General features: G+C 52.1%; 51 protein-coding genes, 1 tRNA gene and 1 rRNA gene (1 of these 53 running past the window's edge). 27 read left to right on the top strand and 26 right to left on the bottom strand.

From position 1 onward, the window contains the following. Positions 1–85 carry the 5' portion of an NADP-dependent phosphogluconate dehydrogenase gene (gndA, locus tag BLP53_RS07000; protein ID WP_091471895.1) on the bottom strand. It extends 1,436 nt beyond the left edge of the window, so 85 of the gene's 1,521 nt are visible here — the first part of the coding sequence; the start codon lies at positions 83–85; its stop codon lies off the left edge, out of view. A gap of 146 nt (positions 86–231) precedes the next feature. After that, positions 232–972, bottom strand: a complete 741-nt coding sequence (locus BLP53_RS06995; RefSeq protein ID WP_091471466.1) for a dienelactone hydrolase family protein — start codon at positions 970–972, stop codon at positions 232–234. A gap of 144 nt (positions 973–1,116) precedes the next feature. Here BLP53_RS06995 and BLP53_RS06990 point away from each other — a divergent pair, with 144 nt between their 5' ends. The 5 genes from BLP53_RS06990 to hemE all read left to right on the top strand — a co-directional run bounded on the left by BLP53_RS06990 (position 1,117) and on the right by hemE (position 11,413). Next, entirely contained in the window at positions 1,117–2,136 is a 1,020-nt protein-coding gene (locus tag BLP53_RS06990; RefSeq protein WP_091471465.1) for a S1 family peptidase, read from the top strand. A gap of 83 nt (positions 2,137–2,219) precedes the next feature. Continuing rightward, positions 2,220–3,500, top strand: coding sequence for a glutamate-1-semialdehyde 2,1-aminomutase (gene hemL / locus BLP53_RS06985; protein ID WP_091471464.1), 1,281 nt, complete (start codon positions 2,220–2,222; stop codon positions 3,498–3,500). A 483-nt stretch (positions 3,501–3,983) separates the two neighbouring features. Then, positions 3,984–8,654, top strand: a complete 4,671-nt coding sequence (gene gltB, locus BLP53_RS06980) for a glutamate synthase large subunit (RefSeq protein WP_091471894.1) — start codon at positions 3,984–3,986, stop codon at positions 8,652–8,654. A gap of 87 nt (positions 8,655–8,741) precedes the next feature. Next, positions 8,742–10,169 carry a glutamate synthase subunit beta gene (locus BLP53_RS06975; RefSeq protein WP_091471463.1) on the top strand — a complete coding sequence of 476 codons (1,428 nt, stop codon included), beginning with the start codon at positions 8,742–8,744 and terminating at the stop codon, positions 10,167–10,169. 179 nt (positions 10,170–10,348) lie between these two features. Then, entirely contained in the window at positions 10,349–11,413 is a 1,065-nt protein-coding gene (hemE, locus tag BLP53_RS06970) for a uroporphyrinogen decarboxylase (protein ID WP_091471462.1), read from the top strand. A gap of 49 nt (positions 11,414–11,462) precedes the next feature. On the opposite strand, the gene BLP53_RS06965 is transcribed toward hemE, so the two are convergent. Next, positions 11,463–12,059, bottom strand: coding sequence for a cytochrome b (locus tag BLP53_RS06965; RefSeq protein WP_091471461.1), 597 nt, complete (start codon positions 12,057–12,059; stop codon positions 11,463–11,465). A 91-nt stretch (positions 12,060–12,150) separates the two neighbouring features. Between BLP53_RS06965 and BLP53_RS06960 the strand changes: the two genes are divergently transcribed. The 4 genes from BLP53_RS06960 to BLP53_RS06945 all read left to right on the top strand — a co-directional run bounded on the left by BLP53_RS06960 (position 12,151) and on the right by BLP53_RS06945 (position 17,444). Further along, on the top strand, positions 12,151–13,080 hold the full coding sequence (locus BLP53_RS06960; protein ID WP_143001354.1) for a quinoprotein relay system zinc metallohydrolase 2: 930 nt from the start codon (positions 12,151–12,153) through the stop codon (positions 13,078–13,080). 259 nt (positions 13,081–13,339) lie between these two features. Beyond that, positions 13,340–15,046 carry a phosphoethanolamine transferase CptA gene (cptA, locus tag BLP53_RS06955; protein ID WP_245652696.1) on the top strand — a complete coding sequence of 569 codons (1,707 nt, stop codon included), beginning with the start codon at positions 13,340–13,342 and terminating at the stop codon, positions 15,044–15,046. Beyond that, entirely contained in the window at positions 15,016–15,708 is a 693-nt protein-coding gene (locus BLP53_RS06950; RefSeq protein ID WP_091471459.1) for a phosphatase PAP2 family protein, read from the top strand. Before cptA ends, BLP53_RS06950 begins: the two co-directional genes overlap by 31 nt. Then, the gene (locus tag BLP53_RS06945; protein WP_091471458.1) at positions 15,705–17,444 is read left to right on the top strand and encodes a phosphoethanolamine transferase; all 1,740 of its coding nucleotides are present in this window, start codon (positions 15,705–15,707) and stop codon (positions 17,442–17,444) included. The genes BLP53_RS06950 and BLP53_RS06945 overlap by 4 nt, the downstream gene beginning before the upstream one ends. Here the strand turns inward: BLP53_RS06945 and BLP53_RS06940 are convergent, their stop codons facing one another. Next, positions 17,445–17,933 carry a hypothetical protein gene (locus BLP53_RS06940; protein WP_091471457.1) on the bottom strand — a complete coding sequence of 163 codons (489 nt, stop codon included), beginning with the start codon at positions 17,931–17,933 and terminating at the stop codon, positions 17,445–17,447. Then, positions 17,933–18,907: a hypothetical protein gene (locus BLP53_RS06935; RefSeq protein WP_245652694.1), complete on the bottom strand. Its 975-nt coding sequence runs from the start codon at positions 18,905–18,907 to the stop codon at positions 17,933–17,935. The genes BLP53_RS06940 and BLP53_RS06935 overlap by 1 nt, the downstream gene beginning before the upstream one ends. A 109-nt stretch (positions 18,908–19,016) precedes the next feature. Between BLP53_RS06935 and BLP53_RS06930 the strand changes: the two genes are divergently transcribed. Continuing rightward, the gene (locus tag BLP53_RS06930; RefSeq protein WP_245652692.1) at positions 19,017–20,678 is read left to right on the top strand and encodes a sensor histidine kinase; all 1,662 of its coding nucleotides are present in this window, start codon (positions 19,017–19,019) and stop codon (positions 20,676–20,678) included. A 2-nt stretch (positions 20,679–20,680) separates the two neighbouring features. Further along, positions 20,681–22,036 (top strand): sigma-54-dependent transcriptional regulator, encoded by a 1,356-nt coding sequence (locus tag BLP53_RS06925; RefSeq protein WP_091471454.1) that lies wholly within the window; start codon positions 20,681–20,683, stop codon positions 22,034–22,036. 23 nt (positions 22,037–22,059) lie between these two features. Here the strand turns inward: BLP53_RS06925 and BLP53_RS06920 are convergent, their stop codons facing one another. Both BLP53_RS06920 and BLP53_RS06915 read right to left on the bottom strand, forming a co-directional pair. Then, on the bottom strand, positions 22,060–22,836 hold the full coding sequence (locus BLP53_RS06920; RefSeq protein ID WP_091471453.1) for a DODA-type extradiol aromatic ring-opening family dioxygenase: 777 nt from the start codon (positions 22,834–22,836) through the stop codon (positions 22,060–22,062). A gap of 27 nt (positions 22,837–22,863) precedes the next feature. After that, a complete protein-coding gene (locus BLP53_RS06915; RefSeq protein ID WP_091471452.1) occupies positions 22,864–23,253 on the bottom strand; it encodes a DoxX family protein in 390 nt (129 codons plus the stop codon). 140 nt (positions 23,254–23,393) lie between these two features. Between BLP53_RS06915 and BLP53_RS06910 the strand changes: the two genes are divergently transcribed. Then, positions 23,394–24,275, top strand: a complete 882-nt coding sequence (locus BLP53_RS06910) for a LysR family transcriptional regulator (RefSeq protein ID WP_245652691.1) — start codon at positions 23,394–23,396, stop codon at positions 24,273–24,275. A gap of 14 nt (positions 24,276–24,289) precedes the next feature. Here the strand turns inward: BLP53_RS06910 and BLP53_RS06905 are convergent, their stop codons facing one another. Further along, positions 24,290–24,694 carry a DoxX family protein gene (locus BLP53_RS06905; RefSeq protein ID WP_091471450.1) on the bottom strand — a complete coding sequence of 135 codons (405 nt, stop codon included), beginning with the start codon at positions 24,692–24,694 and terminating at the stop codon, positions 24,290–24,292. A 251-nt stretch (positions 24,695–24,945) separates the two neighbouring features. Here BLP53_RS06905 and BLP53_RS06900 point away from each other — a divergent pair, with 251 nt between their 5' ends. The 9 genes from BLP53_RS06900 (at position 24,946) to BLP53_RS06860 (ending at position 33,787) form a co-directional block, all read left to right on the top strand. Then, a complete protein-coding gene (locus BLP53_RS06900; RefSeq protein WP_091471449.1) occupies positions 24,946–25,584 on the top strand; it encodes a TetR/AcrR family transcriptional regulator in 639 nt (212 codons plus the stop codon). Next, positions 25,577–26,656 (top strand): efflux RND transporter periplasmic adaptor subunit, encoded by a 1,080-nt coding sequence (locus BLP53_RS06895; RefSeq protein WP_091471448.1) that lies wholly within the window; start codon positions 25,577–25,579, stop codon positions 26,654–26,656. The genes BLP53_RS06900 and BLP53_RS06895 overlap by 8 nt, the downstream gene beginning before the upstream one ends. Further along, positions 26,656–29,823 (top strand): efflux RND transporter permease subunit, encoded by a 3,168-nt coding sequence (locus BLP53_RS06890; RefSeq protein ID WP_091471447.1) that lies wholly within the window; start codon positions 26,656–26,658, stop codon positions 29,821–29,823. Before BLP53_RS06895 ends, BLP53_RS06890 begins: the two co-directional genes overlap by 1 nt. Before the next feature lie 101 nt (positions 29,824–29,924). Then, positions 29,925–30,581 (top strand): protein-L-isoaspartate O-methyltransferase family protein, encoded by a 657-nt coding sequence (locus BLP53_RS06885; protein WP_091471446.1) that lies wholly within the window; start codon positions 29,925–29,927, stop codon positions 30,579–30,581. Between the two features lie 13 nt (positions 30,582–30,594). After that, positions 30,595–31,938, top strand: a complete 1,344-nt coding sequence (locus tag BLP53_RS06880; protein WP_091471445.1) for a TolC family outer membrane protein — start codon at positions 30,595–30,597, stop codon at positions 31,936–31,938. A 15-nt stretch (positions 31,939–31,953) separates the two neighbouring features. Beyond that, a complete protein-coding gene (locus BLP53_RS06875) occupies positions 31,954–32,508 on the top strand; it encodes an isochorismatase family protein (protein ID WP_091471444.1) in 555 nt (184 codons plus the stop codon). Positions 32,509–32,574: 66 nt separating this feature from the next. Beyond that, positions 32,575–32,913 carry a tRNA-binding protein gene (locus BLP53_RS06870; protein WP_091471443.1) on the top strand — a complete coding sequence of 113 codons (339 nt, stop codon included), beginning with the start codon at positions 32,575–32,577 and terminating at the stop codon, positions 32,911–32,913. A 28-nt stretch (positions 32,914–32,941) separates the two neighbouring features. Further along, positions 32,942–33,406: a GNAT family N-acetyltransferase gene (locus BLP53_RS06865; protein ID WP_245652690.1), complete on the top strand. Its 465-nt coding sequence runs from the start codon at positions 32,942–32,944 to the stop codon at positions 33,404–33,406. Positions 33,407–33,439: 33 nt separating this feature from the next. Next, the gene (locus tag BLP53_RS06860; protein WP_091471442.1) at positions 33,440–33,787 is read left to right on the top strand and encodes a GFA family protein; all 348 of its coding nucleotides are present in this window, start codon (positions 33,440–33,442) and stop codon (positions 33,785–33,787) included. A gap of 219 nt (positions 33,788–34,006) precedes the next feature. Here the strand turns inward: BLP53_RS06860 and nikR are convergent, their stop codons facing one another. From nikR to BLP53_RS13800, 6 genes are all read right to left on the bottom strand, one after another. Next, positions 34,007–34,357 (bottom strand): nickel-responsive transcriptional regulator NikR, encoded by a 351-nt coding sequence (gene nikR, locus BLP53_RS06855; RefSeq protein ID WP_245652689.1) that lies wholly within the window; start codon positions 34,355–34,357, stop codon positions 34,007–34,009. Positions 34,358–34,423: 66 nt separating this feature from the next. Continuing rightward, the gene (locus BLP53_RS06850) at positions 34,424–36,418 is read right to left on the bottom strand and encodes a TonB-dependent receptor (RefSeq protein WP_245652769.1); all 1,995 of its coding nucleotides are present in this window, start codon (positions 36,416–36,418) and stop codon (positions 34,424–34,426) included. Positions 36,419–36,631: 213 nt separating this feature from the next. After that, positions 36,632–38,752, bottom strand: a complete 2,121-nt coding sequence (gene pnp, locus BLP53_RS06845; protein WP_091471440.1) for a polyribonucleotide nucleotidyltransferase — start codon at positions 38,750–38,752, stop codon at positions 36,632–36,634. 289 nt (positions 38,753–39,041) lie between these two features. After that, positions 39,042–39,311 (bottom strand): 30S ribosomal protein S15, encoded by a 270-nt coding sequence (rpsO, locus tag BLP53_RS06840; protein WP_091471439.1) that lies wholly within the window; start codon positions 39,309–39,311, stop codon positions 39,042–39,044. A 183-nt stretch (positions 39,312–39,494) separates the two neighbouring features. After that, entirely contained in the window at positions 39,495–40,388 is an 894-nt protein-coding gene (locus BLP53_RS06835; RefSeq protein WP_091471438.1) for a PfkB family carbohydrate kinase, read from the bottom strand. Between the two features lie 252 nt (positions 40,389–40,640). Next, positions 40,641–40,997 carry a chromate transporter gene (locus BLP53_RS13800; protein WP_245652688.1) on the bottom strand — a complete coding sequence of 119 codons (357 nt, stop codon included), beginning with the start codon at positions 40,995–40,997 and terminating at the stop codon, positions 40,641–40,643. A 262-nt stretch (positions 40,998–41,259) separates the two neighbouring features. On the opposite strand from BLP53_RS13800, the gene BLP53_RS06825 reads away from it, so the two are divergent. The 3 genes from BLP53_RS06825 to BLP53_RS06815 all read left to right on the top strand — a co-directional run bounded on the left by BLP53_RS06825 (position 41,260) and on the right by BLP53_RS06815 (position 41,952). Continuing rightward, positions 41,260–41,335, top strand: a tRNA-Phe gene (locus BLP53_RS06825). Positions 41,336–41,378: 43 nt separating this feature from the next. Beyond that, positions 41,379–41,696 carry a rhodanese-like domain-containing protein gene (locus BLP53_RS06820; RefSeq protein WP_091471437.1) on the top strand — a complete coding sequence of 106 codons (318 nt, stop codon included), beginning with the start codon at positions 41,379–41,381 and terminating at the stop codon, positions 41,694–41,696. Positions 41,697–41,718: 22 nt separating this feature from the next. Continuing rightward, positions 41,719–41,952 (top strand): sulfurtransferase TusA family protein, encoded by a 234-nt coding sequence (locus BLP53_RS06815; RefSeq protein ID WP_091471436.1) that lies wholly within the window; start codon positions 41,719–41,721, stop codon positions 41,950–41,952. 67 nt (positions 41,953–42,019) lie between these two features. On the opposite strand, the gene BLP53_RS06810 is transcribed toward BLP53_RS06815, so the two are convergent. Beyond that, positions 42,020–43,147: a YVTN family beta-propeller repeat protein gene (locus BLP53_RS06810; RefSeq protein WP_091471435.1), complete on the bottom strand. Its 1,128-nt coding sequence runs from the start codon at positions 43,145–43,147 to the stop codon at positions 42,020–42,022. Between the two features lie 136 nt (positions 43,148–43,283). Further along, on the bottom strand, positions 43,284–44,831 hold the full coding sequence (gene ilvA / locus BLP53_RS06805) for a threonine ammonia-lyase, biosynthetic (RefSeq protein WP_281203084.1): 1,548 nt from the start codon (positions 44,829–44,831) through the stop codon (positions 43,284–43,286). Positions 44,832–44,890: 59 nt separating this feature from the next. Here ilvA and rpiA point away from each other — a divergent pair, with 59 nt between their 5' ends. Continuing rightward, entirely contained in the window at positions 44,891–45,553 is a 663-nt protein-coding gene (gene rpiA / locus BLP53_RS06800) for a ribose-5-phosphate isomerase RpiA (RefSeq protein WP_091471893.1), read from the top strand. Between the two features lie 84 nt (positions 45,554–45,637). Next, on the top strand, positions 45,638–46,342 hold the full coding sequence (phoU, locus tag BLP53_RS06795; protein WP_091471433.1) for a phosphate signaling complex protein PhoU: 705 nt from the start codon (positions 45,638–45,640) through the stop codon (positions 46,340–46,342). 72 nt (positions 46,343–46,414) lie between these two features. Here phoU and BLP53_RS06790 read toward each other — a convergent pair whose 3' ends face one another. Then, the gene (locus BLP53_RS06790) at positions 46,415–46,687 is read right to left on the bottom strand and encodes an oxidative damage protection protein (protein ID WP_091471432.1); all 273 of its coding nucleotides are present in this window, start codon (positions 46,685–46,687) and stop codon (positions 46,415–46,417) included. A gap of 76 nt (positions 46,688–46,763) precedes the next feature. Here BLP53_RS06790 and BLP53_RS06785 point away from each other — a divergent pair, with 76 nt between their 5' ends. Continuing rightward, positions 46,764–47,159, top strand: a complete 396-nt coding sequence (locus tag BLP53_RS06785; RefSeq protein WP_091471431.1) for a diacylglycerol kinase — start codon at positions 46,764–46,766, stop codon at positions 47,157–47,159. 79 nt (positions 47,160–47,238) lie between these two features. On the opposite strand, the gene BLP53_RS06780 is transcribed toward BLP53_RS06785, so the two are convergent. The 9 genes from BLP53_RS06780 to rrf all read right to left on the bottom strand — a co-directional run bounded on the left by BLP53_RS06780 (position 47,239) and on the right by rrf (position 57,438). After that, a complete protein-coding gene (locus BLP53_RS06780; protein WP_091471430.1) occupies positions 47,239–49,278 on the bottom strand; it encodes a TonB-dependent receptor in 2,040 nt (679 codons plus the stop codon). Positions 49,279–49,390: 112 nt separating this feature from the next. Continuing rightward, positions 49,391–49,708 (bottom strand): DUF2946 family protein, encoded by a 318-nt coding sequence (locus tag BLP53_RS06775; RefSeq protein ID WP_091471429.1) that lies wholly within the window; start codon positions 49,706–49,708, stop codon positions 49,391–49,393. A 46-nt stretch (positions 49,709–49,754) separates the two neighbouring features. Continuing rightward, entirely contained in the window at positions 49,755–50,786 is a 1,032-nt protein-coding gene (locus BLP53_RS06770) for a histone deacetylase family protein (RefSeq protein ID WP_091471428.1), read from the bottom strand. Between the two features lie 72 nt (positions 50,787–50,858). Further along, entirely contained in the window at positions 50,859–51,758 is a 900-nt protein-coding gene (truB, locus tag BLP53_RS06765; RefSeq protein ID WP_091471427.1) for a tRNA pseudouridine(55) synthase TruB, read from the bottom strand. Positions 51,759–51,764: 6 nt separating this feature from the next. Further along, on the bottom strand, positions 51,765–52,136 hold the full coding sequence (rbfA, locus tag BLP53_RS06760) for a 30S ribosome-binding factor RbfA (RefSeq protein ID WP_091471426.1): 372 nt from the start codon (positions 52,134–52,136) through the stop codon (positions 51,765–51,767). Between the two features lie 154 nt (positions 52,137–52,290). Next, positions 52,291–54,993 (bottom strand): translation initiation factor IF-2, encoded by a 2,703-nt coding sequence (gene infB, locus BLP53_RS06755; RefSeq protein WP_091471425.1) that lies wholly within the window; start codon positions 54,991–54,993, stop codon positions 52,291–52,293. Positions 54,994–55,060: 67 nt separating this feature from the next. After that, positions 55,061–56,527 (bottom strand): transcription termination factor NusA, encoded by a 1,467-nt coding sequence (nusA, locus tag BLP53_RS06750; RefSeq protein ID WP_091471424.1) that lies wholly within the window; start codon positions 56,525–56,527, stop codon positions 55,061–55,063. Between the two features lie 38 nt (positions 56,528–56,565). Next, positions 56,566–57,054, bottom strand: coding sequence for a ribosome maturation factor RimP (gene rimP / locus BLP53_RS06745; protein WP_091471423.1), 489 nt, complete (start codon positions 57,052–57,054; stop codon positions 56,566–56,568). Positions 57,055–57,324: 270 nt separating this feature from the next. Continuing rightward, positions 57,325–57,438 (bottom strand): 5S ribosomal RNA (gene rrf / locus BLP53_RS06740). Between the last annotated feature and the right edge of the window lie 233 nt (positions 57,439–57,671).

Here is a 57,671-nt window from a genome sequence, read left to right as displayed (position 1 = left end):
AGCCGTGATCAGCAATGTTTAACGCCAGGTTTTGGCCCATCACTGCCAATCCTACCAATCCAATATCCGCATTTTTTGTAGTCATCATTCTTATCTCTATAAATGGTTAATTTAGTTGAAAAAAAAGCACAGGCTTTTGACCCATGCTTGGACTAGATGCCATATCGAACGTTCAACCACTGATTTAAGCGCTGACCGTTTAATATATGCATACTAAGTTTTCGGTTTAAATTATTTCAGTACATTACCGAACATCTGCAAAGTGAGCTGATATCCGATACTGGCGATCTGGGCATCATAGCGTTCACCCTCATCGCGCATGAAGGCATGTTGCCCGTTAAACTCATGCCAGGTGTAATGCAAACCGGGCACTTCAGCGAACCGCTTGTAAAGCTCGGCACGTTTATCGCCGGGGATATGCGGGTCCTGCTTGCCCCAGATCATCAGCAGTTCGCCTTTGATTTCATTCACGCGCTCCATGCTGTGTTGACCAGGCTTGTTTGGAATGATTGTCGTATGCAAATCGGTGGCATAGAAACAGGCTGTCGCCTTCACTTCCGGCTGCAAGGCTGCACGGAAAGCCAGGTGGCCGCCGATGCAGAAACCGGCAGCACCCAGATTGCCGTCATACCAGGACTGTGCATTCAGGTATTCAATCATGGCGCGGTTATCAGTGTCATATGCCTGCACATCTTTGGCCATTTTGTCGGCATTGCCTTTGTCACGACCGGCATCGTCATAACCCAGCACAGTCCCGATCGGATTCAGTTCATGAAACACTTCAGGCACCAGCACAGCATAGCCGTGGCTAGCCAGGAAACGTGCAGCACGCTCAATCGGGCCGGTTTGCTGGAAAATTTCCGAATAAAACAAAACCGCAGGCACCTTGCCATCGTGTTTTGGACGATGAACATAAGTACGCATCACCCCGGTAGGTGTGTTCAAATCAACGATTTCGCTTGTAATCAGCATGTTAAATCCTTCAACAATCAAAATAATCGATTATTCTAGCGCTGTTTGAGAGGCTTTTCACGCTTAATTCATGGGCGGCTGCCGATTTTTTGCATTTTGATTTACAGTGGCAGTCATGCTTTGCAAATCATCCAGGGAGCCGTTATGCGTCTGCGATATGATAGAGTGACCGCACTGATACTTATACTATTGAGTACACAGGCTGTACTCGCTGATCCTGACCCTGAGCAGGTGTACCGCCTGAAAGCCTCAGTGGTCAAAGTGCATGTCATCACCCAAAACGGAGGCCACGGCATAGGCACCGGCGTGGTAGTGGCTAAAGATACAGTGGCAACCAATTGCCATGTACTGGCCAATAGCAATGGCATCAGTGTGTCAAAGTTTGGCGACAGTATCAGCCCGGTCGACATGGTAGCAGACTGGAAGCATAATGCCTGCCTGCTGAGATTCAAATACCTGGAACTCACGCCGGTCAAATTATCTTCAGCCGCGTCCCTGCACTACGGTGACGAAGTATTCACCATTGGCTTCCCCGGCGGCCCACCCAAGCCGCAAACCATTGCCGGTAAAGTACGTGCACTCTATTCCTATGATGACAGCCTGGTTGTGCGCAGTGACGCTGCGTTTGTCATGGGCTCCAGTGGTAGTCCGACTTTTAACCAAGCCGGCGAACTGGTCGCGCTCAGCACCTTCAAAAGCCCGGGCAAACATGCTTATTTTTACAGCATTCCAATTGAATGGATTCAAGCCCTGATGCAACAGGCAGAATCCTCTTCCCCGACACCGGACAGCGCTCCTTTCTGGGATTTACCATTGGCGGAACGGCCTTTCTGGATGCAAGTCGTACAGCCATACCAAAGTGGCGAATGGCAAACACTGGAACCGATTGCCCGCGACTGGCTGGTGCAGCAGCCAGATTCCGCTGAAGCCAGCTTCTACCTGGCCAGCGCATTGCATGCACAAGGGAAGCTGGAGATGGCGCAGCAAGCCTATCAACGTACTATCGCGCTGGAACCAGCCCATCTTGGCGCCTGGATGGGTCTCGCGATTCTTGCGCAACAGCAACAACAGACAGAGGAATTAACCGAGGCCGAGAACCACGTACGGCAACTGGATACTCACGCGTTTTCGGATTTGCAGCAACAGTTACAAGAGGCACGCTAAATTGCCGCACCACAAGAGATGGCCAAGACAGAATAGGCCTCTGCTAGAATAACGGTTTTGACAATGAGACGATTTCAAGGTTTATGACTTCTCGCAACCAGCAACTGTTTGAAAAATCCCAGCAACTGATCCCGGGCGGCGTCAATTCGCCGGTACGTGCCTTCCGTAGCGTTGGCGGTACCCCCATCTTCTTTAAAAAAGGGCTGGGTTCCAGATTATGGGATGCGGATGGCAAAGAATATATTGATTACATCAATTCCTGGGGGCCGATGATCCTGGGGCATGCACACCCTGAAGTCGTGGCTGCCGTACAGCAAGCCGCTGCCAATAGCCTGAGTTTTGGGGCGCCAACCGGCCTTGAGCTGGAAATGGCTGAATTGATTAACAGACTGGTGCCTAGCATGGAGCAAGTGCGCCTGGTCAGCAGCGGCACCGAAGCAACCATGAGTGCAATCCGTGTGGCACGCGGCTTTACCAAACGCAACAAAATCATCAAATTCGAAGGCTGCTACCACGGCCACGCCGATGCTTTATTGGTTAAGGCTGGCTCCGGCTTGCTGACGTTTGGCGAACCCAGTTCAGCAGGCGTACCTGCCGAAGTCGCCGCGCATACGCTCACGCTGGACTACAACAACACGCAAATGCTGAAAGATACCTTTGCCAGCATCGGCGATGAAATTGCCTGCGTCATTCTGGAACCCGTGGTCGGCAACATGAACCTGATTGTGCCGCAGCAGGAATTCCTGCAGACTTTGCGTGCATTATGTACACAACACGGCACAGTACTGATTTTTGACGAAGTCATGACCGGTTTCCGCGTGGCATTGGGTGGCGCGCAAGCTTTATATGGCATCACGCCAGACATGACCACACTGGGCAAAGTCATTGGTGGCGGCCTGCCAGTGGGCGCCTTCGGTGGGCGCAAAGAGATTATGAGCGTGCTGGCACCTCTCGGCCCGGTCTATCAGGCGGGCACTTTGTCGGGTAATCCGGTGGCGGTAAGCGCCGGTTTAACGACATTGAAACTGGTACAAGCACCGGGGTTTTATGAGTCCCTGACCGCAAAAACCACCCAATTAGTGGATGGTTTAAAGGCAGCTGCACAAAAAGCTGGCGTCCCGTTCAGCGCACAAAGCGTAGGCGGCATGTTTGGCCTGTACTTCAGCGCCAGCACGCCAACCAGCTACGCAGAAATGATGCAGGCTGACAAATCAGCTTTCAATACCTTCTTCCACAGCATGCTGGATAGTGGTATTTATCTGGGGCCATCTGCCTTTGAAGCAGGCTTTGTCTCCGCCGCCCACAGCAATGCGGATATTGCGCAGACAGTACAAGCGGCAGAAATCGCTTTTGCCACGCTGTAACCGTCTGGCGAGCCTACCCGATTCAAGCCTCAGGCTTGTACGGGCAGGCTCCGCCAGCAGCCAGCTTTGTTTGATGGCTGAATGATCCTCACAGCACTCTCGTAGCACCCACACCCGACAAATCTGGCTTGGACCCATATCTTGTGCACTCATGGCGACAGTAGTCTTTCAGAAAACCTGGGCAAATGCCCTCTTCCCTTTGTGGTCCAGGCCTGATGTGTAATCCAAGTCGCTATTTTCCCCGTGGCCGAATATACCGGCCACCTATTTCAAGATAAAAAGCCATAAAAATGCCCCAAAAATGTGCACGTCCGCACACTTATGGTGCATATTAAAAGTAAATAAAAACCATTCTCAACGCTTGCAGAAAAATCTGTTACTCCATGGTTCTAAAATGCGCTAAACAATTGAAATCATTAAATGTTAACGGTATCATTGAAGGTTCCTCTAAATGTTTTGTAAGTGAAGAATCTGGCAATGGATATGCAATCCGACAGCAACCTGATGAGTGCTTCTCAAGATACCGCAACCACTCTGGACGACCAGCTTGGTTTAGCCCCGCAATCGCAGGGTTTATATGACAAACGCCATGAAAAAGATAGCTGTGGCGTGGGCTTTGTTGCCCATATCAAAGGCCAGAAGAGCCATGATATTGTTGCCAAGGGCCTGCAACTGCTGGATAACCTGACGCACCGCGGTGCCACAGGTTACGACCCCAAACTGGGTGACGGCGCCGGCTTGCTGATGCAGATGCCAGACACCTTCATGCGTGAAGAAGCAGCGAAACTTGGCATGACCCTGCCAGCCATCGGCCAATATGCTGTGGGGCAGGCTTTCCTGCCACAAAATACTGGCAACCGAGCAAAGTGCGAAGCCATTTTCGCGCAAATCATTGCCGAAGAAAACCAGACTCTGCTGGGCTGGCGCGATGTGCCAGTCGATAACAGCAACATCGCTGACGCTGCGCGCGCAGTTGAGCCGGTGATGCGCCAGGTATTTATTGCCAGCACCGTGGCTGACAACAACGCCTTTGAGCGTAAATGTTTTGTTATCCGCAAGCGTATCGAGCACGCCATCCGCGCGCTGAACCTGCAGGACAAAGCCCAGTTTTACATGCCTTCCTTCTCTTCCCGCACCATTGTCTACAAAGGCATGCTGCTGGCAAACGAAGTCGGCATTTACTATAAAGACCTGAAAGACGCACGCGTGGTCTCCGCCTTGGCGCTTGTACACCAGCGCTTCTCCACTAACACCTTCCCGGCCTGGGACTTGGCCCATCCATTCCGCATGATTGCGCACAACGGTGAAATCAACACCGTACAGGGCAACGTGAACTGGATGACGGCACGTCACGAAACTATCAAATCGACAGTGCTGGGTGAAGACCTGGAAAAACTGTGGCCGCTGATTGTTGAAGGCCAGTCTGACTCCGCCTGTTTCGACAACTGCCTGGAATTGCTGGTCGCTGGTGGCTACAGCCTGCCACACGCCATGATGATGCTGATTCCGGAAGCCTGGAACAACAATCCATTGATGGACGAAGACCGTCGCTCCTTCTACGAATATCACGCCGCGATTATGGAACCGTGGGATGGCCCCGCTGCCGTCGCGTTTACAGATGGCACCATGATTGGTGCAACGCTGGACCGTAACGGCCTGCGCCCTGCGCGTTACCTGGTGACTGAAGACGACATCGTCATGATGGCGTCCGAAATGGGCGTGATCACTTTCCCGCAAGAAAAAATCGTCAAGAAATGGCGCTTGCAGCCAGGCAAAATGTTGCTGATCGATATGCAGCAGGGCCGCATCATTGACGACGAAGAAGTGAAAACAGAATTGGCGCAAGCCAAGCCTTACCGTCAATGGATTGAACAAACCCGTTTCCACCTGACCGAATTGCCAAATGTAGGCAGCGACGAAGTTAACCTAAATGCGGATTTGCTGGATACGCAACAAGCCTTCGGTTATTCACAGGAAGACCTGAAATTTGTATTGCAGCCGATGATAGACAACGGCGAAGAAGGTTCTGGCTCCATGGGTAACGATGCGGCATTGCCGGTGTTGTCCAACAAAGCCAAAACCCTGTACAACTACTTCAAGCAGCTGTTTGCACAGGTGACCAATCCGCCGATTGACCCGATTCGTGAAGAGTTGGTGATGTCCCTGGTGACCTTTATTGGCCCTAAACCAAACCTGCTGGGCATTGATGAAACCAACCCGCCATTGCGTTTGGAAAGCAGCCAGCCGGTATTGAGCCTGGATGGCCTGGAAAAACTCAAGCAAATCGACTCCCTGACCAAAGGCCAGTTCAAATCCATCGTATTGGACCTGACTTACGATGCAGCCTTGGGTAAAGCCGGCATGAAACAGGCGCTGGATATCTTACATGACCAGGCCGAAAAAGCCGTGCATGATGGTTACAACATCCTGATCCTGTCTGACCGCACCGTATCAAGCAGCCGCATCGCCATCCCAGCATTGCTGGCCTGTTCAGCAACCCACGAGTTCCTGGTCAAGGCCGGTTTGCGTACCAGCACCGGCCTGGTAATCGATACCGGTTCGGCGCGTGAAGTGCATCACTTTGCCCTGCTGGCAGGCTACGGTGCCGAAGCCGTCTGCCCATGGCTGGTGTATGAAACCATGAAGACCCTGACCAGCGATGTTGAAAAAGCAGGCAAGAATTTCGTGAAGGCAATCGGTAAAGGCTTGTACAAAGTCATGTCCAAAATGGGCATCTCAACTTACCAGTCCTACTGTGGCGCACAGATCTTTGAAGCCATTGGCCTGAACAGCCAGTTTGTAAACGACTACTTCACCGGCACCGTGAGCCAGATCGAAGGAATCGGCCTGGAACAAGTCGCCGAAGAAACCGTGCGGCTGCATAACCAGGCTTTCGGCAATGACCCTGTGCTGTCCAACGCGCTGGAAGCTGGTGGCGAGTACGCCTTCCGCGTGCGTGGCGAAGAGCATTTGTGGACACCCATGTCCATCAGCAAACTGCAAAATGCGACCCGTACCGGCAAATACGAAACATACAAAGAATATGCCGCCCTGATTAACGACCAGACCCGCCGTCACATGACGTTGCGCGGCCTGTTTGAGATCAAGCCTGCTGGCAGCGCGATTCCATTGGACCAGGTCGAATCTGCCAAAGACATCGTCAAACGCTTTGCCACTGGTGCGATGTCACTGGGCTCTATCTCCACTGAGGCGCACGCAACCCTGGCTGTTGCGATGAACCGTATTGGGGGCAAATCCAATACCGGTGAAGGCGGCGAAGACGTTAAACGTTTCATTCCGGTACAAGTGGATTCCAGCATCGCCAAAGTATTGGGTGCTGACCTGATCGAAGCCGATGTGGCCCTGAAGGCCGGTGATTCCCTGCGTTCACGCATCAAGCAGGTAGCTTCCGGCCGCTTTGGTGTAACCGCGGAATACCTGAGCAGCGCAGACCAGATTCAGATCAAGATGGCACAAGGCGCCAAGCCTGGTGAAGGGGGTCAACTGCCTGGCCATAAAGTTTCGCCTTACATTGCGAAACTGCGCTTCTCCGTGCCTGGCGTCGGCCTGATTTCACCGCCGCCACACCACGACATCTACTCGATTGAAGATCTGGCACAGTTGATTCACGACCTGAAAAACGCCAATCCCAAAGCGTCTATCTCGGTCAAACTGGTTTCTGAAACCGGTATTGGTACCGTGGCAGCTGGGGTCGCCAAGGCCAAGTCCGACCACATTGTGGTCGCAGGCCATGATGGTGGTACAGGCGCTTCACCGATTTCATCCATCAAGCACGCTGGCACCCCATGGGAACTCGGCCTGGCCGAAACTCAGCAGACTCTGGTATTGAACCAGTTGCGTGGCCGCGTGGTGGTACAGGTCGATGGCCAGATGAAAACCGGCCGTGACGTGCTGATTGGCGCCCTGCTGGGTGCTGACGAGTTCGGTTTTGCCACCGCGCCACTGGTGGTTGAAGGCTGCATCATGATGCGCAAGTGTCACTTGAACACCTGTCCGGTGGGCGTGGCGACACAAGACCCTGAACTGCGCAAGAAATTTACCGGCCAGCCAGAGCACGTTGTGAACTACTTCTTCTTCGTTGCTGAAGAAGTACGTGAACTGATGGCCAGCATCGGTATCGCCAAGTTTGACGACCTGATTGGTCGTGCAGACTTGCTGGACATGAAAGCCGGCATAGCACACTGGAAGATCAATGGCCTAGACTTCAGCAAGGTATTCCACCTGCCAGAAATGCCAGCCAGTGTCTCACGCAAAAACAATGATGTGCAGGACCATGGCCTGGTCAAAGCACTGGACAACAAACTGATTGAACTGGCCAAACCAGCGCTGGAAAAAGGTGAAAAAGTCAGCATCGCACTGCCTATCGTCAACACCAACCGTACCGTAGGCACCATGCTATCGCATGAAGTCGCCAGCCGTTATGGTCACGACGGTTTGCCGGATGGCACCATCAGCGTCAAGTTCACCGGCACCTCCGGCCAGAGTTTCGCCGCTTTCCTGGCCAAAGGCATTACCTTTGAGCTGACTGGCGAAGGTAACGACTACGTCGGCAAAGGCCTGTGCGGTGGCCGCATCATCATCAAACCACCAGCAACGTTCCGTGGCTTGTCCTACGAAAACATTATTGTTGGTAACACCGTCATGTACGGTGCGACCACCGGTGAGAGCTTCCTCAGCGGCGTCGCCGGCGAACGTTTCTGCGTACGTAACTCTGGCGCAACGGCGGTGGTTGAGGGTGTTGGCAACCACGGTTGTGAATACATGACCGGCGGTACCGTACTGGTGCTGGGCCAGACCGGCCAGAACTTTGCGGCGGGCATGAGCGGTGGTATCGCCTATGTTTACGACATTGATGGCCAATTCGCCCAGCGCTGTAATATGAGCATGGTGTCACTGGACAAAGTCGAAGCCGCCGAAGCCGATGTCGGCAAAGTGCAGCATCTGGGCCAGCCTGATGAAGTAATTCTGAAAGGCTTGATCGAACAGCACCTGGCACTGACAGGCAGTCCGCGTGCCAAAGAGTTGCTGGCTGACTGGCCGGCTGCACGTGCGAAATTCGTTAAAGTATTCCCTAACGAATACAAACGCGCACTGACTGAAATGGCTGCAGTTTCTGCCAAACAAGCCGCTTAATCGTTTTTGTTAATTGAATGCCCCGCATGAAGCGGGGCCTTGTTAAGGTTGCGTCCTCAGGAGGCAACAGGGAAGAGATGATTTCACATGGGTAAAGTCACAGGTTTTATGGAGTTTGACCGTCTGGCAGAAGAAAATCTGCCAGTAAAAGACCGCGTCAAAAACTACAAAGAGTTCGTCCTGCATTTGACAGACGACCAGGCCAAACAGCAAGGTGCCCGCTGTATGGATTGCGGTATTCCTTTCTGTACTACCGGCTGTCCGATCAACAACATTATTCCGGACTGGAACGACCTGGTGTATCACCAGGACTGGCGTAATGCGATCGACGTGTTGCATTCCACCAACAACTTCCCTGACTTTACCGGCCGCATCTGCCCGGCACCCTGCGAAGCTGCCTGTACCTTGAACATCAATAACGATGCCGTGGGCATTAAATCCATCGAGCACGCCATCATCGACAAAGCCTGGGAAAACGGCTGGGTCACCCCGCAGATCAACCCCAACAAAACCGGCAAGAAAATCGCCGTGGTGGGTTCCGGCCCTGCTGGCCTGGCCGCCGCACAACAATTGGCGCGCGCTGGCCACAGCGTCACCGTGTTTGAGAAAAATGACCGTATCGGCGGCTTGCTGCGTTACGGCATTCCTGACTTCAAACTGGACAAGGCCAACATAGACCGCCGCATGGCACAAATGGAAGCCGAAGGCGTGACCTTCAAGGTTAACCAGAACGTAGGCGAGAACGTCAGCGCAGCGGATCTCGAACGCGACTTCGACGCAGTAATTCTGGCCGGTGGCGCCGAGTTGCCACGTGACCTGCCAGTACCAGGCCGCGAACTGGATGGCGTGCATTTCGCCATGGACTTTTTGACACCAAACAACAAAATGGTCGCGGGCGATACCGTCCCTAACCAGATCAAAGCCACTGGTAAACACGTGGTGGTGATCGGCGGTGGGGATACCGGCTCTGACTGCGTGGGTACGTCTAACCGCCATGGTGCGGCCAGCGTGACCCAATTCGAGTTGATGCCGCAACCACCGGAAAAAGAAAACAAATCGCTGGTGTGGCCGAACTGGCCACTCAAAATGCGCACCTCCAGTTCACACGAAGAAGGCGCAGACCGTGACTGGTCTATCACGACCAAAGCGCTGATTGGCGAGAACGGCAAACTGACCGCGCTTAAAGGTGCACGAGTAGAGTGGAAAGACGGCAAAATGGTCGAAGTACCAGGCTCCGAATTCACCATCAAGGCTGACCTGGTATTCCTGGCCATGGGCTTTGTGTCACCGGTACAAAAAGTACTGGATGCTTTTGGCGTGGAAAAAGACAACCGTGGCAATGCCAAAGCAACGACCGATGGCGAAGGCTGCTACAAAACCAGCAAAGCCAAAGTGTTTGCTGCCGGCGATATCCGCCGTGGCCAATCACTGGTGGTATGGGCGATCCGTGAAGGCCGCCAATGCGCACGTGAAGTGGATGCTTTCCTGATGGGCAGCTCGACATTGCCACGCTAATTCGGTCGACGTAGCCAATCCCATCAACGCCGATGATTACCCATCGGCGTTTTTATTTGTTATATCGCAAAAAAACCACATTCTTTCGGATGAAAGCTGGGCTTGGCCTTTATAATCATGCCTTTACATTACATGTTGTTTACCAGTAAACAACTGATTAGAACATCGAGATCACATTAATGACTCAACTCCAAAATGATATCTTCTTGCGCGCACTGATGCGCCAGCCTACCGAATACACCCCTGTCTGGATGATGCGCCAGGCTGGCCGCTATTTGCCGGAATACCGCGAAAGTCGCAAAACCGCCGGCAGTTTTATGCAACTGTGCCAAAGCCCGTCTTTTGCGACGGAAGTTACCTTGCAGCCACTGGACCGTTACCCGCAACTGGATGCGGCCATCCTGTTCAGCGATATCTTGACCGTGCCGGATGCCATGGGTTTAGGCTTGTATTTTGAAGAAGGCGAAGGCCCTAAATTTGAGCGTACCTTACAGGCTGAGGCGGATATCCTCAAACTGGAAGTGCCAGATATGAGCAAACTGCAATATGTGTTTGATGCGGTCAGCAGCATCCGTAAAGCCTTGAATGGCCGTGTACCGCTAATAGGCTTTTCCGGCAGCCCATGGACGCTGGCGACTTATATGGTAGAGGGCAAAGGTGGTACAGACTTCCTGAATACCAAAAAAATGGGGTATGGCCGTCCGGAGTTATTGCACAGAATTCTCGAAATCACCAGTCAGACAGTCATTCAGTACCTGAACGCACAGATTGCCGCCGGCGCGCAAGCAGTCATGATTTTTGACTCCTGGGGCGGCGCGCTGTCACATGACGCCTATATCGAATTTTCACTTAACTATATGCAGAAAATCGTCGCAGGCCTGACCAAGACTGCCGAAGGTAAAACTGTACCCAGTATCGTTTTCACCAAAGGCGGTGGCTTGTGGCTGGAACAACAAGCGGCCATTGGTGCAGAGGCCTTGGGGCTGGACTGGACAGTTGACTTATCGCAGGCGCGCCAGCGCGTAGGAAACACAGTTGCTTTGCAAGGTAATATGGATCCGGCGATTCTGTTGAGTTCACCAGCGGCGATTGAAAAAGAGGTCGCACGCATCCTGGCCAGCTATGGTCACGGTCACGGCCATGTTTTCAATCTGGGTCACGGCATTACGCAATGGACGCCACCGGAACATGCGGCCTGCATGCTGGAGACATTGCGCAAGCTGAGTCCGCAGTATCACCAATAAGCGCTAAGCTTCAATAAAAAACCCGCCAGTGGCGGGTTTTTTATTGACATTACTTAAGCGTCATTCGAGACAGCGTCTGGTCTTTGTCGATAAAGCGGTGCTTGAGCGCCCCGACCACATGTAGAATAAACAGCGCCAGCAGGATATTCGCAAACAACTCATGCGACTCCTTGAAGAAATCGCGCAGACTGGCATTATCCAGCCCGCCGAATACATCCAGGCCAAACCATTTCAGGCCGAATTTGCTATACAGCGTCATCAGCACACCGGATAAAGGCATGGCGACCATGAGCAGGTACAGGCAGTGATGCGTCGCCGTAGCCAGCTTGCGCTCGAAAGCGGAATAGCTGGCCAGCATGGCTGGTGGCGTATGCGTGATGCGCCAGTAAACCCGGAACAGGATCAGCCAGAGCAAGGTAAAGCCCAGTGATTTATGCAGGTTAAAATAAAGATTGCGGACACTGCCAGGCTCATCCATCTGCCAGGTGTAAATACCCCAGTTAAACAGGTCGAATTCCGTTTGCTTGGGCGCATCCTTGGGCAGGCCGCCCATATACCACCCCAGCGCGAACATGCCAATAATAGCCAGGGCAATCAACCAGTGCAGAATCACGGCAACTTTGGTATATCGTTGCGTTGAACTCATAACTTCTCCTTGAAATCACTTGTGACAGCAGTCACTTTGTCAACATGAATGATTTGATTATGATAGATGAAACATTCATGGAACCGTCGTCATGTTATCAAAAATCAAGCTATCGTGTATCACTGTTACAGTGGGTTTTGTCATGTTTTGCAATCAGGCAGTGGCCGACGTGTTTGAGTTGAAAAAAGTGGCCGAAGGTATTTATGTCCATCATGGCCAGCACCAGGATATTGATGAGGGATACCAGGGAGATATTTGCAACCTGGGTGTGGTCATCGGCACAACCGCCATTGCCGTGATTGACACCGGAGGCAGCAAACACACTGGTGAGCAGTTATTGCAGGCCATACGTAACATCAGCTCCCTGCCTATCCGTTACGTGATCAATACACACGTGCATCCTGACCATATTTACGGCAACGCGGCCTTCCAGGGAGAAGGTGTCCATTTTGTCGGCCACGAGAAACTGGCAAATACCATGTTATTGCGCAAAGAGCAGTACGAGAAACTCAATGCGCATTTGCTTGGTGACGCTGGCAAAGCCAGTACTACCGTGCCGCCGGATATGCTGGTCCACGACCAGTTATCCCTGGACCTGGGGAGCCGGGTATTGCAACTGCAGGCACAAGGCGTGGCGCATACGCATACCGACCTGACCGTACTGGATAGCAAAACCAATACCCTGTTTGCCGGGGACTTGCTCTTTGCCCAGCGTACGCCTGTGGTAGAAGGCGATATCAAAGGCCTGATTGCCGTGCTGGAAAGAATTAACCAGGGTTACTATGCCCTGATTGTGCCTGGCCATGGCAAAGAAAGCACCGACCAGAAAACGATCATGGGTGATGAATTACGTTATCTCACCCTATTGCTGGCAGATGTACGCAACAGCATCAAACAAGGCATCAGCATGGAACAGACCATGGACACGGCGGCGGCTTCAGAACATGATAAATGGGTGCTCTTCGATATTGCCAACCGCCGTAATGTCAATGTGATTTATCCGCAGCTGGAGTGGGAATAAATTCCTGCGCCTGTGTCCCGCATACTTATCGCGTTTCCACACGTTTAGCAAGCCTTGTAACCCTGCATTTTTTGCAGGGTTACAAGGCTTTTCTTCGCGGGATTCTGCATTTTTTGCGTGACACCAGGCTTTACCCCCCCGCATCAATAACAATCATATATACAAATAAAATCAATCGGTTAGATTAAATTCATGCCAATTCAGGCGAAATGGCATGCTGCTTGCAAAGATCCTTACGCATTTATTTAAGGAAGTCTTTGTGAAACATCCATTCTGGCGCGCCTATGGCCTCTTTTTATTATTGGGCGGCTTTACCCAATTTCTGCTTTGGCTGTTCGGGGCCGCATCCCCGGAAGGCATTAAAGATGCCGTATTTGTCTCTACGCTGTGGCTAATTCCGCTCTGGTGGCAACCACATCGCTTACGTCAATGGAGCGCCGTCATTGCGCTGCTGATCGGCGTACTGGCATTGCCCGGATTCGCTTACTTCCTGGTATATCGCCAGGAATTCACGCAAAGCCTGATGATGATTTTGTTCGAATCTAATCAAAGTGAGTCCCAGGAGTACCTGCGTAACTATTTTACCTGGTGGATTTTGCTGGCCATCCTGGCGTTTATCATTATCCCGGTACTGTACTGGCGCACACTGAAGCCGGCGCAGCTTTCCAAGCCACGGGCAGCCATTTACTCGCTGCTGGCACTCGCCCTGGTGTTCACTTCTCCCGTGAAATATATGGCACGTGACCAATGGGCGACCGCAAGTAAAAGTATCGACCGGCATTTGGGTGGGATACCACCGTTTCAACTGGCGCTAGGCTATCTCAACTATGAGCGGCAACTGGAGGAAGTCAATCGCACTTTGCTGACCATGAACCAAGTGCCTTCCCTGTCGCAGTTGACCGAGCAGGCAAAACCAGGACCGACCACCGTGGTGCTGGTGATTGGCGAGTCGACCTCGCGTTTGCACATGAGTTTATATGGCTATTCTCGCGACACCAATCCCGAGTTAAGCAAAATCAGGCAGGAGCTGACATTGTTCGACAATGTCTATGCGCCACGCCCCTATACCATTGAAAGCCTGCAGCAGGTGCTCACTTTTGCCGACCAGCAGCACCCGGATGCCTATAAAACCCAACCCTCGCTGGTCGCCATGATGAAGCAGGCCGGCTATCACGTGACCTGGATCACCAACCAGCAAACATTGACCGGCCGCAACACCATGCTGACCACGTTTGCCAAACAGGCAGACAAGCAATATTTCCTGAATAACGAGCGCCGGCAAAACGCCTACAGCTTTGATGAAAAAGTGCTGCCCCCTTTTGCCGAAACCCTCAGCGATCCGCACCCAAAAAAGCTGATCATCGTGCACCTGCTGGGTACGCATATGAAATACAGCTACCGCTACCCGGAAAACTTTGATGTATTCAAGACAGCAGAAGGGTTGCCGGTCAAAGGGCTGGATGAAGCAAAGTCTGCGCTGGTCAATAGCTATGACAACGCGATCCGCTATAACGACTGGGTCATGTCGCAATTGATTGCAGCCCTGAAAGCAAAACAGCAACACAGCCTGCTGGTGTATTTCTCCGATCATGGTGAGGATGTATATGACACCCCGCCCCACAACTTCCAGGGGCGCAACGAGGCTGCCCCCACGCTGCCGATGTACAGCATACCGTTCATGGTCTGGCACTCGGCCAACTGGTTTAATGCCCAAACCCTGCTGGCTAACGTGGATACACATCGCCAGTATGACAACGCTGACCTGATTTACACGCTGGCTGACCTGATGGGACTATCTTTCGACGGTTTCCAGCCTGGCGAAAGCCTCGTCAATGCCCGGTTCACACCTGACAACATCCTGGTTGGCGACCCTTATCTGCGCAAATTGCAAATGTTGCCTGGCACCACCCGTTTTCCCGACAATGAGCTTGCCGCATGGAACACTGGATCAGTAAAAGCCGACTAGTCGCGTTGTGGCTATTACTGGCAGCCAGTGCTGCCGGCATTTACCTGCTGGCAAACCACACCTCGATAGACCTGGCACTCGCCGACCGCATGTTTGACTTCCAGCAGGGACGGTTCCCCTATAAACATGGCTTTTTCTATGAAACGGTCATGCATGGCTATGCCAAAACACTGCTGACAGGTATTTGGCTGGTCCTGCTGGCATTGGCATTGTTACCACAGCGCCTGCGACCAGCCAGGCTAAGCACGGCCGATCAATCCCGCTTGCGTTGGGTAGTGGCATTGGCCGCCACGCATAGCTGCCTGGTGGTAGGGATAAAACATCGTATGCCGCATGCCTGCCCGTGGGACGTGGATCGCTATGGTGGCACGTTACCCTGGTTTCCTACCTTTGCGGCCCATGCACCGCAAATGGCCGGGCATTGCTTTCCGGCAGGCCATGCCACCAGTGCTTTGTGGCTGTCTGCCCTGTGCCTGTTCTGGTTGCCTCACCAGCCGCACAAAGCCCTGCTGGTCGCACTCGCAGGGTTATACGCCGGATTCCTGCTGGGCTGGATCCAGCAAATGCGCGGCGCCCATTTTCTTTCACACACCCTGACATCCTTGTGGCTGATGTGCGCCCTGCTGTTATGCGTGTTGTCATTTTCCAAGAGCCCCCAATGAAAAATTTTTCAATGCCAGCGGTATTACGCCACGTGTTCACACCGCAAATATTATTGATCTGGGGAGTATCTCTCTGGCTAATGATTTTTGACAACCGGGCACTGGTTTCACATTTAACCCAGCTGTATCCGCTACAGGGCGGGCAAAGCGGCCTGTTGCTCAGCCTGCTACTGTTTTTCACGCTGGTCACCGCCCTCTGGCTGTTAATCATCAGCCACGGCCGTAGCGCACGCTGGCTACTGGCTTTCATCCTGTTCAGCAGTGCCCTGGCAGGGTTCTACATGCAGGAATTTGGCGTCATTATTGATACCGTGATGCTGGACAACCTGCTGCAGACAGACCGCAAGGAAGCCATCGGCCTGTTCTCCTGGGACATGTTGCTGACAGTGACTCTGGTCGGCATCCTGCCTGCATTATGGATATTGTTTAAAGCGCCGGAAAGCTATTTTGTCAGGGACAAGTTGCGCATTCGCGGCTTGCATGGCCTGCTGTTACTGGTTGCCATGGTGGCATGTGTATGGCCGTATTCCGCCGGTTATGCCAGTTTCATCCGTGAGCACAAACTGGCCCGCATGTACGCGAATCCAAGTTTCATGCATTACTCCCTGGTCAAGTGGGCAAATCAGCATTTAAGTATTCCCGAGAGCAGTGCACTTGAACAAGTGGCCATGGATACACAACGAGTCGATACCGGTGAGAAGCACGAGCTGGTCATTATGGTGGTGGGGGAAACCGCGCGCTATGACCGCTTTTCCCTCAATGGGTACCATAAACTGACTAACCCGCGTTTACAGCAGGAAAACGTGGTGAGCTTTCAACAGGTCAGCTCCTGCGGCACCTCTACCGGCGTGTCAGTCCCGTGCATGTTCTCCGTATTGGGCCGGACGCAATACTCTGCACAAAAAGCCAAGCATATGGAGAATGCGCTGGATGTATTGAAAGAACATCATGTCAGCGTGTTATGGCGGGATAACAATTCCGACTCAAAAGGCGTGGCCACGCGCATGGCTTACGAAGACTACCAATCACCGGCGCACAATAAAGTATGCGACACCGAGTGCAGGGATGTGGGTATGCTGGGCGGGCTGGATGAATATATTCAGGCCCACCATAATCAGGACATATTGATCGTCCTGCACCAGATGGGCAACCATGGCCCCGAATATTATCGCCGCTACCCCAAGCCCTTCGAACAGTTTACGCCGGTGTGCCACAGCAGTGATTTGTCGAAATGCAGCCAGGCAGAAATCGATAACGCTTATGACAATGCCATTTTGTATACCGATTATTTCTTGAGCGAGGTCATTCAGTTTCTGAAAAAATACGACCCCAGCCATGAAACCGCCATGCTGTATGTGGCGGATCACGGCGAGTCGCTGGGTGAACATGGCCTGTATCTGCATGCCGCCCCATACATGATTGCCCCCAAAGAGCAAACCCATGTCCCTGCGATCTTGTGGCTGGGCCAGCAATTTGATTATTCAATCAAACAGGTACAACCCTACAAAAACTACCCGCTCAGTCATGATGACTTGTTTTGCACCTTATTGACCGCGTACGAGTTGAAGTCGGAAACCTGCCAGTCACATTACGGCTGGCTGATTGCCAATCGCGAAGTGCGGGCTGCGCTCAAATTGCCACCATTACCGGTATTACCGGAAGAGGCGCCGGCGACACCTGCCGTCGTGAGCCGCAATCACGACAGAAGCAATAGAAATACCATGCGCCATGCATGATCAAAGCGGCGCAGCATTACACCGTAAATTGGGAGGCTCACTGACTACCCTGGTAGCGGTAACCCATAACACAGGGTGCACCCGTTCATCCAGTTTGCATGCATCGATGTAACCTATCGCACTCTCGGTATAAGCCACATAACGGATCATGGCTTCTTGCGACTCGACGGTAAACGGCGGTTGCACACCGTGGAAATAAAGCTCATTCCAGTAACCCACCTGGGATCGCGGGCTACTATGCAAAACCTGCTGCGAAAAGTGCAGGCGCAAAGGGTGGTCAGTGGACAGGTTGGCGGGATGCAAGGGCTTACCACGGTTATCATACAGCTTCTTGCGCCAGTAAACCGGCGCCAGCTCACTGGCAGCTACCGACACGCTAAAATTGGGTTGCGCCGACACAATCACCGCGATGACAGTATCATCCGCCATGGTCAACGCTGGCAACAAGCCAGCCAGCATCAGCCAGACTTTTATCCAGTCAACACTCATCAGTACATCATCGCAAATGAAGTTGCAAACCCGCGCGGTACATCCTCATACTCGCCGTTACCACCCACAATTTCAAACTTCAGCAGCTGGTTGGGTTTAAGCCGTTTGGTCACCCCCAGTACCCAGCGCTCGGCATTCGGCGCAGCTGGCTGATGCAGGCTTTCCAGCCGGGTAATCCAGTACCAGTCACTTTTAATGAAAAAGGCACTCTGCAAATAAGAACCGCTGCCGCCAATCCGGCCATGTTCGGCTTTACGCGTATACGTTTCGCCGCTTAATTCCCAACGGTTAAACTCCAGCAGGAAATCCAGGCCAAGGAGGCGGTATTTCGGCCCGCCCGGCTGCTCTTCCCGGTAGCTGGAATAATTCAGGCCTATGGTATTCAGGCCGGCATTTTCATCCGTAAAGTTGAACACATTATTGAGGGCAATCCGCGCACCGCGCGCATCTTTATATTCCGTCTCGCCACGACTTTCCGGTTGCGCATTCATCGTTGCGCTATACACCTGGTAGTCCAGAGAGCGTTCCGAAAATGGCAGGTTACCGAACAGTTGCACGCCACTGGTGAAGCTGGGAAAAAGTTCCGTGGTAGCCAGCGGACGGCTGGCAGTCCACACCAGTGGTGAGGCATGCAACTGGTTCCAGCGGCCTAATGGTGTCAGAAAACGCCCCAGTCGCAAGTTGGCGTTTTCATTGATATTCAGGTCAAAATACAAACGCTCCGGATTAATATAGGCTTCACGGAAATCCAGGCCTTGCCTGTGGGTATAACTGGCAGGATCCTCCAGATCCAGTTCACCGAAAAACTTGATGCGCGTGTTCTTGTCCCACGTCACAATCATGCTGAGCTCATTCCAGTTTAACCGTGTCGGCTCTGTCCGCGGCACATGCAAGTCCACGCTGGTATAGCCACCGACACGAAAGCCCTGCAAAAAAGAGCTATCATCTTCCGCCAGCAACGGCTTGCACATCATACAAAGGCTAATTACACTGACCGCACAACGCAGTAAAATAGTGAACATAAACACTTTCCGATTTAACAAGTACAACGCCTGTCATTAAGCCGGTATTTTCTCATACTCCATGTCGAAACATGCACCTTTAACCATCCGAAAAATGCTGTTGATCGCATTTCTGCTGGCGGGCCTGTTACCGGCACTGCTGGTCAGCATGCTGAGTTTCTACCAGGCGCGCACGGCCTTGCGTACAGAAATCAAACATGACTTGAAAACCACCGGTAAAGCGGTCGGCGAACACATAGACAGGATTCTGTTCGAGCGCGTGCAGAATGTACGTAGCTGGAGCCAGTTGGCGATCATGCAGGATATGCAAATTGGCGATATTGACAAACGCCTGTCCATCTTCCTGGCCGAAACCCGCAGCAGCTATGCCGAGCAATACCTCTCGCTGGATGTCGTCGACCTGCAATCCATCATCATTTCTTCCAGCAATCCGCATCACATTAATCAGCGCTTATCCAGCCCGCCGATCTGGTTTTCGTTTCAGGATAACGGCCAATCCATGACGGTCTATCATTTGCAGAATGAGCAGTTGATGATTTCCACCCCTCTGACGTCCGATATCTCGCACCAGCCCATCGGCCACCTGATCGCCAGCTTTAACTGGGCGGTCATCCAGAACCTGCTGAACCATGCAGCCCAGAACGCCACAGAACTCGCATTAATCGATGACAATGCGCGCCTGCTGGCACAATCGAGGAACTGGTCGCAGCAACGCCATAGCCTGCATACGCATATTTCGCTGCAAAGTACACTGCCCATACAGGGCTGGCAGGTCGCGCTTAATAAAGAACATGATGTCGCCGTGGCACCAGTGCACCGGTTAGGGCTTATTTTCCTGATTGTACTGGTCGTGATCCTGCTGTTCTCACTGTCACTGGTCAGGCCCATTGCAAAACGTATTACCCAGCCACTGGATGATTTACTCCATTTTGTAAAGCAACTGAGAAAACCCAATGTCTCGGCCCCTCCACTCACTGGTCCGGCAGAAGTACAGGCATTAAACCTGGCATTCACCAGGATGGCGACAGACCTGGAAGAGTCCGAGCAGCAACTGACACGGGCCGCCAAACTGGCCGTGGTGGGCGAAATGGCCGCTGCCATGAGCCACGAAGTGCGCACGCCACTGGGCATCATGCGTTCGTCTGCCGATGTACTGAAACGTGAACCTGCATTAAGCAGCGATGGCCGCGAGGTACTGGGGTTTATTATTTCCGAAACCGAGCGCCTGAACAAACTGGTGACCACCCTGATCGATTCGGCCAGGCCCAGGGTACCCAGCAAGATACCGCTGGAACTGCAAGCCCATCTGCAACATGTATGCGACATGCTGCAGAAACAGGCACAGGACAAACATATTCAACTGTCATTTAACGCATCGGGGCCTGTCATCATCGCCGTGGATCAGGACCAGATGACACAGGTCATGGTCAACCTGATCGTCAATGCCATCCAGATCCTGCCTGAGCATGGCCAGGTAGCGGTTTCGCTGTTTCACGACCAGCATTACGCCCACCTCACAGTGGCGGATAATGGCCCTGGCGTGCCCTCCAGCCAGCAAAACCATTTATTCGAGGCCTTCTTCACGCAACGCGCCGGTGGCGTCGGCCTGGGGCTGGCTGTGGTCAAGCAAATCGTTGAGGCGCACGGTGGTACAATCACTTACAGCACCAGCCCATGGCAGGGCGCACAGTTTAATATTGCACTGCCGCTAGAGACCGAATAATCATGCCTACTCCGCAACTGACCATCCTGGCCGTCGATGATGAACCTAATATGCGGCGCCTGCTGGAAATCAGCCTGCGCCAGGCCGGTTACCGCGCACTATCTGCGGGCAATAGCCGCGAAGCGCTGGAGATTATCCAGCAGCAGCAAATCGACCTGGTACTGAGCGATCTGCACATGCCGGGCATGAACGGTTTGCAGCTGCTTGGCACGTTGCGCAAAGTCCATGAGCACCTGCCTTTTATCATGGTCACGGCGCAAGGCGAAATCAAAACCGCGGTGGAGGCCATGAAACTCGGCGCCAGTGATTATATTTTGCGCCCGTTTGAACTGGAAACGCTGGAAGTGGCGATTGAAAAGGCGCTGGCGATCAAGCGCATGCAACAGGAAAATACGTTTTTCAGGGAGACCCAGCTGCCTGATGTCACCGGCCTGATCGGCAATAGCCCGGCCATGCACTCCCTCAAACAGATGATCCAGCAAGTGGCGCCCGAACGGGCAACGGTATTCATTGTCGGTGAGACCGGTACGGGCAAGGAGCTGGTTGCCAAAGCCCTGCACGAAGCATCCCCGCGCAAATCAGCCTTGTTTGTCGCCGTTAACTGTGCCGCGATTCCGGCAGAAATGCTCGAGTCCGAACTGTTCGGCCATGAAAAAGGTGCATTTACCGGCGCAATCAAAGAGCGTATCGGGAAATTCGAGCTTGCCAGTGGTGGGACGCTGTTCCTGGACGAAATCACCGAAATGCCCATCCAGTTACAGTCCAAACTGTTACGGGTGTTGCAGGAAAATGTGGTAGAGAAACTGGGAAGCAACCGGCAGATTCCGCTGGATGTCCGCGTGGTGGCTGCAACCAACCGGGACCCGATACAAGCCGTGCAGGAGGGGAAGCTGCGCGAAGACCTGTACTATCGCTTGAACGTCGTGCAGCTACAACTTCCCCCCCTGCGTGAACGTCGCGACGACATAGGATTACTGGCTGACTTTTTCGCTGGCAAGCGTCAGCAGCGGCTTAGCGAACAGGCTCGCCTGTGCCTGCAACAATATGCCTGGCCGGGAAACGTGCGCGAGCTGGAAAATATTCTGGAGCGGGCAGCCATTTTGGCAGGCCAGCAGCCGATACAAGCGCAGCATTTGCCGGCCGATATCAGCCAGCATCCATCGGAGACTGCCACAGAAACCGCCTCCGCTGCCGAGAGCAATATGCTGTCCATTCCCCGCACCACCGAAGCCATGGAGAAACGCCTGATTACCCAGGCACTTGAAACCTGCCAGGGCAACAAGACCAAAGCCGCCAGGTTACTGGAGATCAGTGAGCGTTCACTGTGGAATAAACTCAATCAATATGGATTGCGCTAAACTCGCCCGGCAACCCCTCACGTTCAGCCTTCGCTTTTCCAGACATAGACATCCATTGCCAGAATGCCATAAGTGGTTTCCGGCGTGAACCTTTGCGGAATGCCAGGTGCACTGCCTGCTGCCACAAACAACGGCATTAAATGATCTTCCCCCGGATGCGCCTGTATGCCTTCAGGGCACTCAACGCGATAGTTCAGGAGGGCTGGTATCTGTCCGGCGGCCAATTGACGGGCAATCCAGTCGGCAAACGCATGCACATAAGGCAATGGCGTCACATCACGGTCGCCGGTAAAGAAGTCCGATAAATTGTGCGTGACGGCACCGGAGGCCAGGATCAGGACATTCTGCGCATGCAAAGACCGTAACGCCTGGCCGAGTGCAAACTGTTGTGCTGGCGTGCTGCGGCTCTGGATCGACAATTGGGTGACCGGGATATCTGCCGCAGGATACATCAGCGACAAAGGTACCCAGGCACCGTGATCCAGCCCACGATCTGCCTGGGTTTGTACCGGAATCGTATGCGCCTGCAGCAGTTCGGCCACGCGATTCGCCAATGCAGGCGCTCCTGGTGCAGGATACTGTTTGGCATAAAGCTCCGCCGGAAAGCCACCAAAGTCGTGAATGGTTTCCGGCTGCGTCGCTAGGCTGACGACAGGCACCCGCGTATCCCAGTGCGCTGAAATCACCAGGATGGCTTCTGGCTTGGGCAAATCAGATGCTATCCTGGCCAGTATTTGCCCGGTTTCGCCCGGTTCCAGTATCAGCGATGGGGCACCATGCGACACAAACACAGTTGTCATTTCACAAACTCCGGCAGCCTTGATCCATTAGCGACGGCGGTTATCCAGGCTGTAAGCGCCCGCACCGAATGCAACGACCATCAACAAGCCACCGGCAATCGTCAGGTTCTTGAGAAACATGATCTGCTGCATCTGATCGGCAAAGTTGGTATGGAACAAGAATGCAGCTGCAACGGTGAATAATGCGATGCCTGCCGCCGCCAGCCGCGCTTTGAAACCTATCAGCAATGCGATACCCAATACCACTTCAACAAACACTGCGATTGCATAGACGACCTCTGGCAATGGCGCGCCCACACTTTGAATATAGCCTATGGTGCCGGCCGGATTGGCAACTTTACTCAGCCCGCTGATAATAAAAATATGTGCTAATAAAACACGCCCCACGGCGCTGGCTGCAGATTGCAATGAACTCATCATCGTCTCCTTGTCGTTGTATTGGATTAATCAGTCATCTGTGCTTTTCCGGATAACTGATAAGTGCCATTGTATACTTGAATATAATGTTCACAATCAGCATAATTCTGGTAGAACTGTCTCATACGAGTTGACAATAAATGACCTCATTGGAAGAAATGCGCTTTTTTGTGGAAGTGGTCAAGCATGGCAACTTCACCAGCGCAGCCCGGGCATTAGGCATTTCCAAGCAATTGGTCAGCCGCCGCATTATTGCGCTTGAAGCGCATCTCGGTGTCCGCTTGCTGCTACGCACGACACGCAAACTATCCCCCACCGAAACCGGCAAGCTGTTTTTCCAGCGCGCCCAACATATCCTGCAAGCCATGCATGATGTTGAACTGGAAATAAGCAACCGCTCCGATGAACTGCGTGGCCTGCTCAAGATTTCGGCTCCCCTGTCATACGCCAGGCTGCGGCTGGCCCCGGCCCTGATGGCCTTCATGCAGCAGCATCCCCTGGTCGAAGTGTGGCTGGAAGCAGACAACCGCCACGTTGATATGATTGGCGAAGGCTATGACATGGTGATACGCGTCACCAACCAGCCTGAAGAAGGCATGGTGGCTCGCAAACTGGAAGATGCGGCCGTACGTTATTGCTGCAGCCCGGATTATATTGCGCGTTATGGCACCCCCGCTTCGCCACAGGCGCTGGCGACCCATGCCTGTTTAACGCACAGGGCCAGCGAGTGGTTATTTTCCGGCAACGACCAGATACATCGCATTCCCGTCCACCCGCGCTTGAAATCCAATCATGGCGAAGTATTACGCGATGCAGCCCTGGCCGGACTGGGCATTACCGGCCTGCCCGCTTTTTATGTATTGGATGACTTGCAAAGCGGCAGGCTGGTGGAAGTACTGGCAGAATATCGCATGCAGCAAGCCGGGATTTATGCCATGTACCCTTACCATAAACAGGTATCCAGCAATACACTGGCGCTGATTGAACATTTGCGGCAATGGTTCGGGTCAGATCATGCCTGACCTGGTCAGCAGCGTTATTCGGCGATCACCACACGCTTGCCGTTATCCACGCTGTAGCCACCCGGTCCGAACGCAATCACCACCAGCAGCCCGCCAATAATGGTGATATTTTTCAGGAACATCACCACTTCTACCGGATCAGCCATATTGCTATGAAACATCAGTGCCGTCACAAAGGTAAAAATTGCAATACCGGCAGCGGCCAGTTGCGACTTGAATCCAACGAGCAATGCCGTGCCTAAGCCCAGCTCGACCACCAGCGCAACGATATACGCAACTTGTGGCATGGGTAAATGTGCACTTTCGATATAAGCAAGTGTCCCCGCCGGGTCTAGTACTTTCAAAATGCCGCTGATAATGAAAATCAGGGATAACAATACGCGCCCAAGAAAACTGATCCAACGTTGCCGTACATTCATACTCGTCGCTCCTAATCATTATTGGACCCGCAGTCCGCTCGCCTTCTATGGACGAGACGAACATCGGTATGATGCATGCCGGTGACAGGCTGGAGACTATGTTTACCACTCAGCTACTCAGCCCCATCTGACCACCGGTGTATCACATTTGTTACTCTGCACCATTCTTGCAGGAAACACCAGCAGGATTTGACTTTTAAAATTAACAATGTTAAGTTAACGACGTTATCTTTAATAAACCTTTTTGACTCATGCCGCCAAAAGTTAAAACCGAAGCTGAAAAACAGGTTCTGCGCACAGGCATTATTGATGCGGCACGTGAGTTATTTATCCATAATGGCGTAGAGGCCGTGACCATGCGCGCCGTCGCCAACAAGATTGGCTACTCGGCGACCAGCATTTACCTGTATTTTAATGACAAGGAGCAATTGCTGCGTGCAGTGGTAGATGCAGACGTACTGAAACTGGCGCAGGCGCTGCAATCCACCTTGAGTATCAGTGACCCGTTGCAACGCTTTCTGCAATTTGGGCAGCATTATGTGCAGTTTGCACTGACCAACCCCAACCATTACCGCATGATGTTCATGACCCAGCATCCGCCCTGCGACCCGGCCCTCTCAAGCATCGAGCAAAATAATCCCGAACAGGATGCCTATTCGCAACTGATTGGCGTGGTGACCAGCGCCTGTGAAGCAGGCGTTTTCAAACCTGAATTAACCGACCCGACCCTGATTGCACAAACAGTTTGGGCGGCCATGCATGGGCTGTGCTCACTCCAGATTAATCTGGCCGACGATGCCTGGATAGATTGGCGCCCACTGGAAACCCGTATTGATGCCATGGTACAGACGTGTATGTATGGCCTGTTGAAAGAATCTCACCATGAATAAATCCATCCTGGCCACTGTGTGCTTTGCCCTGCTGCTTGGTGCCTGCCATCAGGAAAGTCAGGAAATGGCTGCCCCACGCCCGGTCTGGGTCATGACCGTTGGCGCTTCTGACCTTCAGGTGGGCGGCAGTTATACCGGCGAAGTGCGGTCCCGTTATGAATCAAATATCGGCTTCCGTATCGCCGGCAAAATTACTGCCCGTGAGGCCAATGTCGGGGACCAGGTGAAAAAAGGCCAGTTGATTGCCCGGCTGGACCCCAATGACACCCGCCTCAATGCACAGGCTGCCAATGCCGAAGTACAAACCGCGCAAGCCAACCTGGCGCTGGCACTGGCTGAACTGGAGCGTCGCCAGCAACTCTATCGCCAGCAGTTTATTTCCAGATCGGCCCTGGATAGCTACGACACCCAAGTCAAAACCGCACAAGCGCGCGTCGCACAGGCACAGTCACAAGCCGCGGTCAGCCAGCATCAAACAGCCTATACGCAACTGCTGGCCGACCGTGCTGGCGTTATTGGCATGATCCAGGCCGAGCCCGGACAGGTAGTCGCCGCCGGGCAAACAATTGCGCAAATCTACGATTTGCAGAGCCTGGAAATCCTGATTTCTGTGCCAGAAACCATGATTGATGTCCTGCAAGTCGGCGATCCGGCACAGGTCACACTGACAGAATCCTCCCAAGCCTATGCAGGACGGATACGCGAAATTTCACCCGCGGCCAACAGCCAGACACATGCATTTGATCTGCGTATCCAGCTACTGAAATTCGACCAGCGCATCAAGCTGGGGATGACTGCGCAGGTGTCTTTCGCCCATACAAACCCTGCACAAACAATCATCGTGCCCGCCACAGCAGTCACGCAAAATGGAAATCAGCCCGCGGTATGGGTGATAGATAAAAACCACCAGGCACATATGCGCCCGGTCACCACCGGCACCCTCACCGAAGCAGGCATAGAGATTACCGCCGGCCTGCACGCGCAGGAAACCATCGCGACCATCGGTGTCCATACGCTGACTGAAGGCATGAAAGTGTACCCGGTAACGCCGGGGCCAGAGGTATTACGCTGATGGATGCGCCTAAGATGCCGGGTGAACCGCAAAACCATCGCTTTAACCTCTCGACCTGGGCACTCAAAAACCAGGCACTGGTATTGTATTTTATTATCCTGACCCTGCTGGGCGGGGTGCTGGCCTACACCCACCTGGGCCAGTCTGAAGACCCGCCATTCACATTCAAGGTCATGCTTATCCGCAGCAGCTGGCCCGGTGCATCGGCACAGGAAGTGGAGCAGCAGGTCACCGACAGAATCGAAAAAAAGTTGCAGGAAATTCCGTCGATTGACTACATGAACAGTTATTCGCGTCCCGGCGAGTCGGTGGTATTTGTCGTCATTCGCGATGATACATTCTCGGAAAAAATTCCTGACCTCTGGTATCAGATACGCAAGAAAATCGGTGATATCCGCCATACCTTTCCCGCTGATTTGCAAAGCCTGACCTTTAACGATGAATTCAGCGATGTTTACGGCACCATGTATGCCATCACTGCCGATGGCCTGACGCCACAACAACTGAAACGCCAGGCCGAATGGGTGCGCGCCCGCCTGCTCAAGCTGCCGGATATTGAAAAAGTGGACCTGTTTGGCGAGCAGCCGCAAAAAATCATTATTGAGCTTTCCAACCAGAAACTCACCTCGCTGGGCATCAGTCCGGCACAGCTGGCGCAAATGCTGCAACAGCAAAATACCGTCATAGGTTCCGGCACTTTTGATGCAGGGCCTGAGCGGATCCGCATGAGTGTAAGTGGTCGCTTGCAAACACTGGAAGACTTGCGCAGCTTTCCCATCCGCGCCGGCAACCAGAACCTGACACTGGGTGAAATTGCCACGATTAAACGTGGCTATGCCGACCCGCCGGCACAGCGTATCCACTTTAACGGCACTGCAGCCTTATTGATCGGCGTCAGCATGCAACAGGGCGGCGATGTCATTGCACTGGGCAAGGCGTTGCAACAAAATATCACCAGCGTACAAAAACAGCTGCCGGTGGGCGTGCAGTTGCACCTGGTGACCTCCCAGCCGGACATTGTCCAGCATTCAGTGCAGGACTTTGTGCACTCGCTGACCGAAGCGCTGATTATCGTGCTGGCCGTCAGCCTGCTCTCCCTCGGCTGGCGCACCGGCATTGTCGTGGCCGTGGCGATTCCCATCGTGCTGGCAGGCACCTTCCTGCTGATGGACTGGTTTCATATCGGCTTGCACAAAATCTCGCTAGGGGCATTGATCCTGGCATTGGGTCTGTTGGTTGATGATGCGATTATTGCGGTTGAGATGATGGCGGCCAAAATGGAACAAGGCTGGGAGCGCATGCAGGCAGCTTCATTTGCATTTACTTCAACAGCCATGCCCATGCTGACCGGGACGCTGGTCACCGTGGCGGGTTTCCTGCCGATTGCCACTGCGGTTTCTTCGACCGGCGAATACACTCGTTCCATTTTCCAGGTATCAGCGATTGCACTGACCTTGTCCTGGGTCGCGGCCGTGATTGTGGTGCCATTCTTGGGCTACCACCTGCTGCCTGATGCGAAACAACATGCCAATGGTAAAACGGGCATGCTGCAAAAAACACAGCCTGAATCATGGCCTGACAGCGAAGCAAGTACTCACCACAATGCACTTTATGAAACGCGTTTTTACCAGCGGCTGCAAAACATCGTCAGCTGGTGCGTCATGCATAAAGGCAGCGTCATTATCGCCACCATTATCCTGTTTGTAGTGTCCATGCTCAGCTTCGGCAAAGTACAACAACAGTTTTTCCCCGACTCCACGCGTCTGGAAATCGTGGTTGATTTACGCCTGGCTGAAAATGCCAGCGACCAGGCCACCGATGAGGCAGTCAAGAAACTCGAACACTGGTTGCAACAGTGGCAGCAAAATCATGCGCCATTACAAAACATAGTGTCTTATATGGGTTCGGGCGCACCGCGATACTACTTGCCGCTGGACGTGCAACTGCCGCACCGTGCGTTTTCGCAACTGGTGATTTTGTGTAGTGACCTGAAACAACGCGAATCCTTACGCAATGACTTGCTCACGCTGTTTGAACACGATTTCCCGCAATTACGCGCTTCTATCCTGCGGCTGGAAAACGGCCCGCCAGTGGGTTTCCCGGTACAGTTCCGCGTCAACGGCCAGAACTTGCAGGCCATCAGGGATGTTTCGCACCAGATTGCCGATGCCATGCGCGCCAATCCGCATTTGCGAAATGTGCAATTGAGTTGGGAAGAACCGAGCAAAGTCATGCGGGTGGACATAGACCAGCATAAAGCGCGCCTGCTCGGCGTCAGTTCCGCCGATATTGCACAACTGCTGAATACCCAGTATTACGAACAGGTGATCAGCGAATTCCGCGAAGGGAACGAGCGCATAGACCTGGTCATGCGCAGTACCGATGCCGAGCACGCCAAATTATCCGAACTGGCGCAGTTAACAGTATTGAGCCAGCGCGGTGAGCGCGTGCCATTGGCGCAAGTCGCCAATATTCATTACGACTTTGAAGAAGGTGTGGTCTGGCGTCGCAACCGTGTGCCATCGATCACTGTCAGGGCGCATTTGAGCGGCAATATGCAAGCGCCTATCGTCTCTGAACAAATTCAACAGGCAATCCAGCCTGTGTTGAAAAAACTGCCGCTGGGCGTCGCTGTAGAAACAGGGGGGGCCATTGAGGAATCAGCCAAGGGTGCAAAATCAGTCGCCAAAGGCGTACCCTTATTTTTAGCAGCCGTATTTACTTTATTGATGCTGCAACTGCGTAGTATCAGCAACGTATTGCTGGTGGTATTAACCGCTCCCCTGGGGATGATAGGCATTACTTTCGCCTTACTGCTATTCAACATGCCATTCGGCTTTGTGGCGATGCTGGGCAGCATTGCCCTCTCGGGCATGATCATGCGTAATTCGGTCATCCTCGTAGACCAGATCAACCAGGATATTGCCGAAGGCGCTTCGCTGGAACAGGCAGTCGTGCAATCGACCGTGCGTCGCTTCCGGCCGATTGTGCTCACTGCCGCCGCTGCGATCCTGGCCATGATCCCGCTCACCCGCAGTGTGTTTTTCGGGCCGATGGCAGTGGCGATTATGGGCGGCCTGGCAGTGGCGACGGTACTCACCATTTTGTTTGTGCCTGCCCTATATACATTCTGGGCCGGATTGACGGCAAGAACCCCGAAACCATGATGCAATAAACTATAATAGTCAGGCAATAAAGAATCACTAACTGCTTAAGAATTCTGCAAGTAACTGGAAATTGAAACTCACAGACAATCAGGACTAAACCCATGACAGATCAGGCTACCGCACGTTTTAACATGATTGAGCAACAGATTCGCACCTGGGAGGTGCTAGACCCCAAGGTACTAGCAACCCTCAACAGTATCCCGCGTGAAAACTTTGTGCCGGACGCCTACCGCGGGTTGGCCTTTGCCGATATTGAAATCCCGCTAGCGCATGAACAGCAGATGCTCAGCCCGAAGGTGGAAGGCCGTTTCTTGCAGGCATTGCAATTACAGGCGACAGACAAGGTATTGCTGATTGGCGCCGGTAGCGGCTACCTGGCGGCGCTGATGGCGCAACATAGTGCGCAAGTCACTGCGCTCGAGATATTCCCTGATTTATGTGCCCTTGCCAGCCAGAACCTGAGCAAACAAGGGATCCAGAATGTGCAAGTGATTGAAGCAGACGGCCACAGTGGATATGAATCCCACGCCCCGTTTGACGCGATTGTATTCACCGCTTCCAGCCCGGTAGAGGCCGAAGGTGTCCGCCGCCAGCTGAGCATAGGTGGCCGCATGCTGATTGTGCTGGGCAAGGCACCGGTCATGCAGGCAACGCTGATTCAGCGCCTGGCTGAACATAGCTACAAACAGGATGTGTTGTTTGAAACCAGCCTGACCGAGATGCAGAATGCCCCGCAAGCGCAGGCATTTTCATTCTAGGTTGCTAGCGCGCATGCCAGTCGCCATGCTGCTGCGGTGCCTGTTGCTGACCGGGTTCACGCTGGCGTTGCCCGTCTGGGCTTCCTCACAAAGCCTGGTTGATATTTACCAGGAGGCCAAAGCCAACGATCCGGTACTTGCTTCAGCTGGCAGCGCCAATCAGGCTGCGCAGGAAATCATAGAGCAGGCCAAAGCCGGTTACCGACCTTCGGTTAATTTCTTGGCTGGGGCTAACGCCAACCGTACCGATTTAAAAATTGTCGGCAGCCCGGCACCTTTCCCCGGCGGGCGCAATACCTTTGAAGGCTACCAGGCTCAACTACAAGCCAGGCAGCCTATTTTCCGCAAGGAAAACCTGGAACGCATAGACCAAAGCAAAGTACAGGTCAGCATCGCAGACAAGCAATATCATTTAGCCCAGCAAGGGTTGATGTTGCGGACCACGCAGGCTTATTTTGATATGTTGCTGGCGCAAGATCGCATCGCCTTGATCGATGCCCAGAAAAAAGCCATTCAACGCCAATTGCAACAGGCAAATGCCACCTTTGCGGCAGGTACCGCTAGCGTCACCGATGTCAACGAAGCACAGGCACGTTATGACCTGGTCACCGCGCAAGAACTCTCTGCGCTGAATGATATGGAAATTGCCAGACGGAGCCTGCAGGCAATTACCGGCAAACTGCCGGAACAGCTCGCCAGCGTCCGTGAAGATATCCAGGTCACGCCCAGCCTGAAGCCCATGCAGGAATGGCAGGATGTGACCAATGCCAGCAACCTGAATATCCAGATCCAGCAGGAAACCATACAGGTCAGTGAAAAAGATATCGAAATAGCGCGCGCCGGGCATTACCCAGCCGTCGATGCAGTTGCCAGCTACCAGGACAGTTACAGCAATGGTGGCCAGTACGGCTTTGGCGGCGACCTCAAAAGCGCCAGCATTGGGGTGGAAGTCTCCATGCCACTGTACCAGGGCGGCGCCGTCACTTCGCGCGTGCGCCAGGCCGCTTTTAACCGGCAAAAGGCATTGGATGATTTACAAAATGCCTTACGCCAGACCACACTGGAAACCCAGCGCGCCTATTTGAACCTGAATACCAGCATCGCCCAGGTGAAAGCCCTGGAACAGGCCCTGAAAAGCAGCCAGAGCCAGATGGATTCCACCCAGTTAGGGTATGAAGTCGGCATACGCACCAGCGTAGATGTGCTGAACGCACAACAGCAATACTTCAGCGCCAACCGTGACTTGTTGCAGGCACGCTACAACTACCTGGTGAATATCATCCGCCTTAAAACTGCCAGCGGTATTGTCTCGGAAGCCGATTTGCAGGATATAGACCAGCAACTGACCAGGAAATAAAAAAGGGCAACCAGCATGAATCATGTCATCGCCAGCACTGACGCCGTTTGGATGCTAGTCGATGTACAAACACGTTTGTGTTCAGTGATGCCAGCCACGCAACTGGCAACTGTCGTCAAAAATATCCAGCGCCTGATTCAAGGCGCGCAAATGCTGAATATTCCCTTGTGGGTCACCGAACAATATCCGGAAAAATTGGGCGAAACCCTGCCGGAATTACAGATGATGCTGCCGGAATATACGCCCCATTACAGTAAGCTGGCTTTCTCGGCCTGGCGCGAATCTGCCTTGCAGGAATCTTCCGTCAGTGTCGCACCGCAAGTGGTGCTGTTCGGCCTGGAAGCCCATATCTGCGTATTACAAACCGCATTGGATGCACTGGCCGCAGGCAAACAGGTATTTGTGGTGGAAGACGCCGTGATTTCGCGCGCAGAGTCCAATCGCGACAACGCCATCGCACGTTTACGCGATGCGGGCTGCATCATTACCAATACCGAATCCATGCTGTTTGAACCTTTGCAAAGCGCCACTCATCCGCAATTCAAAGCCATTTCAGCCCTGATCCGCTAATCACAGCAAGGTTCCGCCAGTCATTTCTGCGATAATGGCCCGTCATTAATACAGGCACATCCAAAAATGAATCAGATTGAATGGAACGATTTCAGCAAAGTAGCACTGCGTGTCGGACGTGTACTATCAGCAGAACCATTCCCCGAGGCGCGTAAACCGGCCTATAAACTGCAAATCGACTTTGGCCCTGATATCGGTATCCGTCAATCCAGTGCACAAATCACTACGCATTACACCCCGGCAAACCTGGTCGGCAAACTGGTGGTTGCGGTAGTGAATTTTCCTGCCAAACAAATAGGCCCGTTTATCTCGGAGTGCCTGGTGACCGGTTTTCATGATGCGCAAGGCGATGTCACACTTTGCATACCCGAACATGAAGTGCCATTAGGTACCAGGTTGTTGTAATGCCAGTGAGCCAGGAGAGGAGGATTCCATGAATATCCGCGAGGCCACCTCACAAGACTTTGATCAAATCTGGCCAATTTTCCAGGGAATTGTAACTGCCAGTGAAACCTATACCTACCCGCGCGACACCACGTCGAACAGGCTCTCTAACTTTGGCTGTAAACACCTTTGTCGCAGAAGAAAATGGCAAAATCCTGGGCACTTATTACATCAAAACCAACCAGCCGGGTGGTGGGGATCATGTCTGCAATTGCCGCTATATGGCGTCTGCTGCCGCGCGTGTCCGCGGACTTGCCACCACCATGTGTGGGCACTCGCAACACATGGGAAAATCATTGGACTATCAGGCAATGCAATTCAATTTGTCGTATCCTCCAATGAAAATGCCATACGATTATGGGCAAAATTGGGATTCGAAACCGTCGGCAAGTTACCCAACGCATTTAATTATCCGGATAAGGGATATATGGATGCATTAGTGATATATAAATAGTTACAGGTAGTATGAAACCACGGGAGAGAAAACATGAAATATACAGGTAGCTGTCATTGCGGCAATATTGCGTTTGAAGTAGATGGGGAAGTCAAGGGAGCCATGGCATGCAACTGCTCTCTTTGCCAGCGTAAAGGCGCTCTGATGTGGTTTGTTCCTCGCGTGGAATTAAAGTTATTAACGCCTGAGTCTGCGATCCATACCTATACATTTAACAAACACGTCATCAAACATCACTTCTGTGCAACCTGCGGTATTCATCCTTATGGCGAAGGTGTAGACCCAAACGGCAATGCCATAGCCGCAATCAATATTCGCTGTATCGAAGACATTGATCTTGAAAGCATCCAAGTGCAACACTACGACGGACGCTCAGCATAAGTCAAACAGCTTGTGTAACCGCACAAGAGAAGAGATATACCATGAAGTTTCTTTGCTTGTGTTATTACGAAGCCTTATCTGCCGAAGATGTCAGTGCAATCCCAGGCGATTGAGAGAGCATCACATCACCCAAGTGCGCACTTAGGGAAGTATTTTGGCGCTGGCATTGAAGTTAAACCGTGCGAAATGTTTGAGCAATATTAAGCTTATTCAATCAGGTCATCTCGGAATAATATGTGCCTTGGCATGTGCCACACCGGTTTGTGAAGAGATGACATTGATGCATGCCTTCACTCCGATAACTTTTCCTTGCAATATGACTGTTTCCATACAATTGTCATGATCCAAATGTAAATGCTGTGCTGCAATCACCACATGATGACGGTCGTGCTGTAGCTGATTGACACGGCTGGCAAGTTGCCGCTCATGATGGTTATACATATAGCTTAGTGCAGCCACACAATCAGATTGACCCTGCCCGGTATCGGCAATTACTGCTTCATCCAATGCCTTGCGGACCAGATCGCGAAAAGCTTCCGAACGGTTGATGTAGGCTTTGACCGCTATCAATTAATCAAAAGCATCGGCTAAATCATTTTTGACAGAAATGGTGATACGTCGCATAGGGATCAGCCCTCAGAATTGATACGTGAGTGTCAGCCGCGCCGCCCTCGGCTCTACCGGGTGAAAGTGGATATCGTTCACCGGCGTAGCTTCACCTGCAAGCTGTGACGCATAGAAATAATCGATATCGCTGGCTTTACGGTCAAACAGATTGAATACATCCAGCGTGAGTGTGGTGCGTGGATTACAGCGGTAACCTATACGTGAATAAGTGAGCAGCGTCGATTTTGAACGGATGGAATTGTCTTCGACAAGCGCTCTCGGGCCGAAATATCGTAATTGTATACTGCCAAACCAGTGCCCCCGGTTTGTCACCGTTGCCCCCAGCGAAGCGACTTTATTGATGGAGCCAGGGATATATTGTCCAGCGGGATCAACATCCGTAAAACGGGCTTTGGAAAGTGCGATATCCATATCCAGCAATAACCAGTCATTGACGACATAGTGGTTATTCCATTCGACACCATAGCGGCGGCTGGCACGGCTAGGTTCGGTTTCGCCGGCATCCCCAACAAACAACAGTTCGGAATCAATATCCAACTGCCATACGGAAAGTGAACTTTGCAGGCCGGGAATCCATTCACTGCGCACACCAGCTTCGCTGCCACGCGTACTGACCAGCGGTGTCACAGGCAATGCAGGATTACCAATTGGCAGCACCGTTTGCGTCGTGCCACGCGCATCGTTACTGTGGAACCCTTTGCCGATGTTGTAAAACAGCTCGGTATTCGCCCATGGCCCCAAAATCACAGACAGCTTTGGAGAAGTAATGCCGTCGCCGGTATTTCCAGAGTTGCCACGAATACTGCTTCGCACATCAAACTGATAACGGTCATACCGCAAGCCTGCCACTGTACGCAGTTTCTCATGCCACCATAGCGTGTTTTCCGCGTATAAGCCTGCGCTGGATTCTTCGACCTTGTCTGAGCGGATTACCGATAACCGCTGCGTTTGTGCGGTATTGTAGAGGGCGACTGGCGATAACTTGTCGTAACGCGTCTGCACGCCCAGCTTGTTCTCCACCGGAATGCCAGCAAGCTCACCTAGCCAGGACTTGCTCAGGCTCACCCCCAGTATGGTACGTTTTTCACGCTGGTTAAACTGGTCGCCATTGACCGGATCATTCAGGAAATAGGTAAAGTTGCTATATAAATCCAGTTGGGAGCGCACGGCATAGGCACTCATTTGCCAGCCGCCATGCTCATCTCTGTGCTGCTTTGCAAACGACAAGCTATAGCGGGAAGAGTCACCGCCATCGCTGGGATCAATGGCATCAAACCGGCCGATCTGGCCTGAGCGGACGGCACGTAATGGAATCTGGTCGGTACTGTTCCAGCGGTTATGATAGGCCATCGCGGTCAGGGTGGTGCTGTCGTGTGCATCGCCTTCGCTGTAGCGCAAGACACCGTTGTATTTTTTAACACCCTCAGCGACTTGCCACGGACCATCGTAGTGATTGATATCCAGCCCGTAGAGTAATTGCCCATCATGCACGGCCACGGAATCGGCCAGCAACATGCGCTGGTAACCGTAGCTGCCGACTGTCAGGCTGGCAATGCCTTGAGGCAAATGATTGACCAAATGCAGATGCGCAGCCCCTGCCGATGAAAAATCACCCTCCTCTGCCGAATAAGGGCCTTTTTTATAGTGGATATGGCTGACCAGTTCGGGAATCAGGAAATTCAGGTCGGTATACCCTTGCCCATGCGCATGGGTGCGCATATTGACCGGCATCTCATCCACATAAGTGGCAAAATCAGTACCGTGGTCGAGATTGAAGCCACGCAGGTAAAACTGGTTAGCCTTGCCGCTACCACTGTGCTGGGTCACTATCATACCCGGCACAAATTCCATGATTTCGCCTACTCGCGAGATGGGGCGGTTTTTAATCAGGCTGGCATTGACCTTGCCCTCGCTGGCGGCATCGGATGTACCGACGGCATTATCATAGTGGGCACGCACTTGCACTTCTTCCAGGTCCAGTGCCTCGTTTGCCATACCGTGCATGTTGCTGGACAGTGCTGCCAGCAACATGGGAATACTTGAGTTTTTTGTCTGGTTCACAATGTTGCCTCTGGTATGCCTTTTTTATAATTATTCATACGGTGGCATTATGCGGTAAAAAAACTCAACCCATTTATAAGTAAATTGACGCAATGATCTCCAATACACAGTTACAAAAAAGCCCGCTTCCGCGGGCTTTTTTTGTGAAGCAGCAACTTATTCAGCCGCTGGCGCTTCTTCTTTTGCCGGCGGATCGATCAGAGCTTTAATGCTCAAGCGCACTTTGCCTTTATCATCAATCTCAACCACTTTCACTTTCACAATATCACCCTCTTTCAGGTAATCACCTACGGCTTTGACGCGCTCATGGGCAATTTGTGAAATGTGTACCAGACCATCTTTACCTGGCAACAGGGTGACCACAGCACCGAAGTCAAGGATCTTGACCACAGGGCCTTCATACACCTGGCCAACTTCGACTTCTGCCGTGATTTGTGCAATACGGCGTTGTGCTTCTGCACCCTCGTCGGCATTGGTACAGGCAATTTTCACGGTACCGTCATCTTCGATATCGATGCTGGTGTTGGTTTCCTTGGTCAGGGCCTGGATGACTGCCCCACCTTTACCAATCACGTCACGGATCTTGTCCGGATTGATCTTCATGCTGATGATGCGCGGCGCGAATTGTGACATTTCAGTGTTCACGCCAGATACGGCTTGTTTCATCAGGCCCAGAATATGCGCACGGCCTTCTTTGGCTTGAGCCAGGGCCACTTGCATGATCTGTGCAGTGATACCGGTGATCTTGATGTCCATTTGCAGCGCAGTCACCCCTTTGTCGGTACCTGCCACTTTAAAGTCCATATCACCCAGGTGATCTTCGTCACCCAGAATGTCCGTCAGCACCGCAACGCGGTTGCCTTCCTTGATCAGGCCCATCGCGACACCAGCTACGTGCGCCGTCAATGGTACGCCAGCATCCAGCATGGAGAGGCAGCCACCACAGACAGATGCCATGGAGCTTGAACCGTTGGATTCAGTAATCTCGGACACCACGCGCATGGTGTAATCAAAATCCTCTTTCGCAGGCAATACGGCTTTCAATGCACGCTTGGCCAGGTTACCGTGACCGATTTCACGGCGCTTGGGCGTACCCACACGGCCAGTTTCACCAGTGGCGTATGGAGGCATGTTGTAATGCAGCATGAAATTGTCAGAATACTCACCCGCCAATGCATCAATGGTTTGCTCATCTTTACCTGTGCCTAATGTGGTCACCACCAGGGCTTGTGTTTCACCGCGGGTAAACAAGGCTGAACCGTGAGTGCGTGGCAATACGCCGGAACGGATAGTGATAGGACGCACAGTGCGTGTATCACGGCCATCAATACGTGGCTCGCCATTCAGAATCTGGCTACGCACGGTTTTGGCTTCCAGCTTGAAGAACTCATCCTTGATTTTGTTGGCTTCCAGTGTGGAAGTTTCTTCAGTGATCAGCGTGCTCATGACACGGGATTTCACTTCATCCAGCTTGGCAGAACGTTCACCTTTGGATTTGATTTTGAATGCGGCATTAATGTCTTCTGCCGCAATGGCAGCAACTTTCTCAATGACGACAGTATCTGGCTCTGGCGGTGTCCAGTCCCAGGCATCCTTACCGGCTTCGGCCGCCAGTTCGTTGATCATTTTAATCAACGGTTGCATTTGCTCGTGGCCAAATACCACTGCGCCCAACATCACCTCTTCAGACAGTTCTTTGGCTTCAGACTCGACCATCATCACAGCAGATTCCGTTGCACCAACCACCAGGTCCAGTGCGGATTCTTTCAACAATGAAACATCCGGATTCAAGACATATTCGCCATTGATGTAACCTACTCTTGCCGCGCCCAATGGGCCGTAGAAAGGAATACCAGACAATGCCAATGCAGCAGATGCGCCGATCACGGCAGGAATATCGGAATCAATTTCCGGATCCAGTGACAATACTGTCGCCACGACTTGCACTTCATTGTAGAACGCATCGGGGAATAATGGGCGCAATGGGCGGTCGATCAACCGTGCAGTCAAGGTTTCTTTTTCTGAAGGACGGCCTTCACGCTTGAAAAAACCACCTGGAATACGGCCAGCCGAATAGGTCTTCTCCTGGTAATCCACGGTCAATGGGAAGAAATCCTGACCTTCTTTCACTTCAGTTTTTGCAGTCGCTGCCACCAGCACAACGGTATCACCGTAACTCACCATCACGGCACCATCCGCCTGGCGTGCCACTTCCCCAGTCTCAATAGTCAGGGTATGCGCACCGTACTGGATGCTTTTCTTGGTTATTTCAAACATTGTTTTTCCTTTATCTACCATGGCTATTCACTACCTAATAGCCAATCTCAACATTAGAAACGCTTAATCATTATTCTGCGTTTCGCGATTTGTGGTGACTTCCATCAGCACGCTTTTTTGTTTGCACCGTGCAAACAAAACGCACTCACAGAAGCCACCCCGGTTGGTGATATGACTCCGATTATTCGAAAATACCCGGAATTTAAAGCAAAAAAGCCGAGGCAATCACCATGCCATCGGCTTTTTATCTCGTTAAAAGTGAACTATAGGATTCGTCACTTTAACCAAATTATTTACGCAGGTTCAGGCGCTCAATCAGAGTCTGATAGCGGCTTACGTCTTTACCCTTCAGGTAGTCCAGTAAACTGCGGCGTTGGCTGACCAATGCCAGCAGACCACGACGGGAATGGTTATCTTTTTTGTTGGCTTTGAAGTGCTCAGTCAGGTAAGTAATGCGGTTAGTCAGCAAAGCGACTTGTACTTCTGGACTAGCCGTGTCGTTAGGACTACGTTGGAAATCTTTAATAATTTTTGCGGATTGTTCTGCGGTAACAGCCATCTTCAATTTTCCTTAGTTAGCGTCAATGTCGTTGCAGCCAAACAACCTATTTGCTTTACCGCTTCGACATTCAATTTACTCGAACCGCGCATTATAGCGACAAAGCCATGGATTGCAAAGGCATTTCAACATTAAGTTTCTGTTTTTGCTAATTTTTTGCCAGCACAGGGAGGCAGAAGTGGCTTAAATGAAATCTGTGTAAAAGGCCATATCCCCAGGTACCGCACCACGGATACCACAGATAGAAGCGGCAAATGCCGCTGCACGCGGCAAAATGGTTTGCCGTGACCAGCCAGCCAGCAGGCCGCGAATCACGATTGCCGTGTAAGCATCTCCTGCGCCTACGCTATCCACAAACGGTTCCTGCAGGCGTATCGGTGGGGCACGGAAACTATCACCATAGGCATTCAGCCAGAAACTACCGTGCTCGCCACAAGTCACAAACATCTCGCCAAGGTTAAAGGCCATCAGCAAATACCTGGCTTGCTCATACATGTCTGGGGACGCTGGCAAGTCGAACAACTTGCAGACTTCCGGTAATTCCTCATGGTTAATCTTGAGGATATCCGCCGCCTGTAAAGCCAGGCGCAGATTCACTTCGTCATACCAAGGCGCCCGCAGATTGATATCACAGAATACCGTCGCCGCATCACACAATTTGAGCCACTGCCCAGCCAAGGCCTGCATGGGGGCATGCCTGAGCGCGAGCGTGCCAAAATACACCAGCTTGGGCGGGTATCTGATAGCCAGCGTCTCCACCGGCGGCCACTCCAGTGCATCATAGGCCTGCGCATCCAGAATCTCGAACCGGTGGCCGCCTTTTTCAAAATGCACCATCACCTGCCCGGTTGGCAGTTCTTCGTGTTGCTGTACGCCGGCCGCAGGCAACCCTGCAGCCTGCATTTCAGCGAGGATGCGCTGCCCCAGGGCATCATCACCCACCGCGGTCAGGAAATGGACGTCCAGCCCAAAAGCATGGCAATGACGCGCAACGTTATAAGGTGCCCCGCCAATGATGGTTTGCTCCGGAAATACATCCCCCAATACCTCGCCCAGGATCATGACTGAATTCGACATACGTTTATCCCATTTTAAATAGCCAACCAAGCGCCATGCAGCCAGCCAGTAACCAGAGAATCGTGATACGGGTTTTCAATAGCAGCCACAGCATGATCAGTACCATGGCTGCAGAAACCATATCCCGCTACCAGCAGGGAATATCCCATGCTGCAGAAACTTCAGTGCCAGATAAAGAATACCGGCAACCACCGCCGCACTAATGGCGGCCAGCGGTGCCACCCGGCGAAATTGTTTGCGTGTACGCTCCAGTCATGGTGCGCCCAAAAACACCAGAATAAAACTGGGCAGGAAAGTAAACCAGGTCACGATACTGGCCCCTATCAAACCGGCCTGCCAACCTGCAACAAATCCTATATACGTCAGCACCATAATCAGCAGCCCCGGCGTACTTTCACTCAGCGCCAAACCATCCAGCATCTGGGCAGTGTTCAGCCAGTGAAAATGCCGGACACTGATATCAAACATATACGGCAACATCGCATACACACCGCCAAAAGTGAGAAGCGCCGTCTTGCCAAAGAACAGTGCCAATTGGGTAAATACATGCTGCTCACCCAGGCCCAGCCATAAAGCACCCAAAACGCCCGGCCCCAATACCACAGCCACTATACATATCCGGAGCATCAATTGTCGCAAATGGTTCAATCCGCTGAATGGCGTGTCATCATCAATAACGCATGGTAAATGTACTTGTATAGTCGATGCAGTATTTGGTTTGTGTAGTTTCACCATGGCCGGGAACCATTTAAGAGTCCCCTCAAACAACACATTTAGCATAGCAGGATTTTTTTTATCTTTTATGTGCATTCCCGGATATCTTTGCTATAATGCGCGTCTTGCGATTCGGGGACACCCTCAAATTGCTGTTGGCCAGATAGCTCAGTCGGTAGAGCAGAGGATTGAAAATCCTCGTGTCGGCAGTTCGATTCTGCCTCTGGCCACCACTTCTTACCTGCCTTCCGGCACACGTCTTTCCTGGGTTTGTTGATGTCACTAAAACACTTAACACCGGATGAATTACACCCCTTACTGAATGATTTGTCATTATTGCTGATCGATATCCGCAATGATCATGAGCTGGTTTCTGGCGTATTGCCTGGCGCCCTGCATGTACCGTTAGGTCACCTGACAATGGTATTCGATCAATTACCGCAGGATAAAAAACTGGTGTTTTACTGCCGTAGTGGTGTACGCTCCATTTCAGCTGGCGAATTCGCACTGGCACAAGGCTATGCGGATGTTTCGCATCTGGCCGGTGGCATTCTGGCCTGGGCAAATGCCGGCTTGCCGATTCAAGCCGCTTGATTCAATTTTCCAGGAATCTTCCATGCAGAGTGATAAAGAAGTTGATGCACGTAACCTGAATTGCCCGCTGCCGATTCTGCGCTGCAAGAAGGCGCTGAACGAACTGGCTGCCGGGCAAGTGCTAAAAATCATGGCGACTGACCCTGGTTCAAAAAAGGACTTTGATGCCTTTTGCCGCCAGACCGGCCATACCTTGCTGGAGCTGCAGGAAACGGATGGCGTATTCACGTTCTGGATCGCCAAACGCAGCACTTAACAGTTAGCGCCCATCCTTAAAATGACAAAGCCCGCCATGATGCGGGCTTTGTTTTTAATGCCAATCGTTATTTGGCGTTTTCCAGGCTACCCATGGCTTTCGGGAAAGTCACCACGCCCCAGGGCATGTTTTTCACTTCCACCTGCTTGGTCACTTCCAGCTTGTCTGCGTCAATCACAAACACCGCATCAGACTTACCGCATGCCAGCAGGATGTTTTTGTTGTCTGGCGTAAAGCTGAAATGCCAGCAGCGGTTGCCAGTCGGTACATCTTTGATTTTTTCAAAGGTTTTGGCATCAAACACTTGCAGTAACTTGGCCTTATTGGTGGCCACAAAAATGCGGTCACCTTTGGCATCATAAGCAATGCCGTAAGGTGTAGCCGCTGTGTCTACTGTACGCACGACATTGAAGTCTTTGTCCATCACCATAAATTTATTACCAAACTCCAGCGTTGCCAGGTAGGTGCTGCCATCTGGTGAAACCTTGATTCCCCTTGGCCTGTCGCCATATTCATGGGTGGAAATTGTTTTAAGCAACTCGCCGGTTGCTATGTCATGCACAGTGACGGTGTTATCGGCCTCATTGGTAATGACCAGTTGCTTGCCATCGGCAGAAAATTCTACCCCTTCAGTTTCCGGGCCGCCGGTGATTTCACGAATTTTCTCTCCTTTGGTCAGGTCAACCACCGCGATTTTGGCGGGGATTTTTTCATCATCGTCATCATCGTCCTCTTCTTCAGGTTTTGCACCTGGCTTGGGTGGCGGGCCGCCCTTGGCACTCGGTTCAGAAGAGACATACGCGTAATTACCGCTGACGCGCACAAACTCCGGATTCTTACCAACATTGATTTGCTGCACCACCTCACCGGTCGCGGTATCAATCACAGAAATGCTCTCATTTTCCTTGGTCGCCACGATCAGTTTCTTGCCATCATCCGTCACGCCCAATCCACGCGGACCCTCGGCCTTGACGTCCAGCTGTTTGGTAACTTGCATGGTCGCCAGGTCAATCACATCAACGCCGCCATCCTGGGTCGACACGTAAGCCACGCTAGTCGCTGCCGCATTATCAGCGGCAGGAGCGGCAGCTTCGGATGCCGGATCCGCCGGCTTGTTACAGGCTGCCACGCTGGCCACCAATGCCAGCAACAGCAAACTGATGCGCGTACGACGCGCGAAAGGGAAATTCAACATAGACTCTATCTCCTGATTATTATTAACATCTGAATACACCAGCAAAAATCATTCTCACCCGCAAATGCAGGCATAAGAGAAGATATCTGCCAAATGTGGCTGATAAAAACCACCACATTGGCTGCCAGAAACCAATCTAACCCAAAAATAACTGGTAAGCCGGATTCTGGCTTTCATCAAAATAAGGGTAGCCCAATTGCTTGAGAAACTGCTCAAAAGCAACCTTCTCTCCTGGTGGCACTTGCATCCCGACCAGCACGCGCCCGAAATCTGCGCCATGATTGCGATAATGAAATAAGCTGATGTTCCAATTGTGACCCATGGATTCCAGAAAGTTCAGTAACGCGCCGGGTTTTTCCGGAAACTCGAATCGATATACCACTTCATTATGCGCTTCTGGTGCGTGGCCGCCAACCAGGTAACGTAGATGCAATTTGGCCATTTCATTGCCGGTCAGATCCAGGGTATGCAAGCCAGCCGTTTCCAGTGTGCGCTGAATGTCAGCGGATTCGGCCGGATTATGGACCGAGACACCGACAAAGATATGCGCCTGTTTTGCATCTGCATAACGGTAATTGAACTCGGTAATACTCCGGTTACCAAGTAAACGGCAGAAAGTCTTGAACGCGCCTGGTGTTTCCGGAATGGTGACGGCAAACACCGCTTCCCTATGCTCGCCCAACTCGGCCCGTTCAGCGATAAACCGCAAACGGTCAAAATTCATATTGGCACCGGAGGCGACGGCAACCAGGGTTTTGCCCTGCAACTGATGGCGCTCAGCATAGGCTTTCAAACCTGCCAGTGCCAGCGCGCCAGCGGGCTCCAGGATACTGCGCGTATCTTCAAAGACATCCTTGATGGCGGCACAGATTTCATCATTGTCGACCACGATCATTTCGTCGACATATTGCTGTACCAGCGCAAACGTATGTTCACCCACCTGTTTCACTGCCGCCCCATCGGCAAATATCCCGACTTGTTCCAGCATGACGCGTTGCCCGGCTTGCAGGGATTGTGTCATCGCATCCGCATCTTGCGCTTCTACCCCAATGACCTTGATTTCCGGACGCACGGCCTTGATATAGGCAGCCACCCCCGCCAGCAAACCACCACCGCCGACGCAACAGAAAACCGCCTCAATCGGCTCGACATGATCCTGCAAGATCTCCATCGCCAATGTGCCCTGCCCCGCGATCACATCGGGATCATCATAGGGATGCACAAAGGTCAGGCCTTCGCTTTTCTCGACTTCCAGCGCATGCGCATAGGCATCGGAATAGCTGTCGCCACTCAACACCACCTCTGCGCCACGCGCCCTGACTGCATTGATCTTGATCGCAGGTGTCGTTGTCGGCATCACAATCACGGCGCGACAGCCCATTTTTTGCGCACTCAGCGCGACCCCTTGCGCATGGTTACCCGCGCTGGCACAAATGACGCCACGCGCAAGCGCTTCCTGGGACAGGTTGGCCATTTTGTTATAGGCGCCACGCAGCTTGAATGAGAAAACCGGCTGCATATCTTCCCGCTTGAGCAGGACACGGTTGCGTAAACGCATGGTCAGGTTGGGCATCTCATCGAGTGGGGTGTGCCGGGCAACGGCATAGACTTGGGAGTGTTCGATTTTTTCGCGGTAGTCAATGGTCATGAAATGCTTTGAAGTTTTAAAACGGCAAGGTTGCAGTGTATGATAGAGAATTGTTTGTATTATAAAGAATTAATCAAGGATTGAAGCAGATGGCGATGGATAAAGCACAACAAGACGCACTCAAACTGGAAGTGGCGAAAGCAGCAGTTAATTATGTAAAAGACGGCATTATCGGTGTGGGTACTGGCTCAACCGCCAACTTTTTCATTGATGAACTCGCCAAGGTAAAACACAAAATCCAGGGGGCGGTTGCCAGCTCCGAAGCGACTGCACAGCGCTTGCGCAGCCACGGCATTGAAGTATTTGACTTGAACAGTGTCGACAGCCTGGATATTTACGTCGACGGCGCTGACGAAATTACCGAACACATGCATATGCTGAAAGGCGGCGGTGGTGCATTGACTCGTGAGAAAATCGTGGCCGCGGTGGCTAAATCATTTATCTGTATCTGTGACGAAAGTAAGTTTGTTCCTGTACTGGGTAAATTCCCGCTGCCAGTGGAGGTCTTGCCGATGGCACGTAGCCAGGTGGCACGCGCACTGGTCAAACTGGGCGGGCAGCCTAAATTGCGTGACTTCACGACTGACAATGGCAACATTATTCTCGATGTGCATGGCTTGACCATTAGCGACCCGATTGAGCTGGAAACAAAAATCAACCAGATCGCCGGCGTAGTGACCAATGGCCTGTTTGCAGCACGCCCCGCGAATGTCTTGTTACTGGCCACGGCAAACGGTGTCAAAACCCTGACGAAATAATTGAAACCATCGCGCCAAAATTATCATAAAGTTGTCATATTGGGCTGCTAAGCTGCTCCAGCACAATATTTAGGAAAATACGTCATGCAATTTGAACATACCTCAAAACAATATGATGTTGAACTGGAGTCAGTCCGCTCCAAAGTACTGGAAATGGGTGGCCTGGTTGAACAGCAAATTGTCAATGCGCTGGAAGCCCTTACGGGCGCAGACATCAAGCTTGCCAAAGATGTCATGGCGCGCGATACCCGTGTCAACGCACTGGAGGTACAGGTAGATGAAGATTGCAGTCATATCATTGCGCGCCGCCAGCCAGCTGCGCGCGACCTGCGCATGATCATGATGATCGTAAAAACCATTACCGACCTGGAACGTATTGGTGACGAGGCGACCAAGATTGCCCGTACGGCACAACGCATTTACGAGCAGGACCGCCTGTACAAACCCCGTTTTAACGAGATTAAAAGCATGGTGGGTATTGTGCGTGAAATGCTGCGTACTTCACTGGACTCTTTCGCACGCCTGGATGTGAGCCAAACGGTAGAAGTGGCCAAACAGGACGAGCAAGTGGATGAACAGTTCCGTGCCGCCATGCGCCAGTTGATTACATTCATGCTCGAAGATCCACGCACTATCTCCATGTCACTGGAAGTGCTGTTTGTAGCCAAGGCGATTGAGCGTATCGGCGACCACGCCAAAAACATTTCGGAATATGTGGTGTACATGGTGAAAGGCAAAGATATCCGCCATACCAGTCTGGAAGATATCAAACGCGAAACCATGTCCTGATTTGCGGGAATACTGGCCGTTCAAAATAAAAAAGCACTCACCAGAGTGCTTTTTTACCGGCAACGAGTTGGCTCAGGCGCCGGGTGGAACATACCCACTGGCCACATCCGCCCCCTCACCAAAGAAATACTTTTCGGTTTGCTCAGCCAGATATTTTCTCGCACTCGGATCAGCCAGGCTCAGGCGGTTCTCATTTACCAGCATCGTTTGTTGCTTGAGCCAGCCCGCCCAGGCCTCCTTGGACACATGCATATAAATCCTTTTGCCGAGTTCGCCAGGATAGGGTGGAAAATCCATGCCTTCCAGCTCTTTGCCCAGTTTCACGCATTGCACCATTCTTGCCATGTTTATCCTTCATTCACTGCTAAAAGCGTTATCATAGCGCATGTTAAAATGTGATGTAGATTTTTAGAGAGTTTCCATGCAAAACAAACCCGCTCCCTCGCACGAAGAAAGCCCATTTAAAGGCAAAACCGGGCTCCGCCGCCTGGTCAATGCGTTTGGTTACTCCATGGATGGGTTTAAAGCCGCTTACCGCCATGAGGACGCTTTCAGGCAGGAAGTCTGGCTCTCGCTGGTGTTGATTCCACTGGCCTTTTACTTGGAAACAGAAGCGATGCATCGCATCCTGATGGTAGGCAGCGTGTTGCTGGTCATGATTGTCGAACTACTGAACTCTGCCGTGGAAGCTGTGGTAGACCGCGTATCGATTGAGCGCCATGCACTGGCCAAACGCGCCAAGGATATTGGCAGTGCAGCGGTATTACTGGCCCTGATTAACCTGGGGGTGGTTTGGGGCCTGATTTTACTGACCTAGGCTTGGTGAACATGCCGGAAAGCACACAATAAAAAAGGTTGGCATTGCCAACCTTTTTTAATTTCTGCAGATCAACCGCCTAGAAATCCGCCCTGGCGCCGATCAATATGGAACGTGCACCTGCCGGTGAAATATCCTTGAGGAAAGAAGCGTGCTCGCGGATTTCATCATTGAGCAGGTTATTCGCTTTGGCAAACACCTGGACATGATAGGTGTTCAACGGCAGCTTGTAGGCCACCAGTGCGCTCAGGTTGGTATAGCCATCGGTTTTCAGCTCGTTTTCTGCTACATCGCTTTGCTTGAATGCATGCAATACATCCACACGCGCATTCCAGGCACCCAGACGGTAATCCAGCCCACCGCCTAGACGCAAGGGAGAAATGCGCGGCAGATAGTCATTGTTACGTGTATCCTTGGCATGCACATAGTCACCGCGCATTTTAAGCGTCCATTCGTCATTCAGCGCAAATTTTCCTTCCATTTCCAGGCCGGTAAATAAAGCCGGGACGGCCTGGAAATTGGCAATCGCCAAGCCGGTGCCCGGATCGGTTGCCCCGGAGTTAAATAAGCCAATGAAATTCTGGAAACGGGTCGCATAAGCTCCCAAGGTAATACTATTCCCATTAGACTTCCACTTTAATTGCGCATCAATGCCGTTTGATATTTCCTTGTTCAGATCAGCATTACCAATTTCAAACTGGTCGGTGGCAACATGTTCGCCATTGGCATACAGCTCGAAATAACTGGGCGCGCGTTCATTATGCGACAAGTTGGCGGTCGCACTCCATGCGTCATTAATGGTATACAGGCCGCCCAAGGCCAGACTGTTGGGATTAAAACGGTTACTGAACGCCTGGGTAAAGACATCGTCAGCACTGGAGTTTACCGAGCTTTCCCCTACACGGGCACCAAAAGTAATCTTATGCCGGTCAATCGGTAACTCTTCATACACATACACGGACTGTGCCTGTGTCACGACGCTGGGGACAAACGCTTCTTCACCAAGTGCTTGGAAGCGGGTGTTCTGGAACTGGTAACCCACCACGCCATTCACCCCTGCCCATGGCACATGCGTGGCTTCCAGGCTGCCTTCCATGCCACGGTTTTTGAACGTGGTGCCAATTTCACCCCCCTCAATCTCGACATGCTTGTAATCGGTATGCGCCATACGTAATTTGATTTTCTGGATAGGGCCGCTTAACTCTCTTATCTCACCCGCCACTTCCCAACGCTCCTGGTCCATGTCGATACGGACATCGTCTTCATTGACCACCCCATAATTGTTGTTCAGGCTGGCATAGGAAATACCCAGGTAACCAGTATCAAACGTCCAGGCTGCCCCCAGCGCACCGCCATTGGCAAGCGCAGAACTGTTATTCAACTTGCCATCCCCTTTTTCATCTCGCGGTGTACCATCTGCCCGACTCTTACGTTTTGAAACAGCATACCCGGGAATTTCTAGGTTGCTGGTTTCGCGCGTGTAGACATCGGCATGGATCGCAAACACGCCATTGCCGGCATCCATCACGGCGGCACCGTTACGCGTATTGTCCGGGCCGCCAAACTGGGCTTCGGCACGGCCGGTCATGCCATCCAGGGACTCTTTGGGAATACGGTGGTCGATGGCATTGACTACACCCCCGACCGCGCTGCCGCCATACAGTAACGCAGCCGGCCCCCGCACCACGTCGATCTGCTCAATCACCAGGGGATCGACTGCCACGGCATGGTCAAAACTCAGGGAACCGGCATCCAGAATGCCAACACCATTCTGCATAATGCGCACTCGCTCACCATCCAGCCCCCGGATTATCGGGCGGGAGGCATTGGGTCCGAACTGGGTAGCAGTTACGCCTGGAATTCCATTCAAGGTTTCACCCAAAGTATTCTGTCTGCGCAAACTGAGTTCGCGCCCACTCAAGACAGATACCGGTACCACCATATCATCCGAAGCGACGCCGAGTGGGTTACCCGTCACAGAAACATTATCGATATCCAGCGTCTGGCTTTTTTCTTCAGCATACAGGACAGATGGGAAAACTAGCGCTGTACTCAGCGCCAGCCAGATAGGGTTTACTCTTAACGCAGAAGCACACGCAATATGCTTGGTCATATTCATTCTTTCTCAACAATTAGCCTGCCCGCAGCCATAGCGATAAACCACATGCCTATGCGGTAGCAAACTCTGCAGACAATAATTCAACTGCGCTCAAGGCGCATATTCAAGGGAGTTAAGACTGAATGAAAGCCGGTGGGGCGCGTGCGGCATAAAGCCGCTCAAAGGGTTGGGCAAACGAGTGGGAAACAAAACTGTAAGCAGGTTCGACACCTGCCATCAGCGGACACACCAGGGGAGTGGATGGTACGGCACCGGCAATCAGTGAGAGGCCCAGGCATAGTGTACAAGGCTCGCTACCTGTTTGTTTGTGGTCAGGCTGTGACTGACCGGTGAGATCTTTTAAGTGGCTGATTTCATGCGCAGCCATACCGATTTGCGTGACTGCAAACAGCATGGAAAGAAACACATAAATATAAAACCGCTTTAACATGCCGGATATATTAACATATTTATGCAATTTTGTTGCAAATACACCCCTAACGACCAATCAACACCTGCAATATCGACTCAACGGCAAAGGCATTATTGCCGGGCACATAACCGCCTTCCAATACCCAGACAGTACGGCCCTGGGCATATTGATTGGCCAAATTCACCAGTGCCTGCGCAATCGCCGCATAGCCCGCCTCTGAATAACGCAACCCGCCCAGCAGATCTCCATGATGTGCATCCAGGCCCGCTGACACCAGAACCAAGTCTGGCTTGAACTGTTGCATGGCCGGTGCTAATTGGGCAGAGAGCGTTGACAGCAGAATGGACTCATCGCTGGCTGGCGGCAGATCGATATTAATCGTATAACCTTTACCCTTGCCGTGCCCAGCTTCTTCTGGTCGCCCCGAGCCGGGATACAGCGGATGCTGGTGCGCACTGAAATAAAATACGCTGTCATCCTGATCAAAAATATCCTGTGTGCCATTTCCGTGGTGCACGTCAATATCCACAATCAGGATGCGCCGAACAGCATATTGCTTTTGGGCATACCGCGCCGCCACAGCCACATGATTATAAATACAAAAGCCCATCCCCCGATCCCTGGTGGCATGATGCCCAGGTGGCCTGACCAATACAAATGCACTTTTGCTTTGATTTTGCATCACGGCATCGACACCAGCTATCGCCGCACCACTGGCCAATTTGGCAATCTCCAGTGAATGTCTCGAAATGACAGTATCACCCGTACTCAGTAGCTGGTATTCATGTGCGCCAAGGGGCCGTTGCTCGGCCTCTAATAAATCCAGGTAACCGGCCTGGTGCACACGCAATAAATCTTCTTGGGTAGCCGCAGAAAAAGTTGGCCAGCGCAAACTGGCATTGAGAGCTTCATTTTGCTGGAGTTGCCGTACGATACTGGCCAGTCGGTCAGCATTTTCCGGATGTCCTGGCCCGGTATCATGCATCAGGAAACGATCACTGTAGAGTACCGTTACCGGCGAGGCTTCTATGGCGCCTAGCGGGAATGCCAGCAGTAGCAATAGACCCAGGAAATAGCCTTTTAAGCAGATACGCATACTTCCTCCTTAGCACGTGACGTACTTTGGGATGGTCAGGCTCATGAAAACCTGAATGAACGTGAGGGTGGTCTATAAATTGACGACGCGTTTAGGTGCGATACGCCCATTGGCGAGTTGCACGCCTACCCCTAGAAATAAGCCAGCCTCACTATAGACCCGTATTTCACCATCAGGGATATGGCCAGCTAACCATACCGGGTTACCTTGCTTGAAATAATACGCGGCATCCGCATGCAACTCCACCTTGGGTAAGGCATTAATTGCGGTATCAACCGGCAGCAGCAAGGCATCACGTGCCTCCATGGTCATGGCCTCCAGCGCTGCGATAGTTACCGTATGCGCAATCTGGTAAGTTGCGGTAGCCGTCCGGCGCAGATCCGTCAAGTGAGCGCCCACTGCCAGCAATTTACCAATATCTTCAGCCAATGTACGGATGTATGTGCCCTTGCTGCAAGTCACTTCGATATTCGCAATATTGTCCCGGCAATCCAGCAACTTCATGGCATAAATTGTCACCTGCCGTGGTGTTCGCTCCAGCTCCACGCCTTCACGTGCATAAGCATACAACGGCTTGCCATCCACCTTGAGTGCAGAATACATGGGAGGAATTTGCGTAATTGCACCAGTCAGGGATGGCAATACGGCTTCAATTTCATGCGGTTGTACATTGCATGCCACAACCTGCAATATCTCGCCCTCCCTATCACCCGTCGTGGTGGTCTCGCCAAACTTTACCGTGGCAATATAGGTTTTATTTTCGTCAGTCAGATGCTGGGCAAACTTGGTGGCTTCGCCAAAGCAGATGGGCAATACCCCGGTCGCCAGCGGATCCAGGGTACCTGTATGACCAGCTTTTTGTGCCTGGTACAGCCATTTGACTTTCTGCAGCGCCTGATTGGATGAAAAGCCATGCGGCTTATCCAGCAATAACACACCGTGGACGGCGCGTTTAATGCGTTTGGTCTGCATGGGGAACTATTCTTGCGAAGGAGTATCGGGAGGGGTCTGCTCGGACATCGCTTCATTAATCAGCTTGTCCATCTGCATGCCACGGTCTATGGATTCATCATAGACAAAATGCAATTGCGGCACGGTGCGTATCATCATGCGCTTGCCCAACTGGGAGCGCAGAAAGCCAGCAGCCTTTTCCAGCCCGGCCTGCAGGCCTTTGCTGTTTTTCTGGGCGGTGTAAAAGACCTTGGCATGTGCCATATCGCCAGCCACCTCAACCCCGGTCAAGGTGACCATTTGCACACGCGGATCTTTGACCTCGAACATGAGCAAATCCGCCAGTTCACGGCGCATTTGCTCAGAGACACGGTCGTTACGGGAAAACGCTTTAGCCAATTAAAAAGCTCCTGACCCTAAACCCTGAATGAGGCTAGGCCTCGCACAAAAAATGGAGCACAGCATATCTTGAATATGTAAGCGAACATTTTTGGGGTGACATCTCTCCAGCAAGGCCTGCATCATGACGAATTCTAAAGTCATTGCCTTGAAATTAGAGGGTGCGTGCCACTTCAACGACTTCATACACTTCCAGGATATCGCCTACTTCAATGTCATTATAGTTCTTCAATGACAGGCCACACTCAAAATTGTTCTTCACTTCCTTGACGTCATCCTTGAAGCGTTTCAGTGAATCCAGCTCACCGGTATGGATAATTACGTTATTGCGCAGCAGGCGGACCTTGGAGTTACGTTTAACCACGCCATCCTGCACATAACAACCCGCAATCGAACCCACTTTGGAGATCTTGAAGACTTCACGGATTTCAACCGTACCGATCATCTGTTCTTTCTGCTCTGGCGCCAGCATACCACCCAGTGCAGCCTTGATCTCATCCACGGCTTCGTAAATGATATTGTAGTAGCGCAAATCGACATCCAGGTTTTCCACCAGTTTGCGTGCACCAGCATCGGCACGGACGTTAAAACCAATCAATACCGCCTTGGAAGCCGCAGCCAGATTGACATCAGACTCACTGATCGCACCAACCGCAGTATGGATAATATTGACGCGCACTTCGCTGGTCGACAATTTTTGCAAGCTAGTAGCCAAGGCTTCGTAAGAGCCTTGTACATCTGACTTGATGATCAGGTTCAGTGTCTGCACTTCGCCTTCGGCCATCTGTTCAAACATATTTTCCAGCTTGGCGGCCTGCTGTTTGGCCAGCTTGACATCGCGGAACTTGCCCTGGCGGAACAAGGCAATTTCACGCGCCTTGCGCTCGTCATTCAGCACAATGGTTTCTTCACCGGCGCTCGGCACGTCAGACAAACCCAACACCTCGACTGGAATAGAAGGACCAGCTTCCTTGATGTCCTGACCATTTTCATCCAGCATGGCGCGCACGCGGCCAAACGCTGTACCAGCCAGCAACATATCCCCACGCCGCAAGATACCAGACTGTACCAATACGGTAGAAACCGGGCCACGGCCTTTGTCCAGGCGGCCTTCGATCACCAGGCCTTTGGCTGGCGTATTTTGTGGTGCTTGCAGTTCCAGCACTTCGGCTTGCAACAATACGGCTTCCAGCAACTCATCAATGCCTTTACCGGTTTTGGCAGACACCTCGCGGAACATAGTGTCACCGCCATATTCTTCCGGTACCACTTCATGGCTAATCAGCTCATTTTTCACGCGCTCAGGCTGTGCTTCCGGCTTATCAATTTTATTGATCGCCACCACGATAGGCACATTACCCGCTTTCGCGTGGTGGATCGCCTCAATGGTTTGTGGCATCACACCGTCATCGGCGGATACCACCAGAATCACAATATCTGTCGCTTTGGCACCGCGGGCACGCATGGCAGTAAATGCTTCGTGACCAGGGGTATCCAGGAAGGTCACCATGCCACGCGGCGTTTCCACATGGTAAGCACCGATATGCTGGGTAATGCCCCCTGCTTCGCCAGACGCAACACGACTAGCGCGAATATAGTCAAGCAAGGAAGTTTTACCATGGTCAACGTGGCCCATTACGGTCACGACAGGAGGGCGCGGCTCCATCACGGCCTCCACCACGTTATCGGTTTCTTCCAGGAAGCTTTCCGGGTCATTGGCAGCGGCAGCCTGGGCCTTATGGCCCATTTCTTCTACCAGGATTATCGCAGTATCTTGATCCAGCACCTGGTTAATGGTCACCATCATGCCCATTTTCATCAGGGCCTTGATTACCTCAGCGGCCTTGACAGACATTTTGTGCGCCAAGTCGGCCACGGAAATGGTTTCAGGCACCATGACTTCTTTAATCACGGGTTCAGTCGGCGCATTGAATGCGTGCTGATCATCTTTATGCAATTTGTGATGTTTGTTCTTGGGAGTGCGCCAGCCCTGGTTGGCACCACTAGCATCCCCACGAGTTTTGATGCCGCGTTTCTTGTTTTCGTTTTCGTTCCAGTCGCGGTTATCCGGCTTGGCTTTCTTGTCTTTGCTGTCTGCGGGTTTATCTGCCACTTTATTGGCAGGTTTATGCAGTGTTCCTTCTGACAGTTTACTTGCTGCAGGTTTGTTTTTAGCGGCTTCAGCCTCAGCCTGGCGTTTGACTTCTTCCTCAGCTCGACGCTGTGTCAGCGCCTGCCTGCGTTTTACATCCTCAGCCTGCAAAGCAGCCAGTTTGGCTGCACGGGCGGCTTCCTGCTCACGCAACGCAATTTCTTGCGCTGACAACACCACCGTTTTTTTACTGACTGGAGCCGGCGCGGGTGTTTCCACCGGTGCAGCGACCTCTTCAACCACCACCTCAGCCGCAGGTTCTTCTGGCACTGGCTCAACCTCAGGAATTTCCGGTGCTGCTTCAACCACCGCTTCGGGAGCTTCCAGGGGCACTTCAATAGCAGCCGGTAATTCTGCCGCCTCGATAGCGGAAGTCAACTCCGCTGAAGTGTCATAACCCGCCTCTTCAGGCCGTTCCAATACACGCTTTTTACGCACTTCGACCTGGATCGTACGTGCCTTGCCCGAACTATCGGTCTTCTTGATTTCGGTATTCTGCTTGCGTGTCAGCGTGATTTTGTTTTTAGGTGCATTAGCCGCGCCATGCTCCTTGCGCAAGTAATCCAGCAATGCAGACTTGTCACTTTCTTCCAAAAAATCATCCACAGACGTTTTGTTAACGCCCGCGCTTTTCAGTTGCTCGATCAACAGAGTCGTTGGAAGACCCAGTTCTGCGGCAAATTGTGCAACGGTTGAAAGTGCCATGTACTGCTCCAGTTCAATTACTTTATTTTCTAATTAAGAGGTATGCATGATGCTTGCCTGGCAAGGATTATTTAAACCAAGGGGCACGTGCCGTCATGATTAACGACTTGGCACGCTCATCATCCATGCCAGTCAGCTCAACCAGCTCATCCACTGCCAATTCCGCCAGATCTTCGCTGGAATGGATATTATTGACTGACAGTTTATGGGCGGTATCGGCATCCATGCCTTCCAATGTCATCAAGTCATTGGTGTCTTCTTCCACTTTTTCTTCCTTGGCAATCGCCTCGGTCAGCAAAGCAGCGCGGGCACGGGAACGCAACTCATTGATGGTATCTTCATCAAACGCTTCGATCTCAGCCATTTCAGCCATCGGTACATAGGCAATTTCTTCCAGCGTACTGAAACCTTCCTGTACCAGGATGTCGGCCACTTCATCATCCACATCCAGTTTTTCCATAAACAACTGGCTGATTTTTGCGTATTCGTCCTGGTTTTTCTGCGCAGCGGCTTCTTCTGTCAGGATATTCAAGCTCCAGCCGGTCAGCTCTGAAGCCAGGCGCACATTCTGGCCATTACGGCCAATCGCGACGGCCAGTTGCTCTTCGTTCACCACCACGTCCATGCTATGCGCATCTTCGTCAACAACGATAGAAGTGACTTCCGCCGGTGCCAGGGCATTGATCACAAACTGAGCAGGATCCATGCTCCACAATACGATATCCACACGTTCGCCACCCAGCTCTGAGGTTACTGCCTGCACACGGGAACCACGCATACCCACGCAGGTACCCACCGGGTCCAGGCGCTGGTCATTGGTTTTCACGGCAATTTTGGAACGCAAACCCGGGTCACGCGCTGCGGAACGGATTTCCAACAAACCCTCTTCAATTTCAGGTACTTCCAGCTCAAACAAACGCTTGAGGAAGTCAGGTGCCACGCGTGACAAAATCAGTTGTGGGCCACGGCCACCACGGTCCACACGCGACAGATAAGCACGCACACGGTCACCAACCCGCAGATTCTCCTTGGGGATCATCGCCTCACGTGGCAGCAAAGATTCAATACGACCAATTTCAATAATCGCATTGCCTTTTTCCATGCGTTTAATCACGCCGGTCACCAGACTTTCACCGCGGGCCAAAAAGTCCTGGATCATTTGTTCGCGCTCGGCTTCACGCACTTTTTGCAGAATCACCTGTTTAGCAGCTTGTGCACCGATACGGCCAAATGAAATAGACTCCAGCGGCTCTTCGTAATAGTCACCAATCTGGCGACCATTCGCACGCTCATCTTCCTCATCGAACTGATAAGTGGAGCTTTCCAGCAGATCATATTCCACATATTGCCAGCGCCTGAATGTTTTATAGTCACCCGACTCACGGTCAATCTCGACACGAATGTCAGCACCTTCTTCATGGTTCTTTTTAGTTGCCGAAGCCAATGCCAATTCCAACGCCGTAAAAATTACGTCCTTGCCGACATTCTTTTCATGTGCCAGCGCATCAACCAACAACAAAATTTCACGACTCATCGTAATCTCCAACTCACCGTACGGATTCACCAAACAAATTAATCAAAAACCGGGCTCAAGCGAGCCTTATCTATATTATCCAGCGACAGGCTGTATCTCCAGCCATCACATTCAATTACCACGTTGCCATCTTCAACGCCTTGCAGAATCCCCAAAAAGGTTTTTCTTGGCAAGGTAGTTGCCGTAGCTTTTGGACCATCATCCCGAATCCCCATGCGCAATTTCACTTGCGCGCGTTCGCCGACAAACCGGATAAAGTCCTGCTCCTTGCGCAACACGCGATCCAGACCGGCAGAAGACACTTCCAGCCGGTCATAATCAATATCCAACTCAACGGTCAGCACATTGCCAAGCTGGTTGCTGACCAATACACAATCGTCTATGGTGACGCTATCTTTCGTATCCTGAGGCACCAACTTGTCGATAAATACGCGTAATAACTTACCGCGATTGGCTACCTCAAAATCAACCAACTCGTACCCTAGCTGGGTCACCGTCTTTTCAACAACCGAATGCAAACTCTGCATGGCAGCCCTTAATTCCCGAATACAACGTCCAAAAACAAAAAATGGGCGTAACGCCCATCTATCTCAGCAATTATAACAAAATTCCTTTTAAATTCAAAGTCACACCTGACCGTGCATCGCACATAGTGCCATTAGCAATGGTTTTATTGGCGCTTGATTTAATTCATGATCACTTCCGGCTCTCTGATAATGATTCCAGGAGGGATGCTGTTTTGTGTTTTAAAAGCAAAACCCCTCAACACAATAATGCTGAGGGGTTTTCTGTAAGGAGCTTGGGGATGACCTACTTTCGCATACGAAGAGTACACTATCATTGGCGCAAGTTCGTTTCACGGCCCTGTTCGAGATGGGAAGGGGTGGTTCCAAACCGCTATTGTCCCCAAACATAACTGGTAATGTTATGCATGGTGCTGAGCCTGGTATTACTTTGGCCTCAGCCTGCTTTAACAAATTGGAAGAAGTAAAGGAAGTTTAGCTTTTCAGCTTTCAATGGGCAGGGTATGAAACAACTTGTGTTTCGTTTATCTTGATGATTGCCAAATCATATTGCTTTGAACTACACCTTATAGATTTTAGCTCCGACATAACCTAAAGGTTAGTCTTCACTGAAACTCCAG

The organism is Methylophilus rhizosphaerae (assembly GCF_900100975.1).
Classification (GTDB): Bacteria; Pseudomonadota; Gammaproteobacteria; order Burkholderiales; family Methylophilaceae; genus Methylophilus; species Methylophilus rhizosphaerae.
This window is presented reverse-complemented; position numbering and strand designations above follow the sequence as displayed.

What these genes read in the sequence shown, in the direction of transcription:
- BLP53_RS06995 (WP_091471466.1), bottom strand. Translation starts at nt 972, where the DNA reads ATGCTGATTACAAGCGAAATCGTTGATTTGAACACACCTACCGGGGTG.
- BLP53_RS06990 (WP_091471465.1), top strand. Translation starts at nt 1,117, where the DNA reads ATGCGTCTGCGATATGATAGAGTGACCGCACTGATACTTATACTATTG.
- hemL (WP_091471464.1), top strand. Translation starts at nt 2,220, where the DNA reads ATGACTTCTCGCAACCAGCAACTGTTTGAAAAATCCCAGCAACTGATC.
- gltB (WP_091471894.1), top strand. Translation starts at nt 3,984, where the DNA reads ATGCAATCCGACAGCAACCTGATGAGTGCTTCTCAAGATACCGCAACC.
- BLP53_RS06975 (WP_091471463.1), top strand. Translation starts at nt 8,742, where the DNA reads ATGGGTAAAGTCACAGGTTTTATGGAGTTTGACCGTCTGGCAGAAGAA.
- hemE (WP_091471462.1), top strand. Translation starts at nt 10,349, where the DNA reads ATGACTCAACTCCAAAATGATATCTTCTTGCGCGCACTGATGCGCCAG.
- BLP53_RS06965 (WP_091471461.1), bottom strand. Translation starts at nt 12,059, where the DNA reads ATGAGTTCAACGCAACGATATACCAAAGTTGCCGTGATTCTGCACTGG.
- BLP53_RS06960 (WP_143001354.1), top strand. Translation starts at nt 12,151, where the DNA reads ATGTTATCAAAAATCAAGCTATCGTGTATCACTGTTACAGTGGGTTTT.
- BLP53_RS06950 (WP_091471459.1), top strand. Translation starts at nt 15,016, where the DNA reads ATGGAACACTGGATCAGTAAAAGCCGACTAGTCGCGTTGTGGCTATTA.
- BLP53_RS06945 (WP_091471458.1), top strand. Translation starts at nt 15,705, where the DNA reads ATGAAAAATTTTTCAATGCCAGCGGTATTACGCCACGTGTTCACACCG.
- BLP53_RS06940 (WP_091471457.1), bottom strand. Translation starts at nt 17,933, where the DNA reads ATGAGTGTTGACTGGATAAAAGTCTGGCTGATGCTGGCTGGCTTGTTG.
- BLP53_RS06935 (WP_245652694.1), bottom strand. Translation starts at nt 18,907, where the DNA reads ATGATGTGCAAGCCGTTGCTGGCGGAAGATGATAGCTCTTTTTTGCAG.
- BLP53_RS06930 (WP_245652692.1), top strand. Translation starts at nt 19,017, where the DNA reads ATGTCGAAACATGCACCTTTAACCATCCGAAAAATGCTGTTGATCGCA.
- BLP53_RS06925 (WP_091471454.1), top strand. Translation starts at nt 20,681, where the DNA reads ATGCCTACTCCGCAACTGACCATCCTGGCCGTCGATGATGAACCTAAT.
- BLP53_RS06920 (WP_091471453.1), bottom strand. Translation starts at nt 22,836, where the DNA reads ATGACAACTGTGTTTGTGTCGCATGGTGCCCCATCGCTGATACTGGAA.
- BLP53_RS06915 (WP_091471452.1), bottom strand. Translation starts at nt 23,253, where the DNA reads ATGAGTTCATTGCAATCTGCAGCCAGCGCCGTGGGGCGTGTTTTATTA.
- BLP53_RS06910 (WP_245652691.1), top strand. Translation starts at nt 23,394, where the DNA reads ATGACCTCATTGGAAGAAATGCGCTTTTTTGTGGAAGTGGTCAAGCAT.
- BLP53_RS06905 (WP_091471450.1), bottom strand. Translation starts at nt 24,694, where the DNA reads ATGAATGTACGGCAACGTTGGATCAGTTTTCTTGGGCGCGTATTGTTA.
- BLP53_RS06900 (WP_091471449.1), top strand. Translation starts at nt 24,946, where the DNA reads ATGCCGCCAAAAGTTAAAACCGAAGCTGAAAAACAGGTTCTGCGCACA.
- BLP53_RS06895 (WP_091471448.1), top strand. Translation starts at nt 25,577, where the DNA reads ATGAATAAATCCATCCTGGCCACTGTGTGCTTTGCCCTGCTGCTTGGT.
- BLP53_RS06890 (WP_091471447.1), top strand. Translation starts at nt 26,656, where the DNA reads ATGGATGCGCCTAAGATGCCGGGTGAACCGCAAAACCATCGCTTTAAC.
- BLP53_RS06885 (WP_091471446.1), top strand. Translation starts at nt 29,925, where the DNA reads ATGACAGATCAGGCTACCGCACGTTTTAACATGATTGAGCAACAGATT.
- BLP53_RS06880 (WP_091471445.1), top strand. Translation starts at nt 30,595, where the DNA reads ATGCCAGTCGCCATGCTGCTGCGGTGCCTGTTGCTGACCGGGTTCACG.
- BLP53_RS06875 (WP_091471444.1), top strand. Translation starts at nt 31,954, where the DNA reads ATGAATCATGTCATCGCCAGCACTGACGCCGTTTGGATGCTAGTCGAT.
- BLP53_RS06870 (WP_091471443.1), top strand. Translation starts at nt 32,575, where the DNA reads ATGAATCAGATTGAATGGAACGATTTCAGCAAAGTAGCACTGCGTGTC.
- BLP53_RS06865 (WP_245652690.1), top strand. Translation starts at nt 32,942, where the DNA reads ATGAATATCCGCGAGGCCACCTCACAAGACTTTGATCAAATCTGGCCA.
- BLP53_RS06860 (WP_091471442.1), top strand. Translation starts at nt 33,440, where the DNA reads ATGAAATATACAGGTAGCTGTCATTGCGGCAATATTGCGTTTGAAGTA.
- BLP53_RS06850 (WP_245652769.1), bottom strand. Translation starts at nt 36,418, where the DNA reads ATGCACGGTATGGCAAACGAGGCACTGGACCTGGAAGAAGTGCAAGTG.
- pnp (WP_091471440.1), bottom strand. Translation starts at nt 38,752, where the DNA reads ATGTTTGAAATAACCAAGAAAAGCATCCAGTACGGTGCGCATACCCTG.
- rpsO (WP_091471439.1), bottom strand. Translation starts at nt 39,311, where the DNA reads ATGGCTGTTACCGCAGAACAATCCGCAAAAATTATTAAAGATTTCCAA.
- BLP53_RS06835 (WP_091471438.1), bottom strand. Translation starts at nt 40,388, where the DNA reads ATGTCGAATTCAGTCATGATCCTGGGCGAGGTATTGGGGGATGTATTT.
- BLP53_RS06820 (WP_091471437.1), top strand. Translation starts at nt 41,379, where the DNA reads ATGTCACTAAAACACTTAACACCGGATGAATTACACCCCTTACTGAAT.
- BLP53_RS06815 (WP_091471436.1), top strand. Translation starts at nt 41,719, where the DNA reads ATGCAGAGTGATAAAGAAGTTGATGCACGTAACCTGAATTGCCCGCTG.
- BLP53_RS06810 (WP_091471435.1), bottom strand. Translation starts at nt 43,147, where the DNA reads ATGTTGAATTTCCCTTTCGCGCGTCGTACGCGCATCAGTTTGCTGTTG.
- rpiA (WP_091471893.1), top strand. Translation starts at nt 44,891, where the DNA reads ATGGATAAAGCACAACAAGACGCACTCAAACTGGAAGTGGCGAAAGCA.
- phoU (WP_091471433.1), top strand. Translation starts at nt 45,638, where the DNA reads ATGCAATTTGAACATACCTCAAAACAATATGATGTTGAACTGGAGTCA.
- BLP53_RS06790 (WP_091471432.1), bottom strand. Translation starts at nt 46,687, where the DNA reads ATGGCAAGAATGGTGCAATGCGTGAAACTGGGCAAAGAGCTGGAAGGC.
- BLP53_RS06785 (WP_091471431.1), top strand. Translation starts at nt 46,764, where the DNA reads ATGCAAAACAAACCCGCTCCCTCGCACGAAGAAAGCCCATTTAAAGGC.
- BLP53_RS06780 (WP_091471430.1), bottom strand. Translation starts at nt 49,278, where the DNA reads ATGAATATGACCAAGCATATTGCGTGTGCTTCTGCGTTAAGAGTAAAC.
- BLP53_RS06775 (WP_091471429.1), bottom strand. Translation starts at nt 49,708, where the DNA reads ATGTTAAAGCGGTTTTATATTTATGTGTTTCTTTCCATGCTGTTTGCA.
- BLP53_RS06770 (WP_091471428.1), bottom strand. Translation starts at nt 50,786, where the DNA reads ATGCGTATCTGCTTAAAAGGCTATTTCCTGGGTCTATTGCTACTGCTG.
- truB (WP_091471427.1), bottom strand. Translation starts at nt 51,758, where the DNA reads ATGCAGACCAAACGCATTAAACGCGCCGTCCACGGTGTGTTATTGCTG.
- infB (WP_091471425.1), bottom strand. Translation starts at nt 54,993, where the DNA reads ATGGCACTTTCAACCGTTGCACAATTTGCCGCAGAACTGGGTCTTCCA.
- nusA (WP_091471424.1), bottom strand. Translation starts at nt 56,527, where the DNA reads ATGAGTCGTGAAATTTTGTTGTTGGTTGATGCGCTGGCACATGAAAAG.
- rimP (WP_091471423.1), bottom strand. Translation starts at nt 57,054, where the DNA reads ATGCAGAGTTTGCATTCGGTTGTTGAAAAGACGGTGACCCAGCTAGGG.